The sequence below is a fragment of the Streptomyces otsuchiensis genome, assembly GCF_004305975.1.
GTDB lineage: Bacteria > Actinomycetota > Actinomycetes > Streptomycetales > Streptomycetaceae > Streptomyces > Streptomyces otsuchiensis.
Genome location: NZ_BHZI01000007.1, coordinates 1 through 46,066, shown reverse-complemented (window position 1 = coordinate 46,066; position 46,066 = coordinate 1). Strand labels below are relative to the sequence as shown.

The 46,066-nt window shown below is 73.2% G+C and carries 34 protein-coding genes and 3 pseudogenes; 22 read left to right on the top strand and 15 right to left on the bottom strand.

Annotation, left to right across the window (positions count from 1 at the left end; translation table 11 throughout):
• The 4 genes from E0D90_RS01485 to E0D90_RS01470 form a co-directional block, all read left to right on the top strand.
• Window positions 1–233: hypothetical protein (locus E0D90_RS01485; protein ID WP_227869912.1), on the top strand; the 233-nt coding region annotated here is incomplete at its 5' end.
• Window positions 230–1,447, top strand: a complete 1,218-nt coding sequence (locus E0D90_RS01480) for an NAD(P)/FAD-dependent oxidoreductase (RefSeq protein ID WP_103500399.1) — start codon at window positions 230–232, stop codon at window positions 1,445–1,447. The genes E0D90_RS01485 and E0D90_RS01480, both read left to right, overlap by 4 nt.
• 118 nt (window positions 1,448–1,565) lie before the next feature.
• A complete protein-coding gene (locus E0D90_RS01475) occupies window positions 1,566–2,789 on the top strand; it encodes a cytochrome P450 (RefSeq protein ID WP_103500398.1) in 1,224 nt (407 codons plus the stop codon).
• 90 nt (window positions 2,790–2,879) lie between these two features.
• Window positions 2,880–3,074: a ferredoxin gene (locus tag E0D90_RS01470; protein ID WP_130796333.1), complete on the top strand. Its 195-nt coding sequence runs from the start codon at window positions 2,880–2,882 to the stop codon at window positions 3,072–3,074.
• 122 nt (window positions 3,075–3,196) lie between these two features.
• Here E0D90_RS01470 and E0D90_RS01465 read toward each other — a convergent pair whose 3' ends face one another.
• The gene (locus tag E0D90_RS01465) at window positions 3,197–5,449 is read right to left on the bottom strand and encodes an OmpL47-type beta-barrel domain-containing protein (protein WP_130796332.1); all 2,253 of its coding nucleotides are present in this window, start codon (window positions 5,447–5,449) and stop codon (window positions 3,197–3,199) included.
• Window positions 5,449–7,962 carry a ThuA domain-containing protein gene (locus E0D90_RS01460; RefSeq protein WP_130796331.1) on the bottom strand — a complete coding sequence of 838 codons (2,514 nt, stop codon included), beginning with the start codon at window positions 7,960–7,962 and terminating at the stop codon, window positions 5,449–5,451. Before E0D90_RS01460 ends, E0D90_RS01465 begins: the two co-directional genes overlap by 1 nt.
• Window positions 7,963–8,206: 244 nt before the next feature.
• On the opposite strand from E0D90_RS01460, the gene E0D90_RS01455 reads away from it, so the two are divergent.
• From E0D90_RS01455 to E0D90_RS01435, 5 genes are all read left to right on the top strand, one after another.
• Complete coding sequence (locus E0D90_RS01455) at window positions 8,207–9,301, top strand: multicopper oxidase domain-containing protein (RefSeq protein ID WP_438827358.1); 1,095 nt, start codon at window positions 8,207–8,209, stop codon at window positions 9,299–9,301.
• 287 nt (window positions 9,302–9,588) lie between these two features.
• Window positions 9,589–10,440, top strand: coding sequence for a metallophosphoesterase family protein (locus E0D90_RS01450; RefSeq protein ID WP_130796329.1), 852 nt, complete (start codon window positions 9,589–9,591; stop codon window positions 10,438–10,440).
• Window positions 10,437–11,102, top strand: a complete 666-nt coding sequence (locus E0D90_RS01445; protein ID WP_130796328.1) for a 4'-phosphopantetheinyl transferase family protein — start codon at window positions 10,437–10,439, stop codon at window positions 11,100–11,102. Before E0D90_RS01450 ends, E0D90_RS01445 begins: the two co-directional genes overlap by 4 nt.
• A 154-nt stretch (window positions 11,103–11,256) precedes the next feature.
• The gene (locus E0D90_RS01440) at window positions 11,257–12,054 is read left to right on the top strand and encodes an aminotransferase class IV family protein (protein WP_130796327.1); all 798 of its coding nucleotides are present in this window, start codon (window positions 11,257–11,259) and stop codon (window positions 12,052–12,054) included.
• A 110-nt stretch (window positions 12,055–12,164) separates the two neighbouring features.
• Window positions 12,165–13,100 carry an LLM class F420-dependent oxidoreductase gene (locus E0D90_RS01435; RefSeq protein ID WP_130796326.1) on the top strand — a complete coding sequence of 312 codons (936 nt, stop codon included), beginning with the start codon at window positions 12,165–12,167 and terminating at the stop codon, window positions 13,098–13,100.
• A 71-nt stretch (window positions 13,101–13,171) separates the two neighbouring features.
• Here the strand turns inward: E0D90_RS01435 and E0D90_RS01430 are convergent, their stop codons facing one another.
• Window positions 13,172–15,154, bottom strand: a complete 1,983-nt coding sequence (locus E0D90_RS01430) for an AfsR/SARP family transcriptional regulator (protein WP_130796337.1) — start codon at window positions 15,152–15,154, stop codon at window positions 13,172–13,174.
• A gap of 140 nt (window positions 15,155–15,294) precedes the next feature.
• Between E0D90_RS01430 and E0D90_RS01425 the strand changes: the two are divergent.
• The 3 genes and pseudogenes from E0D90_RS01425 to E0D90_RS01415 all read left to right on the top strand — a co-directional run bounded on the left by E0D90_RS01425 (window position 15,295) and on the right by E0D90_RS01415 (window position 19,656).
• Window positions 15,295–16,175, top strand: a pseudogene (locus E0D90_RS01425) (alpha/beta hydrolase).
• 195 nt (window positions 16,176–16,370) lie between these two features.
• Entirely contained in the window at window positions 16,371–17,543 is a 1,173-nt protein-coding gene (locus E0D90_RS01420) for a WxL protein peptidoglycan domain-containing protein (protein WP_103500389.1), read from the top strand.
• Between the two features lie 136 nt (window positions 17,544–17,679).
• Window positions 17,680–19,656: a purple acid phosphatase family protein gene (locus tag E0D90_RS01415; RefSeq protein ID WP_130796325.1), complete on the top strand. Its 1,977-nt coding sequence runs from the start codon at window positions 17,680–17,682 to the stop codon at window positions 19,654–19,656.
• Window positions 19,657–19,753: 97 nt separating this feature from the next.
• Here the strand turns inward: E0D90_RS01415 and E0D90_RS01410 are convergent, their stop codons facing one another.
• The 11 genes from E0D90_RS01410 to E0D90_RS01365 form a co-directional block, all read right to left on the bottom strand.
• Window positions 19,754–20,296: a methylated-DNA--[protein]-cysteine S-methyltransferase gene (locus E0D90_RS01410; protein WP_130796324.1), complete on the bottom strand. Its 543-nt coding sequence runs from the start codon at window positions 20,294–20,296 to the stop codon at window positions 19,754–19,756.
• Window positions 20,293–21,711: a hypothetical protein gene (locus tag E0D90_RS01405; RefSeq protein ID WP_130796323.1), complete on the bottom strand. Its 1,419-nt coding sequence runs from the start codon at window positions 21,709–21,711 to the stop codon at window positions 20,293–20,295. The genes E0D90_RS01410 and E0D90_RS01405 overlap by 4 nt, the downstream gene beginning before the upstream one ends.
• Entirely contained in the window at window positions 21,708–22,988 is a 1,281-nt protein-coding gene (locus tag E0D90_RS01400; protein WP_130796322.1) for a JmjC domain-containing protein, read from the bottom strand. Before E0D90_RS01400 ends, E0D90_RS01405 begins: the two co-directional genes overlap by 4 nt.
• Window positions 22,985–24,328, bottom strand: coding sequence for a hypothetical protein (locus tag E0D90_RS01395; RefSeq protein ID WP_130796321.1), 1,344 nt, complete (start codon window positions 24,326–24,328; stop codon window positions 22,985–22,987). The genes E0D90_RS01400 and E0D90_RS01395 overlap by 4 nt, the downstream gene beginning before the upstream one ends.
• Entirely contained in the window at window positions 24,325–26,319 is a 1,995-nt protein-coding gene (locus E0D90_RS01390) for a DUF4135 domain-containing protein (RefSeq protein ID WP_130796320.1), read from the bottom strand. The genes E0D90_RS01395 and E0D90_RS01390 overlap by 4 nt, the downstream gene beginning before the upstream one ends.
• Window positions 26,320–26,527: 208 nt before the next feature.
• Window positions 26,528–26,695 carry a hypothetical protein gene (locus E0D90_RS26440; RefSeq protein ID WP_157996794.1) on the bottom strand — a complete coding sequence of 56 codons (168 nt, stop codon included), beginning with the start codon at window positions 26,693–26,695 and terminating at the stop codon, window positions 26,528–26,530.
• A gap of 669 nt (window positions 26,696–27,364) precedes the next feature.
• Window positions 27,365–28,546 carry an ABC transporter ATP-binding protein gene (locus E0D90_RS01385; protein ID WP_227869911.1) on the bottom strand — a complete coding sequence of 394 codons (1,182 nt, stop codon included), beginning with the start codon at window positions 28,544–28,546 and terminating at the stop codon, window positions 27,365–27,367.
• The gene (locus E0D90_RS01380; RefSeq protein ID WP_130796319.1) at window positions 28,543–29,730 is read right to left on the bottom strand and encodes an ABC transporter ATP-binding protein; all 1,188 of its coding nucleotides are present in this window, start codon (window positions 29,728–29,730) and stop codon (window positions 28,543–28,545) included. The genes E0D90_RS01385 and E0D90_RS01380 overlap by 4 nt, the downstream gene beginning before the upstream one ends.
• Complete coding sequence (locus E0D90_RS01375; protein ID WP_103502681.1) at window positions 29,730–30,731, bottom strand: ABC transporter permease; 1,002 nt, start codon at window positions 30,729–30,731, stop codon at window positions 29,730–29,732. Before E0D90_RS01375 ends, E0D90_RS01380 begins: the two co-directional genes overlap by 1 nt.
• Window positions 30,732–30,746: 15 nt before the next feature.
• The gene (locus tag E0D90_RS01370; protein WP_103502676.1) at window positions 30,747–32,267 is read right to left on the bottom strand and encodes an ABC transporter permease; all 1,521 of its coding nucleotides are present in this window, start codon (window positions 32,265–32,267) and stop codon (window positions 30,747–30,749) included.
• Between the two features lie 162 nt (window positions 32,268–32,429).
• The gene (locus E0D90_RS01365; RefSeq protein ID WP_130796318.1) at window positions 32,430–34,232 is read right to left on the bottom strand and encodes an ABC transporter substrate-binding protein; all 1,803 of its coding nucleotides are present in this window, start codon (window positions 34,230–34,232) and stop codon (window positions 32,430–32,432) included.
• A 390-nt stretch (window positions 34,233–34,622) separates the two neighbouring features.
• On the opposite strand from E0D90_RS01365, the pseudogene E0D90_RS01360 reads away from it, so the two are divergent.
• The 10 genes and pseudogenes from E0D90_RS01360 to E0D90_RS01315 form a co-directional block, all read left to right on the top strand.
• Window positions 34,623–35,129, top strand: a pseudogene (locus tag E0D90_RS01360) (DUF2617 family protein); the annotation flags it as partial.
• A gap of 556 nt (window positions 35,130–35,685) precedes the next feature.
• Window positions 35,686–36,480: pseudogene (locus E0D90_RS27570) on the top strand (spermidine synthase); the annotation flags it as partial.
• Between the two features lie 204 nt (window positions 36,481–36,684).
• A complete protein-coding gene (locus E0D90_RS01350; RefSeq protein WP_130796316.1) occupies window positions 36,685–37,713 on the top strand; it encodes an SRPBCC domain-containing protein in 1,029 nt (342 codons plus the stop codon).
• A 69-nt stretch (window positions 37,714–37,782) separates the two neighbouring features.
• Window positions 37,783–38,643, top strand: coding sequence for an aldose epimerase family protein (locus E0D90_RS01345; protein WP_227869910.1), 861 nt, complete (start codon window positions 37,783–37,785; stop codon window positions 38,641–38,643).
• Window positions 38,644–38,752: 109 nt separating this feature from the next.
• On the top strand, window positions 38,753–39,289 hold the full coding sequence (pyrE, locus tag E0D90_RS01340) for an orotate phosphoribosyltransferase (RefSeq protein WP_130796315.1): 537 nt from the start codon (window positions 38,753–38,755) through the stop codon (window positions 39,287–39,289).
• A gap of 290 nt (window positions 39,290–39,579) precedes the next feature.
• Window positions 39,580–40,602 (top strand): class II fructose-bisphosphate aldolase, encoded by a 1,023-nt coding sequence (gene fbaA, locus E0D90_RS01335; protein ID WP_103504658.1) that lies wholly within the window; start codon window positions 39,580–39,582, stop codon window positions 40,600–40,602.
• Between the two features lie 283 nt (window positions 40,603–40,885).
• Window positions 40,886–41,308 (top strand): DUF3151 domain-containing protein, encoded by a 423-nt coding sequence (locus E0D90_RS01330; RefSeq protein WP_103504659.1) that lies wholly within the window; start codon window positions 40,886–40,888, stop codon window positions 41,306–41,308.
• Window positions 41,309–41,661: 353 nt separating this feature from the next.
• Entirely contained in the window at window positions 41,662–42,504 is an 843-nt protein-coding gene (locus E0D90_RS01325; protein ID WP_103501204.1) for a tryptophan 2,3-dioxygenase family protein, read from the top strand.
• Window positions 42,497–43,798 (top strand): kynureninase, encoded by a 1,302-nt coding sequence (kynU, locus tag E0D90_RS01320; RefSeq protein WP_130796314.1) that lies wholly within the window; start codon window positions 42,497–42,499, stop codon window positions 43,796–43,798. The genes E0D90_RS01325 and kynU overlap by 8 nt, the downstream gene beginning before the upstream one ends.
• A gap of 232 nt (window positions 43,799–44,030) precedes the next feature.
• The gene (locus E0D90_RS01315; RefSeq protein WP_130796335.1) at window positions 44,031–44,750 is read left to right on the top strand and encodes an alpha/beta hydrolase family protein; all 720 of its coding nucleotides are present in this window, start codon (window positions 44,031–44,033) and stop codon (window positions 44,748–44,750) included.
• Here the strand turns inward: E0D90_RS01315 and E0D90_RS01310 are convergent.
• The coding region (locus tag E0D90_RS01310) for a class F sortase (RefSeq protein WP_227869908.1) at window positions 44,689–46,066 on the bottom strand (1,378 nt) is incomplete at its 5' end. The two genes, E0D90_RS01315 and E0D90_RS01310, sit on opposite strands and share 62 nt — an antisense overlap.

The following is a 46,066-nucleotide window of genomic DNA, read 5'->3' as shown; positions in this document are numbered from 1 at the left end:
GGGAGGAGAGCCGTGCCGTGCTGCGGCCCCCGGAGACGATCGAGCGGCTCGGTGCCACGCTGCTCCTCGGCGACCCCCCCACGACCCGGCCCCGCGCCGGAAGGAGAACAGCCGTGAGCGTCACCCGCGAGAAGGACGACCCCGCCCGCACCGGATCAGCCGCGCGGACGGGGCGGGGCGCCACCCGCCCCGCCCCGTCCGCCACGGTCACCGGCGCGTGGTGCGCCGGATGAGCGCCACGCGTGCACCCGCCCCCGGCCACGTCCTGGTGGTCGGCGCCTCCGCGGCCGGGCTCACCACAGCCGAGGCGCTGCGGCGCCAGGGGTACACCGGCTCCCTCACTCTGCTCGGGGCCGAGGAGCACCTGCCCTACGACCGGCCGCCGCTCTCCAAACAGGTGCTGTCCGGCCAGTGGGAGGAGAGCCGTGCCGTGCTGCGGCCCCCGGAGACGATCGAGCGGCTCGGTGCCACGCTGCTCCTCGGCGACCCCGCCGCCCACCTGGACCTCCCGGCCCGGACCGTGCGCACCGCCGCCGGGCGCGAACTGCGCGCGGACGCCGTCGTCATCGCCACCGGACTCACCCCGCGCCCTCCGGCCGGGGGAGCGGGGCCGCGCGGCACGCACCTGCTGCGCACCCTGGACGACGCGCGCGCCCTGCGCGCCGACCTGGCGACCGCCTCCCGGCTGGTCGTGGTCGGTGACGGCGTGCTCGGCAGCGAGGTGGCGGCGACCGCCCGCCGGCTGGGGGTGGACACCACCCTGCTCGGTCCCCAGCCCTACCCCATGGCCGCCCAGCTGGGCACCGACGCGGCCCGGCTGCTGGCCGAGTCGCACACCCGCAACGGCGTACGGCTGCTGCCGGGCGACGGAGCCGCGGGGCTGATCGCCGACGACCACCACCGTGTGAGCGGCGTCCGGCTGGTCTCGGGCCCGGTGCTTCCGGCCGACGTGGTGCTGGTCGCCATCGGTGCCGTACCCGACACCGGATGGCTGACCGACAGCGGTCTGACACTGGACGACGGCGTGCTGTGCGACGCCCACTGCCGCGCGGGGGAGGGCGTCTACGCCGCAGGCGACGTGGCCCGCTGGCACCACGCGGCGCTGGACCGCCCGGTGCGGCTGGAGAACCGCGCCAACGCCACCGCGCAGGCACTCGCCGTCGCCGGGACGATCCTCGGCGCGGAGCGCCCCTACCAGCCCGTCCCCTCCTTCTGGACCGACCAGTTCGACGCGCGCGTCCAGGTGTACGGCGTGATCTCGCCGGACGCCGAGGTCACCGTCGTCGAGGGCGACCCCGCCGGCGGCCGCTTCGTCGCCGCCCACCGCACCGAGGGCGCCCTGACCGCGGTGGTCGGCTGGAACATGCCCAAACAGGCGCGGCTGCGGGCCGCGGAACTCTCCGCCGTGTACTCCCGTCCCCGCCCCGCCTCCCGCGCCACCCTCTGATCCCGTCCACGCGGAACGTCCGCGCGGACGCCGCACGGGGCGAGCAGCCCCCTGCGCCGGCTGCCGACCGCCGGACCCCACGAGCGCGACCACCGGCACCACCGACCGGAAGGAACCCATGACCGAAACGACGTCCACCGCCGCGCAGGACACGGCGGACCTGCCCGAGTACCCGATGACCCGTGCACAAGGATGTCCGTTCGACCCGCCGCCGACCCTGGCGAAGCAACAGCAGGAGGGCGCCCTGGCCAAGGTGCGCCTGTGGGACGGGAGCACCCCCTGGCTGGTGACGCGCTACGCGGACCAGCGGGCGCTGCTGGCCGACCCCCGGGTGAGCGCCGACGTGATGCGCCCGGGCTACCCGGCCGGCGCCCCCGTCCGGGAGAACACCGTCAGCTTCATCCTGATGGACGACCCCGAGCACGCGCGGCTGCGGCGGATGGTCACCGCACGGTTCGCCGTGAAGAGGATCGAGGCGATGCGGCCGCGCGTGCAGCGCATCGTGGACGACTTCCTCGACGAGATGCTCGCCGGCCCCCGGCCGGCGGACCTGGTCACGGCATTCGCCCTGCCCGTGCCCTCGCTCGTCATCTGCGAACTGCTCGGAGTGCCCTACGCCGACCACGAGTTCTTCCAGGACAACAGCAAGATCATCATCAACCGGGAGTCCGGCCAGGAGCGTCAGCTCGCCGCGCTCGGGCGGCTGACCGATTACCTGGACCGGCTGCTGGGCGAGAAACTCGACGCGCCCGGCGAGGACCTGCTCTCCGGACTGGCGGAACGCGTGGACGCCGGTGAGCTGAGCCGGCGCGAGGCGGCGCAGATGAGCGTCCTGCTGCTGATCGCCGGCCACGAGACCACGGCCAACATGATCGCCCTGGGTACGCTCGCGCTGCTCCAGAACCCCGACCAGCTCGCCGAGCTGCGGGACACCGAGGACCCGGCCGTGATCACCGGGGCCGTCGAGGAGCTCCTGCGCTACCTGCACATCACCCACGACGGCCGGCGCCGGGTGGCGCTGGAGGAGATCGACATCGCGGGGGAGGTCATCCGGCCCGGAGAGGGCATCATCTTCCCCAACGACATCGCCAACCGGGACCCCGGGGCGTTCCCCGAGCCGGACCGGCTCGACATCCACCGCGACGCCCGCCACCACGTGGCCTTCGGCTTCGGCGCGCACCAGTGCCTGGGTCAGCCGCTGGCGCGGATGGAACTGCAGATCGCCTACGCCACGCTGCTGCGCCGCGTTCCCACGCTGCGTCTCGCCACGGAGATCGAGCGCGTCCCGTTCAAGCACGACGGAGCGGTGTACGGGGTGTACGAACTACCCGTCAGCTGGTGACACCCGCCGCTCGCCGACCGACCGCCGAACCGACCGCCGAACCGACCGCCGAACCCACGGGCCGGCCCCGCCGGCCAGAACTGGAGAGCCATGAAGGTCATCCTCGAACAGGACAAGTGTGTCGCCTCCGGGCAGTGCGTCGTCGCCGCGCCCGCCGTCTTCGACCAGCGTGACGAGGACGGCATCGCGGTGCTGCTCGACCCCGCCCCGGCGGCGGAGTCGGCCGAGGACGTACGGCACGCCGCCGACGTCTGCCCGGCGCTCGCCATCCAGCTGACGGAGTAGCCCGGCACACCCCGCCCGCCGGGCGGCGGGCGGGGTGTCGCCCCCACGCACCGGGTCCCGGCCCTCGACGAGGACCGGGACCCGGCACGTGCGCGCCGGCAACGGGGCCGACGGGACCGCTGTTACAGCTCCTTGACGCGGATGTCGCGGTAGGAGACGACCTCCGAGACGCTGTGGACCTGGAGGCCGAGGTAGCCCGAGGCGTAGCGGCGGCCGCTGGTGCCGGGGTCACCGGCGCGCGGCGGCTCGAACTTCTGCCCGCGGAAGTTCTCGAACTCGTTGATCAGCACACCGTTGCGGTAGATCTCGTAGGACTGGCCGATCACCCGGATCTCGTAGTCGTTCCAGGTGCCCTTCGGGGTGACTCCGGCGCCGCCGAGGCCGACCCGGTCGAAGCCGTAGATCGAGCCGGTCTTGTACATGTCCCCGTCGGGACGGTCGTTGATCTGCACCTCGTGCCCGTAGTTGATGGCCACCCACTCGGGGCGGTTCTCCTCGGGGTGGTCGTGCACATCGGGGAAGCGGACGAAGACGCCGCCGTTGGTGAACATCCCGTCCGCGGCGTCGTCACGCCACTGGAGCTTGAGGGAGAAGTTCTCGTACTGCCGCTCCGGGAACCACAGCATGCCCATCCCCGGCGTATCGGTGCCGCTGGTCATGGCGCCGTCCTCGGTCAGCTCGAAGGAGCCGCCGCCGACCTGCTGCCAGGACTCGAAGGTCTCCTCGGTGCCGTCGAAGATCTTCCGGTAGCCGTCGGTCTGGCCGGGGGTGCCGATGCCGGAGTCACGGGCGGCCCGCTCGATCAGCCCGCGCTCGCGCTCGTCGATGACGCCCTCGTCCAGCAGCTGGCCGAGAACGGTGTTCACGTGCCGCAGGAAGAGCGCGTGGGAGGACCAGTCGCGCTCGTCCTCGATCCGCTCGTTGATCCGGCAGCGGTTGTCGGTGATGCGGTTCGGCACACCGGTGTCGACGTCACCGACGATGACCGTGCGCCGCTCGTCGAACTCGGCGCAGTTGGGGGCCGGGACACCGCCGCCGCGTGCGACGGTGAAGGCGACCTGCGACGCCTCGGAGGTGTTCCCCGCCGCGTCGGTGGCACGGTAGGAGACGGTGTGCCGCCCCACCCGGTCCACGATCACCGGGTCGCCGTACTCCAGGTACGGTCCGGCGTCCAGGGAGTACTCCACCCGCTCGACGCCCGACTCCTCGTCGGTGGCCTCGACGGTGACGCGGGCGTGGCCGACGTAGGCGCCGCCGGCGTCGCGGTTGCCGCTCACGGTCGCGGAGACCTCGGGCGGCGTGGTGTCCTCCTCGACGACCTCCACGACGGTGAACTCGACGCTCTGCTCCTCCGAGACATTGCCGGCCCGGTCGGTGGCGCGGTACCGCAGCAGGTGGGTGCCGGTCTCGTGGATCATCACCGGCGCGTCGTAGGACTGCCACTCCCCGTCGGCGCCGAGGGCGTACTCGATGGAGTCGACTCCCGCTCCGGCGTCCGAGGCGGTGACGGTGACGGTGGCCATGCCGAGGTAGTTGCCGTCCTCGTCCGTCTCACCGCTGACGGTCGCCGAGGTCTCCGGCGGCTCCTCGTCGTCGGTGGGCGGCGCGACGACCGTGAACTCGACCGTTCCCTCCTCCGAGACGTTGCCGGCGGCGTCGGTGGCCCGGTAGCGCAGCAGGTGGTCGCCCAGCCGGTCGACGACGACCGGGTCGGTGTACGGCTGCCATTCGCCGTCCGCGCCCTCGGCGAACTCCACGCTCTCGACACCGGATCCGGAGTCGGTGGCGTCGAGGGTGACGGTGGCGGAGCCGAAGTAGTCGCCGTCGTCGTTCTGCACGCCGTCGACCGAGGCGGTGACCTCCGGCGGGGTGGTGTCCTCGCCGTCGTCCTCGGTGACCACCAGCGTGCCCTGCATCTGCCCGTGGCCGGGGATGGCGCAGTAGTAGCGGTAGACGCCCGGGGTGAGCGTCACCTCCGCCGTGTGGACGCCGCCGTTGGAGTCGGTGGGGTTGGCGAGGATGTTGAGCTGGACGTCGTTGTTGTAGTCGGAGTTGCTGGTGTCGAAGGTCAGAGTGTGCGGCATCGCCGTGGTGTTGCCGGCGGCCTCGCTGTTGTCGAAGACGATGGTGGCCGGGCCGGCCACCGCGGTCTGCGGCGCGGAGGCGTACACGTCGACCCGGTCGTCGGCGGTCCAGGTGAGTTCCTGGGCCTGCGCGGTCTCCGTCTCCTCACCGCCCCCGGCGGGGCGGGCGTCGTTGCCGGCGGCCGTCGCCGGGGTGAGCCCCAGCAGCAGCACCAGGGCACCGGTCAGCGCGATCCACAGGTGGCGCGTTCTTCGGCCCGGGTGTCCCCGGGTGGGCAGGGTCCGTCGCATCAGTCGCCCTTCCTGACCAGGTCGGCGGCGGCGGGAGTCGCCTCACCGCCGGTGTAGGTCACGCGCCAGAGCGCGGATTCGGAGTCGGAGGTGAAGAAGCCGCGGCCGTAGTCCAGGACGTAGAGCGACCCGTCGGGTGCGAACTTCCAGTCCATCAGGTTGCGGATGCCGCCCTGGCCGACGGGGATGATCTGCTTCAGCGACTCGGCGTGGGTGGGGATCGCGCCCTGGCCGAGGGTGTCGGGGTCCATCACGACCGCGTGTCGCGGCTGGGTGCCGTCGTAGAGGTCGCCGACGAACCACTTGCCGTCCCAGTAGGAGGGCCACTTGACGTCACTGTTGCGGTTCTCGTCGAAGCGGTAGACCGGCCCGTTCATGGCTGCCTGACCGCCGCCCCTCATCCACGGCATGAGGAACGTCTGCTCGTCCATGACGTAGGAGGGGACGCCGTTGGCGTCGCGCGGGAAGTCCGGTCCGCCGCCCTGCGGTGAGTACCAGATCGAACTGGGCGTCACCGGAGGCAGCTTGACGAGGCCGTCGTTGTGCGGCGACTCGTTCTTCGGCGCGTCGCAGTCGTACCAGCCCAGCGGCTGGTCGGGGTTGGGCAGGTTGCGGTCCCGGTAGGGCTGGTTGTTGCCCATGCAGAAGGGCCAGCCGAAGTTGCCGGGCCCGGTGATCGCCGTGAACGTCTCGTACTTGGCCGGGCCCCAGGTGGTGCTCGGCTCGGAGGCGTCCGGGCCGACCCAGCCGGCGTGCAGCACGTCGGTCTCCGGGTCCACCGAGATGCGCGAGGGGTTGCGGACGCCCATGGCGTAGATCTCGCCGCGGGTCTTGCCGCCGCCCTCGGCGGTCTCCTCGCCGGTGAAGAGGTTGCCCTCCGGGAGCGTGTAGGTCCCGTCCTGCTCCGGGTGGATGCGCAGGATCTTGCCGTTGAGGTTGTTGGTGTTGCCGGAGGTACGCCGGGCGTCCGCGAAGGAGACACCCTGGAAGGTGGGCTCCGGGTTGTTGCCCGAGTAACCGCCGCTGAAGCCGGAGGAGTTGGTGTCACCGGTGGCGATGTAGAGGTTGCCGTCGGAGTCCCAGGCCATGCCGCCGCCCGCGTGGCAGCAGCTGTGGACCTGGACCGGCCAGGACAGCACGACCTTCTCCGAGGAGAGGTCCAGCCGGCCCGAGTTGCGGTTCACGGTGAACCGGGAGACGCGGCGCTCGGCGGTGCGCGTCTGACGGTCGAGCTCCGAGTGCGGGGTCCAGTGCAGATAGACCCACCCGTTGGAGGAGAAGCGCGGGTCCAGCTCGATGCCGAGCAACCCCTCCTCGGTCTTGGTGAGTTCGTCGCCGCCGCCCTTGTTGCCGAAGATGGTAAGCGACCCGACCAGGGACACCTCGTCGGTGGCGGGGTCGTAGACGTGGATCTCGCCCTCACCCTTGCCGATCTCCGGGTCGTCCCAGTCGGTGACGACCGGCGCCGAACTCTCCGCGCCGCCGCGGCCGATGTAGAACACGCGGCCGTCCGGAGCGGTCACCAGACCGTGCGGCTCGCCGATCTGGTCGTGCTCACCGGGCTGGTTGGGCTCGGTCACCCGCTCCGCCACGTAGTTGTCCGTGACGGTGGCCTGGCAGTCGGCCCGGGAGATGCGGGTGGTCCACATCAGCGCGCCCCGCAGGTGGTCGCGGAAGTCCGCCTCCGCCCAGGACGCCACGGTGCCGCCCATGCCGGTGTAGAAGGAGCGTCCGCCGCTGTAGTCCTGACACCAGGCGATGGGGTGGTCCGGGCCGTTGGCGCTCTCGCCCGGCTCGTAGTCCAGCTCGCGGACACGCGCCACGGTGTGCACCGAACCGGAGGGATTCTCCTGCCAGTTGGGCCACACGTCGAGGCGGTTCCACTCCAGCGGCAGCGAGGCGGTGGCCGGGTGCTGGCGGTCGCCGACCTCCACCGTGGCGCGCTGCGCCGCGGTGCCGCCGCCCTCGGCGGGGCGGGCGCCGATCAGTCCGGTGTACCAGTCGGAATAGGGCTCCGTGCGTGCCGCGTCGTGAACGCCGAGGAAACCTCCGCCGGCTGTGAGATACGCCTCAAGTCCGAGCTCCTGTTCCGCGTCGAGAACATCGCCGGCGCCAGTGAGAAACACCACGGCATTGAACTCGCCCAGACGGGAACCGTCGGTGAATACTGACGCGTCGTCAGTTGCTTCGATGGAGAACCGTTCCATCGCCGGGCCCGATCGCCCGATGCTCTCGATCGCCGCGATTCCGGCGTTGACGGTCGGCGGCTCCTGGCCCGCGGACCCGTGGAAGACCAGCACTCTGACGTTGTCGCCGCCCGGCGGGGACGGCAGTCTCAGCGCCTCGGCCACCGACTCCGCGGTGGGCTGCGCGCTCGCGGGCGTCGCCGCCATGGCGCCGGTGACCAGTACTCCCGACAGAAGCGCCGCCGCCCAGCTCCGGACGCGCACGCGCCGCCCGAGGTGTGCGCCCGCCCGGCCCGCGGCGGGTCTGTTCCGTCTCTCCGAACTCATGGGACCGTGATGCGGTGTTGGCCGCATGTGCCACCCACTCCTCATTGGTAACGGGGTCAGCCGATGAAGGTAAACGTTTTCTCAGGTGCCGCCAAGGGGTCCGACGACACGAGAGAAATATTTGTCAGGGGTCTGGATAAATGAATTCCGGATGGCTACCTTGTGCCGCGTCCCTGGGGTCGAGAGGCACCCGGTGCCCGGCTCAATCTCGTTACAGTCACGCGGAGTTCAGCTGATGAATGCCATGGCGGGCGATAGCGGCAACCGATCGGACAAGCCGGGCGCGGAGAACGGGCGCGGGGTGGGGAGACGTTCGCTCTTCCTGGGTGCGGCGGCGATGGCGGGCGCCGCGTCACTGACCGGCGCCGCGCCCGCGAACTCGGACCCGGGCACCGCCCCCCGGGCCCGCGCCCGCAACCAGGTCCGGAACATGAAGCTCTACATCGAGCGGCTGGCCGACGGCCAGATGGGCTACGGGCTGGAACCCGGCAAAGCCACCATCCCCGGGCCGCTCATCGAGATGGTCGAGGGCGACACCCTCCACATCGAGGTGGAGAACCTCATGGACGTGGACGCGAGCCTCCACGTGCACGGCGTCGACTACGAGATCACCAGCGACGGCACCCGGATGAGCCGCAGTCACGTCCCGCCCGGGCAGAAGCGCACCTACACCTGGCGCACCCACACCCCGGGCACCCGGGCCGACGGCACCTACCGCGAGGGCAGCGCCGGCTACTGGCACTACCACGACCACGTCGTCGGCACCGACCACGGCACCGCGGGCGTCCGCAACGGCCTGTACGGCCCCCTGGTGGTCCGGCGCGACGGCGACCTGCTGCCCGACGACACCTTCACCATCGTCTTCAACGACATGCTCACCAACAACCAGCGCGTGGGCCCGGACTTCGAGGCCACCATCGGGGACCGGCTGGAGATCATCTCCATCACCCACGGTGAGCTGTACCACACCTTCCATGTGCACGGGCACCGCTGGGCGGACAACCGCACCGGCATCCTCACCGGCCCGGACGACCCGAGCCGCGTCATCGACAACAAGATCTGCGGACCGGCCGACTCCTTCGGCTTCCAGATCATCGCCGGTGAGGGCGTGGGCCCGGGCGCCTGGATGTACCACTGCCACGTCCAGAGCCACTCCGACATGGGGATGGCCGGGCTGCTGCTGATCGCCAAGGAGGACGGCACCATCCCCGGCTACGAACCGCACCACCCCGACCACCCGCACGCCGACGAGCAGTCCGGTGGTGAGCACTCCACCGACGAGCGGTCCGGTGACGCGACGGGGGAGGACGACGAGCACGCGGGCCACGCCCACCACTGAGCCACGCCGGCCGGCGCACGCGGTCTCGGCCGCCGGGCGGGCGGGGGCACGGCCACGCCCCGCCCACCCGACGCCCGAACGGGCCCGCGCCCGGCCCTCGCGGCGCTTGGCCGGGCCCTGGCCGGGCGTGGACCGAACACTGTCCGCAGCGGTGGCCCCACTGTCACCCGGTGCCCGTGCCCGTGCCCGCTGCACGGCGGGCGCACGGCGGAGGCGGCCCGCGGTGGCCGGAACCGCCCACCCGGCGTCTCTCCGGCGGGCGGGAACCGATCGTCTAACCTGACAGGGTGGTTGAGACAGCAGGAGTGATACGCGCGGTCAGTGACCTGCACATCGCCTACCCGGAGAACCGGCGGATCGTCGAGGAGCTGAAACCCGGCTCCCCGGACGACTGGCTGATCGTCGCCGGTGACGTGGGCGAGCTGATGGAGGACATCGAGTGGGCCCTGACCCTGCTGCGGGACCGGTTCGCCAAGGTGATCTGGGTCCCCGGCAACCACGAACTGTGGAAGGTCAAGCAGGAGACCCACCCGCTGCGCGGCGTCGAACGCTACGACGCCCTGGTCGAGATGTGCCGCGGGCTCGGCGTCCTCACCCCAGAGGACCCCTTCCCGGTGTGGACGGGAGCGGGCGGACCGGTGCGGATCGCCCCGCTGTTCGTCCTCTACGACTACACCTTCCTCGCCCCCGGGACCACCAACCGTGAGGACTCCCTCGCCAAGGCGTACGAGGCCGGGATCGTCTGCACCGACGAGTACTTCCTCGACCCCGCGCCCTACCCCAGCCGTCAGGCGTGGTGCGCCGCGCGCGTCGCCGAGAGCGAGCGGCGGCTGGCGGAGGTCGCCGGCGATCTGCCGCTGATCCTGGTCAACCACTGGCCGCTGGTGCGCAAACCGACCGAGGTGATGACGCACCAGGAGTTCGTCCAGTGGTGCGGCACGGTACACACCGCCGACTGGCACACCCGCTTCGGCGCCGAGCTGGTGATCTACGGACACCTCCACATCCCCCGGCGCACCGTCTACGACGGCGTCCCGTTCGAAGAGGTCTCGATCGGCTACCCGCGTGAGTGGCGCCGCTTCGGGCTTCGTTCCGACCTCGCCCGTCAGATCGTCCCCCGACGTGAGGTGGCCCCGTGATCGGCGACATCCTGCCCGCGGCCGTGCGCTGGTCGCAGTCGTTCACCGACCGCGGGGACGTCGAGCTGTTCCCCGAGGAGCGGGCCGTGATCGCCAACGCGGTCGCCAAGCGCCAGGCCGAGTTCACCACGGTGCGAGCCTGCGCCCGGGAGGCACTGGCCGAGCTCGGCCACGCGCCTTCCCCGCTGATCCCGGGAACCCGTGGCGCCCCCGGCTGGCCCGACGGCGTCGCGGGGAGCATGACCCACTGCCTGGGCTACCGCGCGGCCGTGGTCGGGCACGCTCATGAGATCGCCGCCGTGGGGATCGACGCCGAGCCGCTGCAGCCGCTCCCCGACGGGGTGCTGGAGGCCATCTCGCGCCCCGAGGAACGGACCGTCCTGGCCGCGCTCACCCACTCCGGGGCCGTGTCCCCGATCGCCTGGGACCGGGTGCTGTTCAGCATCAAGGAGTCCATCTACAAGGCGTGGTACCCGGTGACCGGCAAGCCGCTGGACTTCCCCGAGGCGTCCGTCCGGATCTCCCCGGACGGAACCTTCACCGCCCGCCTCCTCGTCCCCGCCCCACAGCTCGACGGACGGCCGCTGACCGGCTTCGACGGCCGCTGGACCACCGGCAACGGCCTGGTGGTGACCTCCATCGTCGTCCAGCGGGCCGGCTGACCACCCCCGCCCGCCGTCGCCCGCTCCGGACTGCTCCGGACCGCTCCGGACCGCTCCGGACCGACCCACCCGGTCCGGAGCGTCGCGCGCGTCCGTGCCTCCGCGTGTCCCGTGCGTCCGTGCGTCCGTGCGTCCGTGCGCGACGATGGCGGTCATGAACGCCACCACTGAGATCGCCACCGGCGAACTGAACGGCGGCCCGGTCGACCCCGGGGCGCTGCGCACCCTCGCCCTGACCAACTACGGCCACTTCACCACCATGCTCGTCGAGGACGGCCGGGTCCGGGGGCTGGAGCTCCACCTGCGACGCCTCGCCCGGGACTGCCGAACCCTCTTCGGGACCGCGCTCGACACCGAGCGCGCACGCCACTGGGCGCGACGGCTCGCCCCCGGCCCCGGGCGCCGGATCCTCCGTCTCACGGTGTTCGACCCGGCCCTCGACCTCGGTCGGATCGCCGCCGGCGCCGCCCCCGCCGTCCTCGTCACGGCACGGCCGGCGGCGCCGGACCCTCCCGGGCCGCTGCGGGTGCGCACCGCCGTGCATCTGCGCGACCTTCCCGAGGTGAAGAGCGTCGGCCTCTTCGGCGCGCTGCGCCACCGCCGCGCGGCGCAACGGGACGGCTTCGACGACGTGCTCTTCACCGACCGGGAGAGCTCCGTCTCCGAGGGCGGTACCTGGAACATCGGCTTCGTCCGGGGCGACCGCGTCCTGTGGCCGGACGCGCCCTGCCTGACCGGTACGGCGATGGAACTGCTGCGGGATGCCGGCAATCCGCGCACCGCGCCCGTCTCTGTCGGCGAACTCGGAGACTACGAGGCTGTGTTCGCCACCAACGCGGTGACCGGCGTCCGTCCCGTCACGCTGATCGACGACCTCCGGTTCCCCGCCGCGCACCCGACGATCCGCCGCCTCGCCGCCACTTACCGGGAGCTGCCCACCACCCGGCTGTGACCGGGCACGGCACGGCCCCCGTCCGCGCTCCGTGCCCCGCGCTCCGCGAGACGGCTCTCACCGGCCTGCCACGGGCCGGCGGTCGTGGCCCGGTGTAGCAGGATGGGGCCATGGACCTGCGCATCTTCACCGAGCCCCAGCAGGGGGCGTCCTACGACACGCTGCTGACGGTCGCGAAGGCGACCGAGGACCTCGGATTCGACGCCTTCTTCCGCTCCGACCACTATCTGGCCATGGGCGACGCGGACGGGCTGCCCGGCCCCACCGACGCCTGGATCACCCTCGCCGGACTGGCGCGCGAGACCAGCCGGATCCGCCTCGGTACCCTCATGACCGCCGGCACCTTCCGGCTGCCGGGCGTGCTCGCCATCCAGGTCGCGCAGGTGGACGCGATGTCCGGCGGCCGCGTCGAACTCGGCCTGGGCGCGGGCTGGTACGAGCGCGAGCACACCGCCTACGGCATCCCCTTCCCGGAGGAGAAGTTCCCCCGGCTGGAGGAGCAGCTGGCCATCGTCACGGGGCTGTGGGGGACCCCGGCGGGGGAGAGCTTCAGCTACGAGGGAGAGCACTACCAGGTACGGGACTCCCCGGCGCTGCCCAAGCCCGCCCAGGAGCGCGTCCCGGTGCTGATCGGCGGCCTCGGAGCCCGGCGCACCCCACGCCTGGCGGCCCGCTACGCCACCGAGTTCAACATCCCGTTCGCGTCCGTCCAGGACAGCGAGCGGCAGTTCGGCCGGGTCCGCGAGGCCGCCCGCGAACAGGGACGCGATCCACGGGATCTCGTGTACTCCAACGCGCTGGTGGCCTGCGTCGGCAAGGACGACGCCGAAGTCGCCCGGCGCGCGGCGGCGATCGGCCGGGACGCCGCCGAGCTGCGGGAGAACGGCCTGGCCGGTTCACCCGCCGAGGTCGTCGACGCGATCGGGCGGTACGCGGAGATCGGCGCCTCCCGGATCTACCTCCAGATCCTCGACCTGCACGACCTGGACCATCTGGAGCTGATCGCCGCACAGGTCCAGCCCCAGCTGGCCGGCCTGGGCGGCTGACGGGCGTCCTCCCGCCGGGCGACTCGTGGCGCCGCCCGGCGGGGAGGACGGCCGTCCCGCCGGGCGGTCCGTCACCGGCCGTCGGCAAGTGCTTCCAGATCCCGCAGCTGTTGGCCTACCGGGCCCAGGGTGATCATGCCGCTACCGGCCGCGTGCTCGGCCGCCGCCGGCCGCAGGCTCTCCACGGCGCGCCGAGCGGTGGCGCGGTCGCCCACCAGCAGGGCCGCCCGCCCGAGCAGCGACCACAGGACCTCGGTGAGGAGATCTCCCGGCGGTGCGGCAACCCCACGCAACGCCTCACGCGCGGTATCGGTCCGTCCCTCGGACGCCAGCAGCAGGGGACGCACCCACGGCTCGTACGGCCCCCAGCACGCGTCGCTGTCGGCGACGACGGGCCGCCCGTGCAACACGTCGACGCTCAGCAGGGCCAGCGGAAGCAGCCCCTCCCGGACCCCGGGCATGCCCGCGTCCTTCAGCGGCTCGGCCGCCCGCCGGTACGCCGCCTGTGCCGCCTCGGGCGGTTCCCGGACAGCCGTGCGCAGCGCTCGGTACCAGCCGGTGAAGACGCCGACCAGCGGCAGCTCGTGCCGCAGTGCCAGCTCGTCGGCCGCTCCGGCGTGCCGGTCCGCTCCGGCGAGGTCCGCCAGCGCGCACCGCGCCTGGACGCGCACCAGGTGACCCAGGACCGCGTACCGGGCCAGGCCGTTGCGTTCCGCGAGCTCCAGTACCTCTGCGCCGATCGCGTCGCGCCGGGCCGCCAGCCCCGTCCTGGTGAAGGTCTGGAGGTAGGTGCCGTTGAGCGCGTAGGCCAGCAGCGCCGCGTCGTCCAGGCCGCGGGCCAGCTGCTCGGCCTGCCTGGCCGCCCGCCGTGCACGCGCGCCGGTGCCCGCGGGGTCGGCCCCCGGAGGAGGGGTGCCCCGTGACTCGACGGCCACGGTGGCCAGCAGTCGGCACCTGGCCGCCTCGTGCCCCGTGGCCGGCAGCTGCCTCAGGGTGCGGTCGGCCACGCCGACCAGCCACCGGGCCTGTTCCGGATCGTCGGAGCGGGTCCAGACGGCGGGCACGTCGTAGACGCCGATGACCCGTGCGGTCAGCTCCGGGTCACCGAGCCGTTCCGCCGCCGCGACCGCCGCCACCCGGTGCCTGCGTGCCGACTCCAGCCCGCCGCCGCCGGTGACGGCGAGATCCCGCATCAGCCCGGCGGTGGACTCCAGCCTGGTGCCCGCACGGGGCGCGACCGCCCTCTCGTAGGCGGCGGTCGCCTCGGCCCATACCCGGTCCGTCGTGTCGCCGCCCGGGCCCAGGTGGTCCGCCTGCCGCAGAACGTCCTCCTCCAGGCGGCGCAGCCGGGGGCCGGGGTCCACTCCCAGTTCCTCGCGGAGCATCGTCCGCGCCCGGCGGGAGACCGAGAGCGCGTCGGCCTGCCTGCCCGCGCGGTAGAGGGCCAGGGCGAGCAGCCGCCAGCCCTCCTCGCGCCAGGGGTGCTCGGCCACATGCGCGTCCAGCTCGGCCGCCACCTCGGCCGCGGACCCCAGCGTGACGCGGGCCTCCGCGTACCGCTCGACCGCGTGCAGGCGCAGGTCGGTCAGCCTGGAGCGGTCAGGGCGGGCCCAGGCGGAGTCGCCGAAGTCGGCGTAGGCGGGGCCACGCCACCGCTCGAGTGCTTCGCCTAGGCGGGCGGCGACCAGCCCGGGCGGCGCGTCCTCCACGTCGCGGGTCACCTGCTCGAACCACCAGGCGTCGACCTCGTCCACCCCGGCCCGCAGGGCGTATCCGGGGCCCTCGGTGACCAGCAGGCGGGCCGGTGCCCGCGGCGGCCGGCCGGGCTCCAGCGACCTGCGGAGCGCCGAGACGAAGGTACGGACCGCGCCGACGGCGTCGCTGGGCGGCTCGTCCCACAGGTCCGCCACCAGACGGGCGACGGGCACGACGCGGCGCCGGGCCACGATCAGCCGGGCCAGCACGGCGCGGTGCCTGGGGCCGCGCAGGGCCAGTGGCCTGCCGTCGCCGTCCCAGGCGGTGACCGCCCCCAGCACCCCGAACTCCACGCCCATGTCCGCGGCCGCCTTCCCGTGCCCGTCCGCGGCACGCTCGCTCATCGAACGCTCATCCGGCGGCCCGAGGGTGGAGACACCGGCCGACGGCACCGCCGCCGGACCGGCCGCTCACCTGAACGACCGGAACGAGGCACACCATGGCACAGACGATTCCCGGATTCGCCCACCACCGCGTGACCGTCGCCGACGGTGTGGAACTGTGGGCGGCCGTCGGCGGGTCCGGCCCGCCCGTGGTCCTGCTGCACGGCTTTCCGCAGACACATCTGATGTGGCGCCACGTCGCCGCGGACCTGTCGGCGGACCACACCGTGATCTGCCCGGACCTGCGCGGCTACGGCGACAGCGACAAGCCGCGCGAGGAGGGGCCGGACACCTACTCCAAGCGCACCATGGCGGCCGATGTCGTCGCCCTGGCGGGCGCTCTCTCGGCCATCAGCGCTTCGCGCTGGCCGGCCACGACCGCGGAGCGCTCGTCGCCTTCCGCGCCGGGCTGGACCACCCGGGCACCGTCACCCACCTGGCCTGCCTGGACGTCCTGCCGACGCTCGACATGTGGGAGGCGCTGCACGGCACGACCGCCGCGGTCGGGTTCCACCTGTATCTGATGGCACAGCCACCCGGACTTCCCGAACGGATGATCGAAGCCGACCCCGACGCCTTCTTCGGCCACTTCCTCGACACCTGGACCCACAGCCCGGACGCCGTCCCGGCGGATGTCCGCGCCGTGTATCTGGAGGCGTGCCGTAACGCCGTCCCATCCATCGTGGCCGACTACCGGGCGTCCGCGGGGCCCGATGTGGCGCACGACCAGGCAGACCGCGCCGCCGGGAACCGGCTGTCGATGCCGGTCACGGTGCTGCAGCAGGACTGGGGCGCCGCCCTCGGCTACGAGGCGGCAGCGCTCTGGGGCGCCTGGGCGGCCGACCTACGCCACTCCACCGTCTCGTGCGGGCACTTCATGGCCGAGGAGGCGCCCGCCGACGTCGCCACCGCGCTCCGGGAGCTGATGGCGCGATAGGCGAGGGGCGGTGTCCCGGGCCGCGGTGGGATCGGACGGCGCACGGTGGGAAGGGGGCCGTTCGCGTGGACGGCGGTCACCCGGCGTTCATCGGAACGGGAGGCGGGGCGGCGGCGGACGTTCACCGTCCCTGCCTAGCGTGCCGGGCGTGCCCCGGGGCAGCCGCCCCGGCCGATCCCGACAGGACACGCCGCCATGCGCCTCGCCCTCCGACCAGCAGCCGGCCCGGCTCGCACACCGCTGCGCCGCGGGCGGCGAACGCCCACCGCCCGGACGCCCGGGGCACGGACATCCACCGCCCGGACGTCCGCCGCGACCGGCCTGGCCCTGCTGCTCGCCCTCCTGGCGGGGCCGGCCGGTGCCGCCACGGCTCAGCCGCCGTCGGCCGGGTACTCCCGCCAGCAGCAGGAGGCCGACTCCCGCCTCACCTGGGGCGTGGTACCCGCCGGGGAGGACGGTGCGGACGGCCGGGTCTCACTCCGGCTGGAGGCCGAACCCGGCTCGGCACACCGTGACTTCGTGGAGGTCACCAACTTCTCCGACCGCCCCGTGACCTTCTCCCTGACCGCGTCGGACGGGGTGATCGTGGACTCGGGGGAGTTCGACCTGCTGCCGCGGTCGGAGGAACCGGTCGGTGGCGGCTCCTGGATCACGATCCAGGAGGAACTCTCACTGGACGGGCGCAGCAGTGCCGTGGTGCCGTTCACCCTGGAGGTGCCGCACGACGCGCTCCCCGGCGACCACCCCGGCGGGATCGCCGTGTCCGTCCTCACGACGGGTGAGGACGATCGGGGCAACGCGGTGGCGCTGGACGCCCGAGTCGGTGTGCGGACGCATCTGCGGGTGGCCGGGGAACTCGCCCCGCGGGTCGAGCTGACCGACGTCCGGGCCACGTACCGGACCTCCTGGAACCCCTTCCGGCCCGGAACGGTCGAGGTCTCCTGGACGGTCGCCAACACCGGCAACGTCCGGCTCGGTTCGGCCCAGGACGTCGAGGTCGCCGGCCCGTTCGGCCTCGGGTCCGCCACCGGCCCGGCGGTCGCCGAGCAGCGCGAGGTGCTTCCCGGCGGGAACGGCACGGAGGAACGGTACGCGGCGGAGGTCTGGCCGCTGGGCCGGCTCTCCGCCCAGATCACGGCGGAACAGCGCACCGTCGGTGAGGACGTCGTCGAGGCGGCGCTGCGCGACGCCCACGCGCGGGCCCGTGTCATCGCGGTGCCCTGGCCCCAACTTGGCCTGCTGGCGCTGGTGCCGCTCACCGTCGTGGCCCATCGGTGGCGCCGTCGCAGGCAGCGCGAGCGGCTGGCCGAGGCGGTCGCCGCTGCCCGCGCCGATCAGGCGCCGTCCCCGGAGATCCCTTCCCCGTAGCACTCCGCACGTGCCGTCGGTGGCGCGTTCATCTGACACCGACCCGACCGTCACACGTCGTTGGGTCCGCATTGGCGACCGGCTGACAAGGTGCGATGCGACGACGTTCACGTCACCCACACAGTGAAGGAACACCATGCGCACTTCTGCGATGCGGCGCGGCCACGGATGGCTCGCCGGCGCGGTCACGGCCGGGCTGCTGGCAACCGCCGGTGCCGCGCCCGCCGTTGCGTCCGAAGCCACCACGGCGGCGGTCGCCGGCTCCCCCGAGCGGGTCATCCTCAATCCGACCGCCGACCCGACGACCTCCCAGACCGTCACCTGGCGCTCGGTCGGGGTCTCCGCCGACCTCACCGCGGTCGTCGAACTCCGGCACCCCGACGGCCGGGTGGAGAAGGTCCTGGCGTCGCCCACCAAGGACATGACGCTCCCCGGCGGCCCCGCCGTCACCTTCTCCGCGACCCTCACCGGACTGGCCCCGTCCACCGGCTACGCCTACCGGCCGATCAGCGGCGAGCGGGCCGGCGAGTGGAACTCCTTCACCACCGCGGCCGACTCCGACGAGCCCTTCACCTTCACCTGGTACGCCGACGGCCAGAACGACCTGACGGAGAAGTGGACCCCGATCGTCGAGCTGACCTCCCGGGCCTTCCCCAACTCCGAACTGACCCTGCAGTCCGGTGACCTCATCGACCGCTCCGTGGAGAACGAGTGGGAGGAGTGGTTCACCATCACCGGCGGTGAGCGGCAGACCGAGAACTGGCTGCCCGCCATCGGCAACCACGAGTACAGCCAGGACCCGGCCGCCGACTTCTGGGACGCCGGCTTCACCGTGCCGGACAACGGGCCCCGGGTGCCTGCCGACGCCTCCGAGAAGGACCGGCCCTACCTGGAGATCATCACCGAGCACTTCCGCAACCAGGTCTACTACAGCGACTACCAGGGTGTCCGTTTCGTCCAGCTGAACTCCCACACCGTCGGCCAGAACGCCGTCCAGAACGAGCAGGGTGTCACCCTCCCCGCCCTGTCCACCGCCGAGTGGCGCAGCCTCTACTTCGGAGTCCAGGCCGAATGGCTGGACCGCGTCCTCGCCGAGGAGGACGGCAACTGGACCGTGGTGACCTACCACCACCCGGCCTACTCGGTCTCCGCCGGCCGCGACAACGCGGAGGTCCGCGCCAACTGGGTGCCGGTCATCAAGAAGCACGACGTGGACCTGGTGCTCTCCGGGCACGACCACACCTACGCCCGGGGATACCTGGACAGCGACCGCACCGACGACCCCGGCGTCACCGACGGCCCCGTCTTCGTCGTCTCCAACTCCGGCCCGAAGTACTACAACCTGGCCCCGGTCGACGACAACGTCTGGGTGAACAACGGCGCCACGCAGGTGGTGCGGCACGCCCAGACCTCCATCACCTCCGGTCTGCGCGTCACCCCGGACAGCATCTCCTACGAGGCGATCGTGGCCCAGAAGGGCGGCAGCCCGACCACCGGCCTGGAGCTGGGCGAGACCATCGACTCCTTCACCGTCTCCCGTCACGCCGACGGCTCCAAGAGCGTGACCGAGGGCATCGAGCGCCGGGTCGCCACCGGCCTCGCCGACGGCGCGGCGGAGCCCGTCGACGGCGACATCGTGGTCGAGGCCGTCGTCCCCGACCGGGAGATCGAGCCCGGCGCGCTGACCCTGACCATCGCCGGCGAGGGCGAGGTCGTCTCCCTCGGCGAGGCCCGCGACGGCGGCGACCGCTGGTCCTTCGGCGCAGACCTGCCGACCCTGTCCGTCACCGACACCCGCTACGAGGCGGCCGGCTGGTCCGTGACCGGCGGCGCGGGCGACCTCACCGGCACCGGCGGCCGCCTCTCCGCCGGCTACCTCGGCTGGAACCCGCTCGTCCTCAACGGTGCCACCGCCGACGGCGGCCCGAACGTCCCCGGACTGCTCAACGGCGGTGAGGGGCTGGCCGGTTCGCACCGTCTCGCGGTCGCCGACGACCACTCCCGCTGGGGCACCACCGACCTCTCCGCCGACCTGGTGCTGGACGTGCCCGCGTCCACGCGACAGGGCAGCTACCGCGGCGCGGTGCACGTCTCGCTCTTCCCGGTGGACTGAACCCCGCCGCTCCCCCTGGTACGGCCGAACCCGGTGGGCCGCCACGCCTGTAGAGGTGTGGCGGCCCACCGCCGCGACGGCACCGTCCGGCCTCCGCTCACCGAGTGGCGTCGGCCCCGGGCCGCTCGGGCCGCACGGAGCCGGCGCGTTCGAGCTCCAGCAGTCGCCGCTTGCGCGCCATCCCGCCTCCGTAACCGGTCAGGTCTCCACGCGCGCCCACGACCCGGTGGCACGGGACGATGACGCCGATCGGGTTCCTGCCGTTGGCCAGTCCCACGGCCCGCGCGGCGGTCGGCCGTCCGATCCGCTCCGCGAGCTGCCCGTAGGAGACGGTCCGCCCGTACGGGATCTCCAGCAGCGCCTCCCACACCGTGCGCTGGAACGGCGTACCCCGCAGGCCGAGCGGCAGGTCGAAGACGGTGCGGCGCCCCGCGAAGTACTCCTCCAGCTGCTCCCGCGCCCGGTGGAACGGCCGCGTGTCCGGTGCACCGAAGAGCTCCTCGGAGGGACGGTAGAGCTGCCGTTCCATGTAGAGGCCGACGAGCCGGCCGTCCTCGGCGACGAGCGTCAGCGGACCGCAGGGGCTGTCCGTCACGGTGTGCACGCGGCGCCCCGCGGAGGTGGTGCTGCTGGTGGTCATGGTGTGTCCCTGGTGACGGCCCGGTCGCACACCCCGGGCGACGGCGGCCGGGCCGACGCCGTCAGCGCCGTGAGCAGCAGGGCTTCCCCGCACAGTGGGCGGGAGGACGGCCGGAGGAGCCGGGCGGAGGCGCCGTGTGACGCGTTCGGCGTGGGCGGGCCGGGCGTCACCTCCCGTGCCGGTGCCGCCGTCAACCGCGTCGTCCGGGTGTCGGCGGCGCCCGGGGCGACGGTCAGCGCGCGCAGGCGGTCCAGCGCCCGGAGCAGCGGCAGCACTCCGGCGCTGCCCGGCGGCGCGCCCAGCGTCTCGTTCAGCTCGCGGGCCGTGACCGGAGCCGAGGCCGACGTCAGCCGCTGGTGCAGCAGCGCGGGGACGCGGCCGCTGAGCGGCAGGAGGTGGCCGTTGACCGCCCAGAGGGTGCGCCCGGGGCCGTCGCCCAGGTGCACGATCTCGCCGCTCAGCCGCACGGGGGTGCCGGCGGTCAGCCCGGACGCGGGAGCGGGGGCCGGGGCGGGCTCCAGCCCTGCGGCCGAGCGCCGGGCCGCCCACCGGGCCCGTAGCGTGCGCTCGACCGCGTCGCCGTGGACCAGCGCCTTGGTCAGCTCGCCGATCGCGGTAGGTCCGGGGGTCGTGTCCGTGGTGCCCGCCGTGTCCGCCGTGCCCGTCGTGTCCGTGGTGGCGGCCGCGAGGTCGCCCAACTGGTTCTTCACCGCCGCCAGTGCCGCCCGGTACTGGGCGGGGAGCGAAAGCCGCAGTGCCAGGGTGGCGGGTCCGTACCGCTCCGCGTTGCGCAGCCCGGCGGGTCGGTAGAGCAGGTCGCCCGCCGACCCTGTCTGCGGTGGAGTTCCGGGGCCAGGGGCCGCGGTCTCCGCCGGGTCGGTGAACTCCACCGTCACCGTGCCGCGCACCACCCAGAGCAGCACCGCCTCGCCCGACGGCAGCGCGCGGTGGCAGCGGACCGTGCCGTTCGCGAGGACGATCTCGGTCGTCAGGGGCAGCGCCGGCCACCCGACCGACTCCCACAGCCCGCGCAGGGCCCGCCGTACCGCGCGCCAGGCCCCGACATCCAGCCCCAGCGCGTGCCGGACCTCGCACCGCCACTCCGTGCCCGTTCCCAGGACGCCGTCCACGCGTTCGGCGTAGCCGAGCGGTCCCCGGTCCCCGCCGCCCGGGAGGAGTGTGCCGGGCTCCTCCACCATGCCGTCCGCGGCGTGGAAATCGGCGCGCGCCGCCGCCGGGCCGATCTGGGCCGAAGCGGAGCGGCGGGCGCCGGAGACCGCCGCGGCGAACACCCCCTCGACGCCCAACGAGGCGGCGCCGCCCATGAGTCGGGCCGGTGTCCGGTCCCAGGCACGCACCACCGGTGCCCAGCGCTCGCGTTCGTCGCGTGGGCACGGCGGACCGGCCGGTGTCATGGGGCGGCCTGGGTGGCGGCGTCCCCGTCTCCGGTGCCCGGCGGGCCGAGGGCCGTCAGCGCGCGGAACCCCACCAGCACCCGCAGCAGGGCGCGGGCGTCCTCACGGTGCTCCGGAGCCAGGTCGAGGAGGGTGCCGACCCGCCGTACCCCGGCGCCGGGTTCGAGCGCGGCGAGCAGCCGCACCAGCACCGGGGGCGGCAGCCGGGTGGCGGTCACCAGCCCGCTCGCTGCACACAGCACGGAGTGGCCGCCCCGCGCCCAGCGAACCGGCTCCCGCGCGCACACCTCGGCGCGGTCCGGCAGGGCGACGGGCGCCGGGGCCGGCGCGGGGGCCGGGCGGAACCCGCCGGCCGTGGCGTACTCCAGCGCGAGCGCCGTGCGGCGGTCCGGTCCCTGGCGCTCGCCGGTGAGCCGGCGGACCGACTCCAGGGCGTCGCGCAGCACCGGCGGCAACTCGTTCTCACCGCCGGGTGGTTGATGAAGCGCGGTGGCCGGCGGGCTCGATGCCTGGCGGGCCGGGGCCAGCAGGTCGGGCAGGGAGAAGGTGGAGTAGGGGATCTCGCGCGGCACACCGATGTTGACGCTGATGGCGGGCCGGTCGGAGAGGTCGCTCTCACCGACGTGGTAGTACGACGCGGGCCAGTACAAGAGGTCGCCGGGCTCGGCCTCCGCGGTGAACGAACTCGGCAGGTGGCGCTCGTAGTCGACCACCGTGGAGACCTGGTGCTCCCAGGGCCGCCGGTGCCAGAACCGCATGCGCTTGCGGCCCTCGAGGGCGAACATGAACGTGGCGTAGCGGTCCTTGTGGACGCCGACCGGCGAGTGGCTGTAGTTGCCGTGGAACAGGGTGGTGATCGCGCCGGTCAGCGGCTGCCCGACCCGGCTCCACAGCCCCGCGTAGAAGGCGCGTTCCCGCTGCCAGAGCGGATGGTGGTGCGTGTGGAAGCCGGAGATCACCAACGAGTGTCGCTCACCGTGGAGTTCGTCCCGCATCCGCCGGGCGTAGCCGTCCCAGGAGCCGTCCTCGGCGCGGGGCAGCCTGCCCATGGGGGAGAGGGGGTGGTTGCGGCCCACGCCGAACTCCACCCCCGGCGGCATGGAGTGACCCCGGCCGTCCTCGCAGGCGGCGACGGCGCACGCGAACACCTCGTCGCGCGTGAACGGCGGGCTGGCCACCCCCTTGAACAGCACCGGCCCCCGGTCCCAGTGCCGCGCCGCGAAGGTGTCCCAGTCCAGGGCGCCGAGAACGGTGAGCGGGCCGGTGGTGACCGTCATCGGAGGGCTCCCCGCTGATCGTCGGTGGTGAGGGCACGCAACCGGTGGAGGGTGCGCAGCAGCGACAGCACGGCGGTGCTGCCCGCCGGGGCGCCGAGCCGCTGGGCGAGTTCGCGTGCGGTCACCGGGCCCTGGGCGGTGGCGAGTTCGTGGTGGAGCCGCGCGGGTGTGCCACCGCCGAGCGGGAGCAGGTGGCCGTTGACCGCCCATACGCTCCGGCCGGGGCCGTCGGCGAGTTGGATGATCTCCGCGATGCGGCGGACCGGGGTGTCCTCGTCCAGCGGGGAGTCACGGGCCGGGGGCGGGGGCGGTTCCAGGCCCCCGGCCGAACGGCGCGCCGCCCACTGGTGCCGCAGCAGCCGTTCCAGGTCCGGCCCGGCGGCGAGTTCGTGCAGCAGAGAGGCGGCTTCGGTCAGCGCCTCGGGCACGGTCACCGGGTCGGCCGCGGCGGCGGGGAAGTGGACGAACGGGACGGTGCCCCCGGTGCCCTCGTCGGGCCGCCGCTCTCCGGCGGCCCAGGTCAGCACCTCCCGCAGCAGCTCCTCGGCGTCCCGCGCGCCGGCGGGGACCGCGACCCGCAGGGTCCGGCAGCCCTCGCCGTGCAGTTCCTCGGAGCGGTACCCGGCCGGCCAGTGCAGCAGTTCACCCGCCACGCCGCGCAGCCGGTGGTGGGGGCGGTCCTCGGTGGCCGGTGCGTCGGCGCCCGGCCGACGTTCGCCCTCGTCCTCCCGCCGGAGCTCGACGTCCAGCGAGCCGTCGAGCACCCACAACAGGACGGCGGAGCCGGGAGGTCCCGGGAAGCCCGTGGTCCGCCGGTAGCGCTCGCCGGCGGTCAGCTCGGCGGTGACCGGCAGCGGTGGCTGGCCCACCTCGTCCCAGATAGAGCGCAGTTGGGCGCTGACCGCCGACCACCACCTGTACTCGTGGGTGAAGGGGTTCTCCAGGGTCAGCAGCCAGCCGGCGCCGTTCAGACGCTCGTTGACGCGGCGGCGGTAGTGGGCGTGGTCGTCGTCGGTGTCCTCGGGCAGCAGCCGGCCGGGTACCACGATGCGACCGGCGGTGGTGAAGAACCGCGCCCGGGTGAGGACATGGGCCTGTGTGCCGTCCCGGAACGGTTCGCCGACGGTCACGGCGCAGCGATGGGCGTCCGCAGCCGACAGGGCCGAGGGAACGGCCAGCACCTCGGGTCCGCGTCCCCAGTGGTGGCGGAGCAGCCGTGCCCGCCCGGCCGCCGTGGACGTGCCGGAGCCGGCGGTCGCGTCGGCGGGCGCACCGGCTTCGGCGATGGGCACCGCGTCGTCGCGGTGGCCGGGGCGGTTGGGGCCGGTCGTCGCGTTCATGGTGTGGCGACCTCCTCGGTCGGGCGGCTGAGCGTGTCGAGTCGCAGGCGCAGCCGGTTCGGTTCCCACTGGTAGGTGATCCGACGCCCGGCGGCCGGCCAGTCGAACGCGACCTGGCCGTGCTGCGGCCCACGCAGCTCCAGGCGCACCCCGTGGCCGAGCTCCTCGATGACCGTGTGACCGTCCAGGTGGGGGAGTTGGTGCCGTACGTGCTCGACGGCGTCCCGGAGCGCGATGCCGAGCCCGGCCAGGGTCAGCCGGTCGCCGCCGGCGACGGAGGCGACCGGTGGCAGCACGCTCGCGAAGGGGGAGTCGACATCGGCGGGCCGGACGTCGAAGGAGGCCGGGGGCGGCTCCATCGCCAGCAGCGGGCCGCCGTCGGCGCTGCGGAAGAAGTACGGGACGTCGCCACGGAGAAGCTGCCGCAGCTCGTCGGGACCGAACACCGGGCTGCCGCCGGAGGTGCCGGACGGGCCCGGCGCAGCAGAGGGTGCCTGTGCCCGGTCCGGCGCCCCGGGCGCGGCGGCCGGTGGCACACCGGGGGCTTCGGACGGCCAGAGCCAGGCGTCGAGCGCGCCCGCGTAGTGGGCGGTCCGCCGGGGGATGACCCGTACGTACTGGCCGGCCGCCCGGTCGGCGATGAACTCCCGCACCGCGTCGCGGTGCCGGACGAGATGGGTCCAGCCGTCGAACATGCCGCGCAGCAGGGCCGGCAGGTAACCGGCGTACCCGGTACGGCCCGTGGTGTCGCCGACCACCGACCGGGTGGAGGTGCGGGCGACCGCGCCGCGCCGACGGTGGAGCTCCAGCCCGCCGTCGTCCGCGCGGAGCCAGTACAGCACCGGGCCGGTCGGGGCGCACCAGCGCGCGTCGGTCTCCAGGCCCACGTGGTGCCAGGCGTCGTCGGCGGCGTCGGGCAGCAGCCCGGTGGCGGTGAGCCCGCCCAGCCCGGCGAGGTACGCCTCGGTGTCCACCGCGTACAGCAGCGGTTCGTCGCCGGGCCGGGCGCCGGCGAGCACGTTGTCCCCGTTGAGGTCGGCGATGCCCAGGCCGAACGCGGTGGCCGCGAAGGCCCCGGCACGGTGCCAGAAGCGGCGGGCGTCGGCCGGCTCCAGCACGGTGCCGGTCAGCCGCCAGCCGTTCTCCTCGCGCAGGGTCCCCTGCTGGGCGGGTGGGTCGATCCACTCCTGCCAGCTGTGGCCGGAGGCGTCGCCGGTGCCGTGCCACACGCGCAGGGTGGGCAGCCGGACGGGACCGGAGGCGGGGGGAAGGGAGGTGAGCAGCGCGAACAGTGAGCCGTCCTCGCCGACGAGCAGCTCCTCCCCGGTCGCGGGGCGCGGCTTGTAGGCAGCGTGGCCACCGCCCGCGAGGCCGACGCGCAGCACCCGCTGCCCGCCGTTGTGGGTCTCCTCGCCGTTGGCCCACAGTGAGGTGACCGGGCCCTGCCAGCGGGCGCCGGACGGCCAGCCCGGCGCGCCCAGGTCACGGCCCAGCCGGTCCAGGAAGAGATCGAGGAAGGCCAAGTACTGGGCGGCGCGGTGCTCGGCGTAGCGGGCGGCGGTGCCGGGGTCGCCCGCCGCGCAGGCCGCGAAGATCTCGCCGGTGACCGCGCCGAACAGTCCGGTGTCGGTGACGTCGAGGACGTGTGGCGCCAGGACGGCGGAATGCCGGGGCGCGGTGCGGGCGCAGTAGCCGTCGAAGCGGTCGATCGCCGCACGCAGCGGTGCGAACCGTTCCCCGGCGAGCAGCAGTCCGATCCCGGCCGCTTCGTCCGGTCCGGTCAACTCCCTTTCGTGGACGAGCATTCCGCCGGGGCCCGAGGTGAGGACGGGCGGGATGGCGCCGGGCGCGCCCGAGGTGCGCACCAGCTCCGTCAGGCGCCGGAGCGCGCTGACCCGGCCGGGCGCCGCGCCGGCCGGAGTGGTCTGCCGGGGTGCGGTGGCCGGCGCGTCGGGAAGCCGGAGCAGGGGCGGGTGGGGAGCGTTGTTCATTCGCGTGGTCCGTGACGTCGCGGGGATGTTCCGGCCTCGGGGGCGCGGGTGCGGGCGTCGGCGCCGGGGCGCCGCACGGCCGGGCCGGGCCGGCCTCGTCCCGCCGGCGCTGCGGGGTGGGCGGCGGGGCCCCGGGCCAGCCGTGCCCGGGGCCCCTGGTCCGTCGCCGCGTCCGCGCCCGGGCGGACCGCCCGGGCGCGGAGGTGGTTCAGACTGCGGCGATGCAGCAGTAGTGGCTGCTGCAGGTGCCCGGGTGACCCACCGAGAACATGGAGGTGGTCTGCCCCTCGGGCAGTTCGGTCTCCAGTTCACCGACGACGAGGTCGAAGGCGTCGATCCCGGTCACCGGCTCGGTGAACTCCTGGGGTGCTGCCATGCTGATCACTCCTCACAGGTCGGGAAGCCCGCCGGATGACCGTCCGGGCGTGCCGGAGTCGCCCGCTGGCGGGCGGCGGGTCCGGGGCTTCCGTGGTGGGGTGGCCGTCGCCTGGCCCGGGTTCGTGGGAACGCCGGGCGCGTCGGTGCGGCCGTCTGTGCGATGTCACGTGACGGCGGCAAGACTCGCAGTCAATTCGCGAAAGCGTCAAGCGGAATGCGAAAGGCCCGGTGCGGGTGGCGAAATAGCTGCCCGGTGCTGCCCGTGAATATCGTGGTTTCGGAGTGGATACAGGAAGAAGTCGGTCCGCCGGTTGTCCTGTTTCGTAGCGAGTGTCCCGGCTTCATCCGGCTGAAAACAGCCCGTGAGCTGGAGTGATGTCCGGTCGCGGGTGCGCGGCGCGTCCGCTGGGCCGAAAGTCTGCGTATCCGCAGCGTATCAACAGAAGTGAATTCCGGGGCCCTTCCGTCCCGATGGGTATCAAGTGCGTGGCGCCACGGTGACTTCAGGTTTAGTCGTGGACCGAAGGATATCCGGAACGGATCCGGAACGGGGCCGAGTCGGTGCCGAGAACGGAATGCGGAGTTCCGGTCGCGCACAGCAGGAAGCCCCGGGCGGATCGCGCCCGGGGCTTCCTCACGCTGCCGGCCGGAGGCCGGTCGACCGCGGTCAGATGACCTTGGTGTCGACCTCCGCGAAGTGGCAAGCGACCGGGTGGCCCATACCGCGGTCCTTCAGTGCCGGTTCTTCGGTGGCGCAGATGTCCTGCGCCTTCCAGCAGCGGGTCCGGAAGCGGCATCCGCTGGGCGGGTCGATCGGGCTGGGGACGTCGCCGGTGAGCACCGTGCGCCGGCGCTTGCGCTCCTTCCGGGGATCGGCCAGCGGGGCCGCCGAGATCAGCGCCTGGGTGTACGGGTGCGAGGGGCTGGTGTACACCTGCTCGCGGGGCCCGGTCTCCACGACCTTGCCGAGGTACATCACCGCGACGCGGTCCGAGATGTGGCGGACCACGGACAGGTCGTGCGCGATGAAGACGTAGGCCAGGCCCAGCTGGTCCTGGAGGTCCTCCAGGAGGTTGACGACACCTGCCTGCACCGAGACGTCCAGCGCCGAGACGGGCTCGTCCAGCACCAGCAGCTTCGGTGCCAGCGCCAGCGCGCGGGCGATGCCGATGCGCTGCCGCTGACCGCCGGAGAACTCGTGCGGGTAGCGGTTGCCGTGCTCGGGGCTCAGGCCGACCAGCCGCAGCAGTTCGGCGACCCGGTCGCGTCCGCCGTCGCGCCAGCGTCCCTGCACCTTCAGCGGCTCGGCGATGATGTCGTTCACCGGCAGCTTGGGGTTGAGCGAGGCCATCGGGTCCTGGAAGACCATGCCGGCGTGGCGGCGGACCGCCTGCATCGGGCCGCGCTTGAGCCCGGTGATCTCCTGCCCGTCGAACCGCACCGACCCGGAGGTCGGCTTGATCAGCTGGAGGATGGCCCGCCCGGTGGTGGACTTCCCGCAGCCGGACTCGCCGACGACGCCCAGCGTCTGGCCCGCGTCCACACTGAAGTTGACCTTGCTGACGGCCTGGACCTGGCCGACGACCCGGCGCAGCACGCCCGAGCCGTATACCGGGAAGTTGACCACCAGGTCGCGGACTTCGAGGAGTTCCTCGCGGTCCTCGGACTTCTTGGCCAGGTCGGTGGCACCGGCCCTGCCGTCGGTGGAGGCGCCACCGGCGGCAGGTCCGGTCCCGTCACCCGCGCCGGCCGTGGCGCCGGTGCCGGTGCTGGTCCCCGCGTCGTTGGCGGTGGGCTCGTCGGCGCTCTCCGCGCCGGCGGGGCCGGTCTTCTCGGAGGTCGCCGTCATCGCCCCTCCTCACTTTCGGTTCCGGCGCCGGCGGGCGGCGCGGTCTCGGGGTCGGCGCGGAAGAACGCCGTGGGGTCCTCCGCCTCCGCCAGCTTGTCGCTGTGGTGGCAGGCGGCCCAGTGTCCCTCGCCGACTCCGGCGAGATCGGGCTCGGACTCCTCGCAGACGTCGGTCGCCAGCGGGCAGCGCGGGGAGAACGGGCAGCCCCGCGGCAGGTGGATCAGCGACGGGGGAGTGCCGGTGATCGGCCGCAGCCGGCTGTCGGTCTCGCCCTCCAGGGAGGGGATGGAGCCCAGCAGGCCGGCGGTGTAGGGCATCCGCGGCTCGTAGAAGATGTGGTCGGTGTCGCCGACCTCCACGGACTTCCCGGCGTACATGACCAGCGTCTTGTGCGCCATGCCGGCGATCACGCCGAGGTCGTGGGTGATCATCAGGATCGCGGCGTTGACCGCGTCCTTGACCTCCAGCAGCTTCTCCAGGATCTGCGCCTGGACGGTCACGTCGAGCGCGGTGGTCGGCTCGTCCGCGATGATCACGTCCGGGTTGTTGATGATCGCCATGGCGATCATCACGCGCTGCCGCATACCGCCGGAGAACTCGTGCGGGTAGGCCCGCAGCCGCTTGTCGGCCTGCGGGATGCCGACCATGTCGAGCATCTCCTTGGCCCGGCCGAGCGCCTGCTTGCGCGGCACCAGGTGGTGGGCGAGGACCGCCTCCGCCAGCTGGTCGCCGACGCTGTGCACCGGGTTCAGCGACGTCATCGGGTCCTGGAAGATCATCGCGATCTTCTCGCCGCGCAGGGCGCGTTGCTGGGCGGGCCGCATGGACAGCAGGTCCTGGCCGCGGTAGGTGATCGAGCCCGAGATCCGGGCGCTCTTGGGGAGCAGCCCCATGAGAGCCATGGACGACACGGACTTGCCGGAGCCCGACTCACCGACGATGCCCAGGACTTCGCGGGCGTGGAGGGTGTAGCTGACTCCGCGCACCGCCTTGACGGCGCCGTCGTCGGTGGGGAACTCCACGGTGAGGTTCTCGACCTTGAGGAGTTCCTCGTCGAGCGGCGGCTTGGCGTCGGCCAGCGTGTAGGCGGTGTGCACCTCTTCGGCGGCCTCGGTCACCGGTTCCGCTGCGGTGGAACCGGTGTTCAGCGTCCCCGAGGTGTTGAGGGGAGGGTTGATGCTCATCAGTCACGCACCCGGTTCTGTCGGGGGTCGAAGGCGTCGCGCAGGCCGTCACCGATGAAGTTGACCGACAGCGCGATGCCGATGATGAAGACACCTGGCCAGTAGAAGAGCCAGGCGCGCGTCATCATCGCGGTCTGGTAGTCGGTGATCAGCCTGCCGAGCGAGGTGTCGGGCGGCTGGACGCCGAGGCCCAGGAAGGACAGCGCGGACTCCAGCAGCACCGCTGCGGCGATGGCGAGCGTCACCGACACGATGATGATGCCGACGACGTTCGGCAGCAGGTGGCGGAAGATGATCCGCTTCGCGGAGGTGCCGACGGAGCGGGCCGCCTCCACGAACTCCTTCTCCCGCAGCGAGAGGACCTCACCGCGCACCAGGCGGGCCGTCTGGGTCCAGGTGACCAGGCCCAGCATGATGCCGAGGAAGACGATGCCCTTGCGGCCGGCCATGGCGGCGACCACGGCGGCGAAGACCAGCACCGGGATGGTGATCATGACGTCGGTGAGGCGCATCAGCACGGCCTCGGTCCAGCCGCGGAAGTAGCCCGCGACCGCGCCGATGACGGTGCCGATGACGGTGGCGACGATGCCGACGAGGAACGCGACGGTCAGCGAGACCTGCGTGCCGCGCATCACCACCGCGAAGTAGTCCCGGCCGATGTCGTCCTGGCCGAAGGGGTGTTCACCCCAGGAGAGGCCGCCACCGCCGAGGAACGACGGCCACAGGCCCAGTGTCGGGCGCCCGCCCTCGACCACGGCGCCGGTGGAGACCGGGTTCTTGTCCCACCAGCCGGGGATGGGCCCCCAGCCGATGGAGGTGGAGGCGAGGCCCAGGATCAGGCCGAACAGCACCATGCCGACCAGCGCGCCCTTGTGCCGGAAGAACCGGCGTACCACGAGCTGGAACTGGGTCCGTGCGACGACGTCCATGCCCTGGGCCGCGTCGGCGGCCGTACCGGGTGTCTGCGTGGTCCCGGCCGGCTGCGCTTTGTTCTTGCGCATCATCTCAAACTCCTGTCAGGACAGCCGGATACGCGGGTCGAGGAAGGCATAGGCGATGTCCGCGATCATGTTGAAGATCACGATCGCGCCGCCTGCCACCAGGAAGAACGCCATGATCGGCATGGGGTCGCCCTGCTCGATGCCGTCGAAGAGCAGCACACCCATCGCCTTCCAGCCGAACACCCGCTCGGTGACGACCGCGCCACCGATCAGGGTGCCGATGTCGTAGGCGGTGAGCGTGGTGATGGGGATCATGCCGTTGCGCAGCGCGTGGCGGGTGATCACCGCCCGCTCGGTCAGGCCCTTGGCACGCGCGGTGCGCACGTAGTCCTGGTTCATCACCTCGAGCATGCTGGCGCGGGTGTAGCGGGTGTAGCCCGCCAGGGAGACCAGCACCAGGGCCAGGGTGGGCAGCAGCAGGTGCCCGGCGGAGTCGAGGGTGTGCTCCCAGAAGGTTCCCTCGAAGTTCGGGGTGGACGGGCCGATCGTGGAGATCGGGCGGCCGCGGATCCGGCTGTGCGCCGAGTAGTCGGCGAAGGACTGCATCACGCGGTCGGTGAAGATCACGCCCGCGGTGAACAGGCCGGTGAAGACGGCGGCCGGGATCGCCTGCCGGCGGTACAGCTCGCCGCCGAAGAACCAGCCGAGGCCGGCGCAGACGGCGACGGTGATCAGGGTGAGGACCAGCAGCGTGGCGATGTTGGGGTCGTCCAGCAGCGGGGCGAGCACCACGGCGCAGACGATGCCGATCGCGGCCGCGCTCAGCGCGGCCCGCATCGGCGGGCTCTTCCACTCCAGGCCGCTGACCAGGGTGGTGAAGGCGACGGCACCGGCGATCGAGGTCAGGGCGATCACGAAGATGCCCAGGCCCGGCTCGGCGAACCAGCCGGTGGCCGAGAGGACGGTCAGCAGGATCGCCATGACGACGGTCGTCACCGCGAAGGTGGTCCAGCGGGTGCGGCGGTCGGTGATCAGCAGGGCGCTGCAGGAGAGTCCCACGACGATCGACAGGATCGCGATGACCATCGCCGACAACGTCGGATCGGCCAGCCAGTTGTTGATCTCGATGGCGCCGTACTGCTTGAGCAGCGTGCCGACCCAGAACAGCGGCAGCGAGAAGCAGACGAAGGCGATGAAGGTGACGGTCTGGTCCAGCCCGCTGTACTGGCGGAGCGCGGAGATCACACCGATGGAGATGCCGAAGACGATGGCGAGGATCGTCGCCGCCGTCAGCAGCTGGATGGTGGCCGGGAACGCGGTGCCCAGCATCGTGTTGACGTCCTGGCCCTGGCGGTTGACACCGAGGTCACCGGTGATCGCACTGGTCAGCCAGAGCAGATAGCGGATCAGAACCGGTTTGTCGAGGTTCATCCGCTCGGTGATGGTCGCCATCGCCGCGTCCCGCTCGTTGTCGGGAAGCTGACGGGCCTCCTCCAGCGGGTCGTTGGCGTTGGCGGCCAGGACGAACATGACCGCGGTGGCGGCCAGGAACACCCATAGCGAGACGAAGAGCCGCCGCGCGATGAAGACGAGCATGGCGCTGACTCCTGAAGTTTCCGTGACAGAAGGAAGTTGGTACGCGGACGGGGCCGGGGGGTCTGTGAGGCCCCCCGGCCCCGCGCTATTGCGTGATGTGCCGTGCGGTGCGGCGGCGACGCGGTGGCCGACCGCCGTACTACTCAGCTGACTTCAGGAGTTTCACCGCGCCCAGAGCGGCATGTTCCACACGATGTCCGACTGCGCCGGGTTGGGGACGACGTTCTGCACGTCATCGGCCCAGGCGGCCATGCCGGGGTGGTTGAAGAGCGGCACCGAGACACCGTCGGACCACAGGATGGAGGAGATCTCGCTGATCAGCTCGACCTTCTCGTCCTCGTCCGCGGCCTCGAGCACCTGCTCCAGGAGGGCGTCCAGGTCGGCGTTGGAGTAGCAGCCGTTGTTGTTGCCCTTGCCGGAGGCGGAGCACTCGTCCGGGGTGGAGTAGGTGGAGTTCCAGCCGGCGATGACGGCGGAGCCGGACCAGCCGGCCATGGCGACGTCGTAGCGGTTGGTGTACATGGCGCCGTCCTGCGCGAAGAAGTCGCCGTGGGCCTCGAAGTCGACCTCGAAGCCGGCCTCGTCACAGGCGTCCTTGATCAGCTGGCCCTGGGCGTTGCGCCGCGGGTTGTCCAGCGTCCGCAGACGGATCTCGGTGCCGACCGCGTCCTCGTCCTCAAGGATCTCGCGGGCGCCGTCGATGTCCTGCTCGGCGAACTCGGCGGGCAGCGAGGCGTCGACGACAGCGTCGTAGTACGGGTCCAGCGGGTGGGCCACGACGGAGTTGCGGACCTCGGCCTCGGGGTCGACCGGGCGGATCAGGTTCTCGACCAGGGTCTCGCGCGGCAGGCACTTCATGAAGGCCTCACGCAGCGGCAGGCTCTCGGAGAACGGGCCGCTCTCGAAGTTGAAGGTCGCGTGCTCGTAGAGGTACTGGTCGTAGACCTCGACCTCGACGCCGCTCAGCGACTCCAGCTGGTTCTTCAGGTCGACCGACGGCTGCGGGGCCATGATGTCGATCTCGCCGTTCTGCAGCGCCTGCGCCTGGGCGTCCTGCGCGATGTAGCGGAAGACGACCTCGTCGGCGGCGGCCGGGGTGCCCCAGTACTCGGTGTTGGGGACCAGGGTCAGCTGCTCGCCGGCGTCGTAGGAGCCGACGGTGAACGGGCCGGAGGAGGGGATCAGGGCCTCGTCGGGCAGGGCGCCGTCGATGATCCAGCCGGTCTTGAAGAAGTCGATGGCCTCGGCGAGGGCGTCCTCGGCCTCCTCGATGCCGCCGTGCTCACGGGCGTTGTGCGGGGTGGAGTAGTCCCACTCGACGGCCTTGATGATGTCGATCAGCTCGTCGGCGCTGTCGAGGCCACCCTGCTCGGCGACCACGTGCGCGGGCTGGATGGAGTTGTTGCCGTGGCCGGGGCCGGCGGCCTCCCAGTCCACGTACGGGGTCAGGTACTCGATCGTGAATTCCTTGTCGCCCGCGTTGCAGTCGGGCATCTTGGTGTCCTCAATGCCACCCGTGCCCGGGGTCGACCAGTCGAGGTAGCCACCCTGCTGCGTCCACCACAGCAGCGCGTCGACACAGTCGATCGGGGTGCCGTCCGACCAGGCGGCGTCCTCGTGGAAGGTGTACGTGACCGTCAGCGGGTCCTCGTTGACGACCTCGTAGCTGCCGAAGTCCTCGTTCGGGGTGATCTCGCCACCCTCACCGAAGTACCAGAAACCGGTGGTGACGTGGTACGTGGCGACGGAGTTGGCGGACAGGTTGCCGTCCGACGTGGTGGCGTTCCACGTCGTCCACTCCTGCTCGTAGCCGAGGGTGATGGTGCCGCCCCCGCCACCGTCGCTCTGCGCGCCGTCGTCGCTGCTGCCATTGCCGTCGCCGTTGTCGCTGCCGCATGCGGTGAGGACAAGAGCCCCACCCACCGCGGCTGCGACCAGCTTCGACTTCGTGCCGAAACGGGTCATCTTCGGGCCTTCCACGCTGTGATGACTTCGGGTGTGAAGTTTCGGAGAGCTTCGTCACTCCCGAGCGTGCTCACAAGGCCGATCGGATGACCGTTGTGCAGACGAGACTCAAGGCAGGCTGAGCTGTGACCAAAATAGGGGTTGAAAAGCTCCGCAACCGGACATTCGGTGGTGGTGATGTAACGATCTACGTGCGTAGTCGTTCGCAATCCGGGCGAGTGGAGAGCGTCCGGGGGGTGAACATCTGAGCCCCCCTGACCCCGGGGGGATGGAAACCCCGGCAACTTGGGCGAAAACGCTGTAGTGGCAAGGCTTTTCGTGGTTCGGTTGAGTAGCGAGTCCGGCAAGCCCCGGGCCACACTCTCACTGCGTGCATGCGGGAGCTTACCCATGCTCACCACCATCGATACCGCCTACTCCGACACCAGGGCCGCCGACCTTGCCTGGGCCCTCGGCCGGGAACCACAGCCGTCCCTGGCCACGCTCGACCTCGAACTGGACGGGGCACAGGTGCAGTTGCGCGTCCTCGGCGCCTCGCACCAGGTGCTGCTCCGCTGCCGCGGCGCCACCTGCTCGGAGACCGTCGCCTGCATGCCCGGCAGCCGCACCCCGCTGCCGCTGGGCGTCTCCAAGCGGATCGGCGACATCGAGTACGAGTTCGCCGCCCGGGTCGAGACCCTCAGCCCGGGGTCGTTCTCCGGCCGGGCCCAGGAACTGCTGGCCCTGGTGGCCGACCACCCCCACGGGCTGGCCGCCACCTTCCCCGGCGCCCCGGACGCCTTCACCGCCCTGCTGGCACACCGCCACGAGGGCCAGGTGCACTGGCGGACCTGGCACTCCTACCCGCAGGAGGGCCGCCTGGTCGCGACCCGCACCCGGGTCGCGGTACGCGAACGCGAACCGGAGGCACGGGACCCGTGCTCGGCGCGTGCGGCCGGCGCGACTCCCGCCACGGCTGTCGACGGCGAGGACGGCGTCCACCGGGCCCACCGGGCCCACCGGGCCGTCGCGGCCGAACTCGTCGCCGGCGCCGGTGCCAACGCCGCCACCGGCGCGGTGGACACCGCGCTGCGCTGAAGGACGGCGGGCTGCGCCTGGCCGGTGGCGGGCGGCCGGTGGTGGGCGGCGGGCGGTCTGGCCGGGACCGGCGGGCCGCGGCCCCCCCGGGAGAGCTCAGGGCGGCCCCTGTGCGCTCCGTGGGCGGCTTCGGAGCGACCGCCTGCCGGGGCGTCCGGGAGGGGCCCGCACGGCAGCCCCCAGCAGCCGTCCGCACGTGCGAGCCGAAGCCCAACTCCACTCCTGAGGGTGACGTTTCCGGTGCTGCGGGTCACGTAGCGTTCCCGGCATGACCGACCCCATCGAGGCCCTCGCCGGAGGCTCCGGAACCATAGGCCGCCTGGCCCCCGGCGGCCCCGGAGTGGTCGCCGGGGGCGCACCCGGCCGTTCCCGTGCCGTGTCCGGCCGTTCCCGTGCCGCGTCCGTCCCCCGGCCCGACCGCGCCGAGCCGGCCGGCGGCGGTGGCGCCGCCCCGGAACCGCCGCTCTCCGGCCGGCTCCCGGTCCCCGACGGCACGGGCCGCTTCCTCGTGCTGCTCGCTGTCTTCGTCTGCGCCGCCTGCGGGCTGGTCTACGAGCTGACGCTGATCGCGGTGGCGGACCACCTGGTGGGCGACACCGTCACCCAGACCTCGGTCGTCCTCTCCCTCATGGTCTTCGCGATGGGCATCGGGTCACTCGCCGCCAAGCGGATGCGGCGGCGCGCCTCCTTCAGCTTCGGGCTGATCGAGGCGCTGCTCGCCCTCGTCGGCGGCACCTCCACCATGGTGCTCTTCGCCGCCCACCTGTGGTTCGGCGAGATCCGCCCGGTGCTCTTCGGCTTCGCGCTCGCCATCGGCTTTCTCATCGGCATGGAGATGCCGCTGCTGATGACGCTCATCCAGCGCATCCGCCGGCAGGACCCGGGCGGCGCGGTCGCCGACCTCTCCGCAGCCGACTACGTCGGCGCGCTCCTCGGCGGGCTCGCCTTCCCCTTTCTCCTGCTGCCGCATCTGGGGCAGCTCAACGCCTCGCTGCTGATCGGGGTGGTCAACGCCTTCGCCGGTGGCGCCGTGGTCCTGTGGCTCTTCCGGCGTGATCTCGGCCGCCGGCCCCGGGCGGTGCTGCTGGCGTTCAGCGCCGCCGTCGTCGCCACGCTGGTCGGGGCGATGGCCCTCGGGGGCTCGCTGGACGAGGCGGTGACCCGCACGGTGCAGGAGGCGGAGGCCGACGCGACCGCCGAACCGCCGCACCCCGGGCCGGAGGAGGCGGACCGGACGGCCATCGCCGCGTCCGCCGCCGCCGTACCGGCCGTGGTGCCCGCCGCCGTCTGCTGAACGGGACGCGATGCGCGACAGACCCGGGCAATTGCGCCGTGCCCCCCACGTGTGACGACTCCCAGTGGGTAGGCTCCGCCCATGGAGCACGAGATCTATGTCCCGTTCTCGGCCACCGTGGTGCGCGCCGCGCTCGCCGAGCAGGAGCGCATCGCCCGCTGTGTCCCCGGATTCCAGGTCGAGCCGGGTGACGACCCGGACGCTCTCGCCGGCCGGCTGCGGCTGCGGATCGGCGGCTCCACCATCACCTATCGCGGCACCGTGGCCCTCGCCGGGCGCGGTGAGGGGCTGGAGGTCGACGCCGCCGGCACCGAGGCGCGCGGCAACGGCACCGTCCGGTTGCGGCTGACCGTCGTCCCCCGCCCGGTCGAGGACGGCTCGGGCACGACCCTGTCGTACACCGGCAGTGTGGAGGCGAAGGGGCGGCTCGCGGAACTGGACGCCAAGCAGCGGGAGACCGCCGCGCGGCGCCTGCTGGATCGTTTCACCGAGGCACTGGTCGGCGAGATCTCCGCCGCCGCGCCGGCCGCCCCCAACCGGGCGGACGACGACGAGCCGGCCATCCCCGGCATCCCCGGCCCGGCCGAGCGCGGCACGGACGGACGCGCGTCGGACGCCACCGAGGAGACCGACGGCACCGACACGGCCGAGGGCACCGACGCGGGCCCGGCGGACGACGCGACCGCCGGCGAGCAGGACGCGGAGAACGACCCCGACCCCGAGCCGGACCTCGGTGCCGAGCTGGCCGCCGACCGCCCGCAGGGGACCGGAGACCATGAGGACGCCGCCCCCTCCGCGCCGGCCGAGCCCGCTTCCCCCGGCCGGGACCACCTCGACGGCCCGCACACACCGGAGGACGCGGACGACCTCGTCGACCCGGTCGAGGCCCAGCCGCCGTACGCCCCCGAGGCCGATCTGGCCCGTCGGACCATGATCGGACGCAGCGCGGAGGAGGTCGACCACGCCCCGCCGCGCGGCCGGTACGCCCCGCAGCCCGCGCCCGGCGGCGCCAACGCCGCGCGAGCCACGCTGCGTTGGGCGGCGCCCGCCGCCGCCATCGCGGTCGCCGGGGCCGTGGCCATCGGCCGGGTCATCCGCCGCCGCCGCTGACTCCGCACCGCCCCCGGGAACCACCCGTCCGCCGTCGCGGCGACGGCCCCGGCGGACTATCGTCGTGCTGTGACTCTCCATGACGCCGCCAAACCCGACGTGACCGGCACCGACGACCGCGCCGTGCGGCTGCGTGCCGGCGACGCCGAGGTGACCGTGCTGCCCGACGAGGGCTGCCGGCTCGGCTCGGTGACGGTCGGCGGGACCGAACTCCTGGTGCGTGGGCGCGGGTTCGGTTCGTTCGTGATGGCGCCGTGGTGCGGGCGCACCGGTGGCGGCGTCTTCCGTGACGGCGGCCGGACGCACCGGTTGCCGAAGGACGCGGGTGATCACGCCATCCACGGCACCGTCCGCCACCAGGCGTGGGAGACGGTGAGCCGTTCCGACGACGGGCGGAGCGCGGCGTTCGTGGTGGACCTCGCCGAACCGTGGCCCTACCGCGGCCGGGTCACGCAGCTGGTCGAGCTGGCCGAGGACGGCGGCGGGCTGACGCTGACCCTGGGCGTGGAGACGCTCGGCGACTCCTTCCCCGCCCAGGCGGGCTGGCACCCGTGGTTCCCGCGCCGGCTCAGCGCCGACGGCAAGGACGTGGAGATCGACTTCGACCCGGCCGGGCAGCTGGTGCGCGCGGACGGGCTGGCCACCACCACCGTCGTGGAGCCGGGCCCCGGCCCGTGGGACGACTGCTTCACGATGCCCGACGGCGTGGACGTCACCCTGCGGTGGCCGGATGAGCTGACCCTGCGGGTCGCGAGCCGCGCCGAGTGGGTGGTGGTCTACGACGAGCAGGACCACGCCGTGTGTGTCGAGCCACAGTCCGGCCCGCCGAACGGGCTCAACACCCACCCCCGGCTGGTCACCCGGATCGACCCGCTGGAGATCGCCACCACCTGGAGTTGGGCCCGGCACAACGGCGTTGACACCCCCTGACCAGCGCTGCCGCCGGCCTTGCCACCGCCCTGCGGGCGGCCCGGCGCGGGCGGTCCCGCCGCGCGCCCGCCGGGGAGCGGCGCGCGCCCATCGCCTAGGCTCTGGCCGCATGAGCGTGCGTGACGAGCTGCTGCGGCAGATCCAGGACAAGGCCGTGGTTCACGGCCGGGTGACCCTTTCCTCCGGCCTGGAGGCCGACTACTACATCGATCTGCGGCGGATCACCCTCGACGCGCAGGCCGCGCCACTGGTGGGCCGGGCCATGCTCGACGCGACGGCGGACCTGGAGTACGACGCGGTCGGCGGCCTCACCCTGGGCGCCGACCCGGTGGCCACCTCGATGCTGCACGTGGCCGCCGCCGAGGGCCGGAAGCTCGACGCCTTCGTGGTCCGCAAGGCGCAGAAGGCTCACGGCATGCAGCGCCGGATCGAGGGGCCGGACATCGCCGGGCGCCGGGTGCTGGTGGTCGAGGACACCTCCACCACCGGCGGTTCGCCGCTGACCGCCGTCGAGGCGCTGCGGGAGGCGGGCGCCGAGGTGGTGGCGGTCGCCGTCATCGTCGAGCGCGGCGCCGCTCCGGCGATGGCCGAGGCGGGTCTGGAGTACCGGCAGGTGTTCGGCCTCCCCGAGCTGGGCCTGGGCTGACCGGCGGCACCCGCCGCCCGCCGCCGCACGCCCGCCCACAGCGTTCGGACAACGCGCGCCGGGGCGCGCCCGGGAGGGCCGCGCCGGAGTGCGATCCGGGCCGGGCTGACCTCCGGCGGCCGGTCTGGGAAGATGGGCCTGGCTTGGACGACGCTGAGGTCGTCCCGTGGCCCAGGACGCCGGTGGTCGGGCGCGCGTACGCGTACCAGCCTCATCCAGGCAGGCGCGTGTGTGTGCGACGTCCCGGGCCGACCCGCACAAGTGCACCGGTACACCCCAAGGAGCGGACGATGCCCATCGCGACCCCCGAGGTCTACAACGAGATGCTCGACCGGGCGAAGGCAGGCAGGTTCGCCTACCCCGCCATCAACGTCACCTCGACGCAGACGCTGCACGCCGCGCTGCGCGGCTTCGCCGAGGCGGAGAGCGACGGCATCGTCCAGATCTCCACCGGCGGTGCCGAGTTCCTCGGTGGCCAGTACGACAAGGAGATGGTCACCGGTTCGGTCGCCCTCGCCGAGTTCGCGCACGTCGTCGCGAAGAAGTACCCGGTCAACATCGCGCTGCACACCGACCACTGCCCGAAGGACAAGCTGGACGGCTACGTCCGTCCGCTGCTGGCCGTCTCCCGGGAGCGCGTCGAGCGCGGTGAGAACCCGCTGTTCCAGTCGCACATGTGGGACGGCTCGGCGGAGACGCTGGCCGACAACCTGGAGATCGGCAGGGAGCTGCTGGCGCTGGCCGCCGCCGCCCGGATCATCCTGGAGGTCGAGATCACCCCGACCGGTGGCGAGGAGGACGGCGTCACCCACGAGATCAACGACGAGCTGTACACCACCGTCGACGACGCGCTGCGCACCGCCGAGGCGCTGGGCCTGGGCGAGCACGGCCGCTACCTGCTGGCCGCCTCCTTCGGCAACGTGCACGGTGTCTACAAGCCGGGCAACGTGGTGCTCCGTCCCGAGCTGCTGAAGGACCTCCAGGAGGGCGTCGGCGCCAAGTACGGCAAGCAGGAGCCGTTCGACTTCGTCTTCCACGGCGGTTCCGGCTCCACCGCCGAGGAGATCGCCACCGCGCTGGAGAACGGTGTGGTCAAGATGAACCTCGACACCGACACCCAGTACGCCTTCACCCGCCCCGTCGCCGACCACATGCTGCGCAACTACGCGGGCGTGCTGAAGGTCGACGGCGAGGTCGGCGACAAGAAGACGTACGACCCGCGCAGCTGGGGCAAGCTGGCCGAGGGCTCGATGGCCGCGCGCGTCACCAGCGCCTGCGCCGACCTGCGCTCCACCGGTACCCGCCTGAAGTAGTACGCGGGCGGGTGAACGGGAGCGCTGGAGCGCGCGCCCACCGGCGCGAGCCGGGCGCCCGCCCGCCGTGTGTATCGCGTCCCGAGGGCGGGCCGTTGCCGGATCACCGGTACCGGCCCGCCCTTCCGCACGTCAGGGCGGTCAGGGCGCTCGCCGTCACCGGCGGTTCCCGCGCCACCGCGAGGCGTCGCGGGGCGCCGAGGGGTGCCCGGGACGGCCACTTCCGGCCGGAACTCCCGGCCTCCCGGCCCGCCCGGCGGCCCGGAGCAGGCAGACTGGAACCATGTCCATGCACGAGAACCTGCTCGGGGGACCGCCCCCGACCCACCTGCCCGACGACCCGGAACCCCGCGAGATGCTCGCCGGCGGCACCCAGCCGTCGGACGTCGCCGCCCGCTTCCCCTCCTCCTCGCTCGCCTGGGCCCAGCTCGCCGACGACGCGTTCGAGGCCGGCGACAACGTCGCCTCCTACGCGTACGCCCGCACGGGCTACCACCGCGGCCTGGACGCCCTGCGGCGCAGCGGCTGGAAGGGCCACGGCCCGGTGCCGTGGGAGCACGAGCCCAACCGCGGCTTCCTCCGCGCCCTGCACGCCCTCGCCCGCGCCGCCCAGGCGATCGGTGAGGACGAGGAGCAGCAGCGCTGCTGCATGTTCCTCAAGGACAGCTCGCCGACCGCCGCCGAGACGCTCTCCGGAACGTACTGACGGCGCGCGGCGCCCGCCGCGCCCCTCGGCGCCCGCCCTCCCGGCGGGCGCCGTTCGCGTTTCCACGCCACCGCGCCACCGCGCCGCCGCGCCACCGAGCGCCCCCGCCGTCCTGCCGCCCGCCGTGATCCCGCCGCGCGCCGGGCGGCGCCCCGCCCCCGCCTGCGGTGTCGCGTTCGCCACCCCGCCGGGTACCCGGCCCGCCGTGCCTTGCCGATCGGCGGCGCGCGACCGATGATTTCCCCAGGCCCCCGAACGCGGTCGCGGACGGGTGGACCTGAGGGGACCGGGGCCTCCAAGCCGGAAGGAAGGGGCGGACCGCTACCCGGTGGCAAGACTTCACGGAGACAGCGATGTCGCACCAGCCTGCGCCCACGGAGGCCGACCCGGGGTTGCCGAACCTCGACTTCCAGGGCACCACCCCCTACGAGGACTACGTCCAGGCGGAGGTCCTCACCCACCTCCAGCACCCCCGGTCCGACGATCCGGGCGAGATGGTCTTCCTGGTGACCACCCAGGTGATGGAACTGTGGTTCACCGTCATCGTCCACGAGTGGGAGACCGCCGCCGAGGCCCTGCGCCGCGACGACATCCCGGTCGCCCTGTCCGCGCTGCGCCGCTCCACCTGGGAGCTGGAGTCGCTCAACGCCTCGTGGAAGCCGATCGCCCACCTCACGCCCGCCCAGTTCAACGCCTACCGGGCCGCGCTCGGCGAGGGCTCCGGATTCCAGTCGGCGATGTACCGGCGGATGGAGTTCCTGCTCGGTGAGAAGTCCGCGTCGATGCTGGTCCCGCACCGGGGCGCGCCGCGCGTCCACGCCGAGCTGGAGAAGGCGCTGGCGCAGCCCAGCCTCTACGACGAGGTGCTGCGGCTGCTGCACCGGCGCGGGTTCGCCGTACCGGCGGCGGTCCTGGAACGCGAGCCGACCGCACGCCACGAGCCGCACCCGGAGGTCGAGGCCCTCTGGGCCGAGGTCTACCGGGGCGAGCAGGACGGCGAACTGGTCCGTCTCGGCGAGGGACTGACCGAGGTCGGCGAGCTGGTCTGGCGCTGGCGCAACGACCACCTGGTGGCCACCCGCCGCGCGATGGGCTCCAAGGTCGGCACCGGCGGTTCCGCCGGGGTGGCCTGGCTGGAGAAGCGGGCCCGCAAGAACGTCTTCCCCGAGCTCTGGACGGCCCGCAGCCATGTCTGAGACCACCCGGACCACCCAGACCCCCGGAGCCCCGGAAGCCGCCGTCGCGCCCTCGCCGGCGCCGTCGCGCCTGGCCGAGCGGGCGGCGGCGCTGGACGACGCCGACCCGCTGGCCGGCCTCCGGGCGGCCTTCGTCCTGGACGACACCGTCTACCTCGACGGCAACTCCCTCGGCGCGCTGCCGGCCGCCGTTCCCGCCCGGCTGGCCGACGTGGTCGCCCGCGAGTGGGGCGAACTGCGCATCCGATCCTGGACCGAGTCCGGCTGGTGGACCGCGCCGGAACGCGTCGGTGACCGGATCGCCCCCCTGGTCGGCGCGGGCCCCGGCCGGGTCGTCGTCGGCGACTCCACCAGCGTCAACATCTTCAAGGCGCTGGTCGCCGCCGTCCGTCTCGCCGACGCGGCGGAAGGGGCGGACGGGGATGACGGCGTGACGGAGTCGCCCGCGCGTGACGAGATCCTGGTGGACGCGGCGACCTTCCCCACCGACGGCTACATCGCCGCCTCCGCCGCGCGGCTCACCGGCCGCACGGTGCGCGCCGTCGCCATGGCCGACCTGGCGGCGGAGGTCGGCCCGCGCACCGCCGTGGTGCTGGCCAACCACGTCGACTACCGCTCCGGCGAGCTGTACGACCTGCCCGCGCTGACCGCCGCCGCGCATGCCGCCGGGGCTCTGATCGTCTGGGACCTCTGCCACAGCGCCGGTGCCCTCCCCGTCCAGCTGGACGCGGACGGCGCCGACTTCGCGGTCGGCTGCGGATACAAGTACCTCAACGGCGGTCCGGGCGCACCCGCGTTCCTCTATGTGCGGGGCGAACACCAGGGCCGGTTCGACTCGCCGCTGCCCGGCTGGAACTCGCACGCCGAGCCGTTCGCCATGGAGGCCGCGTACACCCCGGCGGAGGGCGCCGCGCGTGGCCGCGTCGGCACCCCCGACATCCTGTCGATGCTCGCCCTGGAGAGCGCGCTGGAGGTCTGGGACGGCGTCGACCCGCAGCAGGTGCGCGCCAAGAGCCTGGCGCTCACCGACTTCTTCCTGGAGTGCGTCTCGGCGCTGCTGCCGGACGGCGCGGTCAGCTGCGTGACGCCGCGCGAGCACGCCCGGCGCGGCAGCCAGGTCGCGCTGCGCTGCGAGGGAGCGCGGGAGGTCATGGCCGAGCTGATCCGGCGCGGTGTGGTCGGCGACTTCCGGCAGCCCGATGTGCTGCGGTTCGGCTTCACGCCGCTGTACACCTCGTTCGGTGACGCGCTGCGCGCCGCGACCGTCCTGGCGGCGGTGATCGACGAGCGGTAGCCGTGCGCCTCCGGCCCCGCCCGCCGGGGTGGGGCCGGAGGGCGGGGCCCGTGGCCCGGAGGCGGGCCGGCTGTGGCCCGGCCGCGTGAGGGCTGTCCGCCCGGGTACGCGACCGGGAGCGTGACGAACCAACGCCGGAAGGAGCAGCAGCGTGAACGGCGGAACGAGCGGGGGAGACCCCGCGCGGGGCAGCGGCACCGGAGTGCGCGAGACCGGCCAGGACGCGGCGGAGATGCGCGAGCTGACCCGGCTCGCCCCCGTGCTCCCGGACCGCACCGAGCGGTACGGGGACCACCCCTCCCAGCTCATCGACTTCCACGGCGAGGGCGACCCCCGGCTGGTCGTGCTGCACGGCGGGTTCTGGCGGGAGGCGTACGACCGCCGCCACCTGGCGCCGTTCGCGGGCGCGCTGGCCGGGCACGGCATCCCGGTGGCCCTCGTCGAGTACCGCAGGGTGGGCGGAGGCGGCGGCCACCCGGAGACCTTCGACGACATCGCCGCCGCGCTGACCCGCTTCGAGGAGCCGGTGGTCCTCGCCGGGCACTCCGCCGGAGGCCAGCTCGCCCTGTGGGCGGCCTCCCGCCACCCCGAGCGGGTCCACCACACGGTCGCGGTGGCGCCGGTCGCCGACCTGGAGCTGGCCGAACGGCTGGAGCTGGGCGGCGGCGCGGTCCGTGACTTCCTCGGGGAGGGTTGGCGCGAACTCCTCCCGGAGACGGACCCGTTGCGGCTTCCCGCACCGGCCGCGCCGGTCACGCTGGTGCACGGAACCAAGGACGCGCAGGTCCCGCTGGAACTGTCCCTGAACTACGCCGAGCGGCACCCCGGGCAGCTGCTGCGGCTGCCCGGGGTCGGCCACTACGCGCCGTTCCTGCCGGAGACCCCGGCGTTCACCACCCTGGCGCTGGCTCTCCGGAATCTGCTGGCGGAGCCTCCGGAGCGAGGTCGCTGACGGCGTCGCCGGCGCCGTCAGCGAAGACGTCACCGAACACGTCGCCGAGGACGTCACCGGGGGCGTGGGCGCCCTCGAAGGAGTCGAGGTGCCCGGTGAAGCCGTTGCCGAACTCGTCGCCGCCGAACGACTCCGGGAAGCCGTCGTTCGGGGTGGTGCCGTCCGGGCTGCCGAAACCCTCGGGCAGCGCGAAACCGTCCAGCTCGGTCAGGCTGCCGATGCCACCGAGCCGGCTGAACATCCCCGGGCCGGTGGCTCCGGGGGCGTCCGGTCCGGCGTCACCGCGCTCCCCCTCGGGGACGAACGGGTAGAACGGCAGGTCCAGCCCGTCGTCCACGGCGCCGTCGGTGTCCGGGGCGCCGTCGGCGTCGGGGGAGCCCCCGTCAGCGCCGGCGTCGCCGGAGGCGGGCGGTCCGGAACCGTCTCCGAGCCGGGCGTAGGCCACGATGTTGGCGTCGTAGCCGCCGTCGGCCGTCCACCGGCCGCCGCAGGTGATCAGCCGCAGCTGCGGGTCCTCGGTGGCTCCGTAGACACGGTCGTTGGGGAAGTCCTCCTTCGGGTACTGCTCGACCGTCTCCACGGTGAAGACGGCGGTGCTGCCGTCCTCACGGTCCACCTCGATCGTCCCGCCGGGCTCCAGCATCCCCAGCCCCGCGAACGCGGCCGGGCCGGTCAGGGTGTCGAGGTGGCCGACGATCAGCGAGGAGCCGTTCTCACCCGGGGAGACACCGCCCGCGTACCAGGCGGCGCGCATCGCGTCCTCCTCGGCCGGGCTCGGCGGGCCACCGTTCGGGTCCAGGTCGGCGCCGAACACCTCGACATCGATCCCGATCTGCGGCACCCGGATGCGGGTCGGGTCGGAGCGGTCCATGGCCGACCCGTCCACCTCGCCGTCCGGCGCGGCCGAACCGGTCTCCCCGGCGGCGGAAGCCTGTGCCTCCCGGTTCTGCGAGCCGGGCGTGGGCGCCACGGCCCCCACCAGCAGGCAGAGCAGCACCGAACCGGCGACGGCCGCCGCCTCCATGCGGCGACTGCGCGGCGCCAGCCGCTGCGGACGGGTGCGGGTGCGGTCCAGCTCGCGGCTGTGGGAGATCCGTCCACGCACCTGACGTGCCGCCGCCGGGAACCGGCTCCAGGGGAAGCGGCGCAGGGTGCGCAGCGCGGGCTGCGGCCAGGCCGCCACCCGGCGCACGGACGCCGGTACCCGGGGCCGCCGCCGTCCCGGCTGCGGCACGGACGCGGCGGGGGCGCTCGCGGGCGTGGCAGGGGCGTTCGTGGGCGTGGCGGGGTCCGCGTGGGGCCCTCCCTGCGCGCGG

Bases quoted from the DNA above. Each gene is read 5' to 3' on its own strand.
- E0D90_RS01480 (WP_103500399.1), top strand. From the start codon at position 230: ATGAGCGCCACGCGTGCACCCGCCCCCGGCCACGTCCTGGTGGTCGGC.
- E0D90_RS01475 (WP_103500398.1), top strand. From the start codon at position 1,566: ATGACCGAAACGACGTCCACCGCCGCGCAGGACACGGCGGACCTGCCC.
- E0D90_RS01470 (WP_130796333.1), top strand. From the start codon at position 2,880: ATGAAGGTCATCCTCGAACAGGACAAGTGTGTCGCCTCCGGGCAGTGC.
- E0D90_RS01465 (WP_130796332.1), bottom strand. From the start codon at position 5,449: ATGCGACGGACCCTGCCCACCCGGGGACACCCGGGCCGAAGAACGCGC.
- E0D90_RS01460 (WP_130796331.1), bottom strand. From the start codon at position 7,962: ATGAGTTCGGAGAGACGGAACAGACCCGCCGCGGGCCGGGCGGGCGCA.
- E0D90_RS01455 (WP_438827358.1), top strand. From the start codon at position 8,207: ATGGCGGGCGATAGCGGCAACCGATCGGACAAGCCGGGCGCGGAGAAC.
- E0D90_RS01440 (WP_130796327.1), top strand. From the start codon at position 11,257: ATGAACGCCACCACTGAGATCGCCACCGGCGAACTGAACGGCGGCCCG.
- E0D90_RS01435 (WP_130796326.1), top strand. From the start codon at position 12,165: ATGGACCTGCGCATCTTCACCGAGCCCCAGCAGGGGGCGTCCTACGAC.
- E0D90_RS01430 (WP_130796337.1), bottom strand. From the start codon at position 15,154: ATGGGCGTGGAGTTCGGGGTGCTGGGGGCGGTCACCGCCTGGGACGGC.
- E0D90_RS01420 (WP_103500389.1), top strand. From the start codon at position 16,371: ATGCGCCTCGCCCTCCGACCAGCAGCCGGCCCGGCTCGCACACCGCTG.
- E0D90_RS01415 (WP_130796325.1), top strand. From the start codon at position 17,680: ATGCGCACTTCTGCGATGCGGCGCGGCCACGGATGGCTCGCCGGCGCG.
- E0D90_RS01410 (WP_130796324.1), bottom strand. From the start codon at position 20,296: ATGACCACCAGCAGCACCACCTCCGCGGGGCGCCGCGTGCACACCGTG.
- E0D90_RS01405 (WP_130796323.1), bottom strand. From the start codon at position 21,711: ATGACACCGGCCGGTCCGCCGTGCCCACGCGACGAACGCGAGCGCTGG.
- E0D90_RS01400 (WP_130796322.1), bottom strand. From the start codon at position 22,988: ATGACGGTCACCACCGGCCCGCTCACCGTTCTCGGCGCCCTGGACTGG.
- E0D90_RS01395 (WP_130796321.1), bottom strand. From the start codon at position 24,328: ATGAACGCGACGACCGGCCCCAACCGCCCCGGCCACCGCGACGACGCG.
- E0D90_RS01390 (WP_130796320.1), bottom strand. From the start codon at position 26,319: ATGAACAACGCTCCCCACCCGCCCCTGCTCCGGCTTCCCGACGCGCCG.
- E0D90_RS26440 (WP_157996794.1), bottom strand. From the start codon at position 26,695: ATGGCAGCACCCCAGGAGTTCACCGAGCCGGTGACCGGGATCGACGCC.
- E0D90_RS01385 (WP_227869911.1), bottom strand. From the start codon at position 28,546: ATGACGGCGACCTCCGAGAAGACCGGCCCCGCCGGCGCGGAGAGCGCC.
- E0D90_RS01380 (WP_130796319.1), bottom strand. From the start codon at position 29,730: ATGAGCATCAACCCTCCCCTCAACACCTCGGGGACGCTGAACACCGGT.
- E0D90_RS01375 (WP_103502681.1), bottom strand. From the start codon at position 30,731: ATGCGCAAGAACAAAGCGCAGCCGGCCGGGACCACGCAGACACCCGGT.
- E0D90_RS01370 (WP_103502676.1), bottom strand. From the start codon at position 32,267: ATGCTCGTCTTCATCGCGCGGCGGCTCTTCGTCTCGCTATGGGTGTTC.
- E0D90_RS01365 (WP_130796318.1), bottom strand. From the start codon at position 34,232: ATGACCCGTTTCGGCACGAAGTCGAAGCTGGTCGCAGCCGCGGTGGGT.
- E0D90_RS01350 (WP_130796316.1), top strand. From the start codon at position 36,685: ATGGAGCACGAGATCTATGTCCCGTTCTCGGCCACCGTGGTGCGCGCC.
- pyrE (WP_130796315.1), top strand. From the start codon at position 38,753: ATGAGCGTGCGTGACGAGCTGCTGCGGCAGATCCAGGACAAGGCCGTG.
- fbaA (WP_103504658.1), top strand. From the start codon at position 39,580: ATGCCCATCGCGACCCCCGAGGTCTACAACGAGATGCTCGACCGGGCG.
- E0D90_RS01330 (WP_103504659.1), top strand. From the start codon at position 40,886: ATGTCCATGCACGAGAACCTGCTCGGGGGACCGCCCCCGACCCACCTG.
- E0D90_RS01325 (WP_103501204.1), top strand. From the start codon at position 41,662: ATGTCGCACCAGCCTGCGCCCACGGAGGCCGACCCGGGGTTGCCGAAC.
- kynU (WP_130796314.1), top strand. From the start codon at position 42,497: ATGTCTGAGACCACCCGGACCACCCAGACCCCCGGAGCCCCGGAAGCC.
- E0D90_RS01315 (WP_130796335.1), top strand. From the start codon at position 44,031: ATGCGCGAGCTGACCCGGCTCGCCCCCGTGCTCCCGGACCGCACCGAG.